Annotated in this window: 61 protein-coding genes and 1 tRNA gene; 50 read left to right on the top strand and 12 right to left on the bottom strand. The window is 64.5% G+C overall.

All coding sequences use genetic code 11. The annotated features are described in order from the left end of the window. The 31 genes from LC092_RS19040 to LC092_RS18890 all read left to right on the top strand — a co-directional run. Nucleotides 1–72 (top strand): hypothetical protein (locus tag LC092_RS19040; protein WP_224809091.1); only part of this gene is annotated, 72 nt, incomplete at its 5' end. A 60-nt stretch (nucleotides 73–132) separates the two neighbouring features. Beyond that, nucleotides 133–441: a 30S ribosomal protein S10 gene (gene rpsJ, locus LC092_RS19035; RefSeq protein WP_029057583.1), complete on the top strand. Its 309-nt coding sequence runs from the start codon at nucleotides 133–135 to the stop codon at nucleotides 439–441. Nucleotides 442–466: 25 nt separating this feature from the next. After that, nucleotides 467–1177: a 50S ribosomal protein L3 gene (rplC, locus tag LC092_RS19030; RefSeq protein ID WP_224809090.1), complete on the top strand. Its 711-nt coding sequence runs from the start codon at nucleotides 467–469 to the stop codon at nucleotides 1175–1177. Next, nucleotides 1177–1797, top strand: a complete 621-nt coding sequence (rplD, locus tag LC092_RS19025; RefSeq protein ID WP_224809086.1) for a 50S ribosomal protein L4 — start codon at nucleotides 1177–1179, stop codon at nucleotides 1795–1797. Before rplC ends, rplD begins: the two co-directional genes overlap by 1 nt. Continuing rightward, complete coding sequence (locus tag LC092_RS19020) at nucleotides 1794–2087, top strand: 50S ribosomal protein L23 (protein ID WP_093807025.1); 294 nt, start codon at nucleotides 1794–1796, stop codon at nucleotides 2085–2087. Before rplD ends, LC092_RS19020 begins: the two co-directional genes overlap by 4 nt. A gap of 16 nt (nucleotides 2088–2103) precedes the next feature. Next, nucleotides 2104–2937 carry a 50S ribosomal protein L2 gene (gene rplB, locus LC092_RS19015; protein ID WP_224809085.1) on the top strand — a complete coding sequence of 278 codons (834 nt, stop codon included), beginning with the start codon at nucleotides 2104–2106 and terminating at the stop codon, nucleotides 2935–2937. A 12-nt stretch (nucleotides 2938–2949) separates the two neighbouring features. Then, nucleotides 2950–3228: a 30S ribosomal protein S19 gene (rpsS, locus tag LC092_RS19010; protein WP_224809084.1), complete on the top strand. Its 279-nt coding sequence runs from the start codon at nucleotides 2950–2952 to the stop codon at nucleotides 3226–3228. Between the two features lie 2 nt (nucleotides 3229–3230). Then, a complete protein-coding gene (gene rplV, locus LC092_RS19005) occupies nucleotides 3231–3611 on the top strand; it encodes a 50S ribosomal protein L22 (protein ID WP_029057577.1) in 381 nt (126 codons plus the stop codon). Then, nucleotides 3611–4327 (top strand): 30S ribosomal protein S3, encoded by a 717-nt coding sequence (gene rpsC, locus LC092_RS19000; protein WP_029057576.1) that lies wholly within the window; start codon nucleotides 3611–3613, stop codon nucleotides 4325–4327. Before rplV ends, rpsC begins: the two co-directional genes overlap by 1 nt. 46 nt (nucleotides 4328–4373) lie before the next feature. Next, a complete protein-coding gene (gene rplP, locus LC092_RS18995) occupies nucleotides 4374–4787 on the top strand; it encodes a 50S ribosomal protein L16 (RefSeq protein WP_029057575.1) in 414 nt (137 codons plus the stop codon). 24 nt (nucleotides 4788–4811) lie between these two features. Beyond that, nucleotides 4812–5012, top strand: coding sequence for a 50S ribosomal protein L29 (gene rpmC / locus LC092_RS18990; protein WP_224809083.1), 201 nt, complete (start codon nucleotides 4812–4814; stop codon nucleotides 5010–5012). A 10-nt stretch (nucleotides 5013–5022) separates the two neighbouring features. Next, on the top strand, nucleotides 5023–5265 hold the full coding sequence (gene rpsQ / locus LC092_RS18985) for a 30S ribosomal protein S17 (protein WP_224809081.1): 243 nt from the start codon (nucleotides 5023–5025) through the stop codon (nucleotides 5263–5265). Between the two features lie 56 nt (nucleotides 5266–5321). Further along, nucleotides 5322–5690 carry a 50S ribosomal protein L14 gene (gene rplN, locus LC092_RS18980; RefSeq protein WP_224809079.1) on the top strand — a complete coding sequence of 123 codons (369 nt, stop codon included), beginning with the start codon at nucleotides 5322–5324 and terminating at the stop codon, nucleotides 5688–5690. Further along, nucleotides 5690–6007: a 50S ribosomal protein L24 gene (gene rplX / locus LC092_RS18975; RefSeq protein WP_029057571.1), complete on the top strand. Its 318-nt coding sequence runs from the start codon at nucleotides 5690–5692 to the stop codon at nucleotides 6005–6007. The genes rplN and rplX overlap by 1 nt, the downstream gene beginning before the upstream one ends. Further along, nucleotides 6000–6557: a 50S ribosomal protein L5 gene (gene rplE / locus LC092_RS18970; protein WP_224809078.1), complete on the top strand. Its 558-nt coding sequence runs from the start codon at nucleotides 6000–6002 to the stop codon at nucleotides 6555–6557. The genes rplX and rplE overlap by 8 nt, the downstream gene beginning before the upstream one ends. Nucleotides 6558–6585: 28 nt before the next feature. Continuing rightward, nucleotides 6586–6891, top strand: a complete 306-nt coding sequence (gene rpsN, locus LC092_RS18965) for a 30S ribosomal protein S14 (protein WP_224809077.1) — start codon at nucleotides 6586–6588, stop codon at nucleotides 6889–6891. A gap of 10 nt (nucleotides 6892–6901) precedes the next feature. Beyond that, nucleotides 6902–7300: a 30S ribosomal protein S8 gene (gene rpsH / locus LC092_RS18960; protein WP_029057568.1), complete on the top strand. Its 399-nt coding sequence runs from the start codon at nucleotides 6902–6904 to the stop codon at nucleotides 7298–7300. A 44-nt stretch (nucleotides 7301–7344) separates the two neighbouring features. Then, entirely contained in the window at nucleotides 7345–7878 is a 534-nt protein-coding gene (gene rplF / locus LC092_RS18955) for a 50S ribosomal protein L6 (RefSeq protein WP_224809076.1), read from the top strand. An 11-nt stretch (nucleotides 7879–7889) separates the two neighbouring features. Beyond that, nucleotides 7890–8252: a 50S ribosomal protein L18 gene (gene rplR, locus LC092_RS18950; RefSeq protein ID WP_224809075.1), complete on the top strand. Its 363-nt coding sequence runs from the start codon at nucleotides 7890–7892 to the stop codon at nucleotides 8250–8252. Between the two features lie 42 nt (nucleotides 8253–8294). Next, the gene (rpsE, locus tag LC092_RS18945) at nucleotides 8295–8870 is read left to right on the top strand and encodes a 30S ribosomal protein S5 (protein ID WP_224809089.1); all 576 of its coding nucleotides are present in this window, start codon (nucleotides 8295–8297) and stop codon (nucleotides 8868–8870) included. Between the two features lie 42 nt (nucleotides 8871–8912). Continuing rightward, nucleotides 8913–9107: a 50S ribosomal protein L30 gene (rpmD, locus tag LC092_RS18940; protein WP_224809074.1), complete on the top strand. Its 195-nt coding sequence runs from the start codon at nucleotides 8913–8915 to the stop codon at nucleotides 9105–9107. A gap of 20 nt (nucleotides 9108–9127) precedes the next feature. Next, nucleotides 9128–9598 carry a 50S ribosomal protein L15 gene (gene rplO, locus LC092_RS18935; protein ID WP_224809088.1) on the top strand — a complete coding sequence of 157 codons (471 nt, stop codon included), beginning with the start codon at nucleotides 9128–9130 and terminating at the stop codon, nucleotides 9596–9598. Nucleotides 9599–9646: 48 nt separating this feature from the next. Next, nucleotides 9647–10981 (top strand): preprotein translocase subunit SecY, encoded by a 1335-nt coding sequence (gene secY / locus LC092_RS18930; protein WP_224809072.1) that lies wholly within the window; start codon nucleotides 9647–9649, stop codon nucleotides 10979–10981. Next, a complete protein-coding gene (locus LC092_RS18925; RefSeq protein WP_224809070.1) occupies nucleotides 10978–11574 on the top strand; it encodes an adenylate kinase in 597 nt (198 codons plus the stop codon). The genes secY and LC092_RS18925 overlap by 4 nt, the downstream gene beginning before the upstream one ends. A gap of 163 nt (nucleotides 11575–11737) precedes the next feature. Continuing rightward, a complete protein-coding gene (gene rpsM, locus LC092_RS18920; protein ID WP_224809068.1) occupies nucleotides 11738–12106 on the top strand; it encodes a 30S ribosomal protein S13 in 369 nt (122 codons plus the stop codon). A 71-nt stretch (nucleotides 12107–12177) separates the two neighbouring features. Beyond that, complete coding sequence (gene rpsK / locus LC092_RS18915) at nucleotides 12178–12567, top strand: 30S ribosomal protein S11 (RefSeq protein ID WP_029057559.1); 390 nt, start codon at nucleotides 12178–12180, stop codon at nucleotides 12565–12567. A 25-nt stretch (nucleotides 12568–12592) separates the two neighbouring features. Further along, nucleotides 12593–13672 (top strand): DNA-directed RNA polymerase subunit alpha, encoded by a 1080-nt coding sequence (locus LC092_RS18910; protein ID WP_412103614.1) that lies wholly within the window; start codon nucleotides 12593–12595, stop codon nucleotides 13670–13672. Between the two features lie 73 nt (nucleotides 13673–13745). After that, the gene (gene rplQ, locus LC092_RS18905; protein ID WP_224809064.1) at nucleotides 13746–14171 is read left to right on the top strand and encodes a 50S ribosomal protein L17; all 426 of its coding nucleotides are present in this window, start codon (nucleotides 13746–13748) and stop codon (nucleotides 14169–14171) included. 148 nt (nucleotides 14172–14319) lie between these two features. Next, on the top strand, nucleotides 14320–15759 hold the full coding sequence (locus LC092_RS18900; protein WP_224809062.1) for a DegQ family serine endoprotease: 1440 nt from the start codon (nucleotides 14320–14322) through the stop codon (nucleotides 15757–15759). A 31-nt stretch (nucleotides 15760–15790) separates the two neighbouring features. Then, nucleotides 15791–17101 (top strand): replication-associated recombination protein A, encoded by a 1311-nt coding sequence (locus LC092_RS18895; protein WP_224809059.1) that lies wholly within the window; start codon nucleotides 15791–15793, stop codon nucleotides 17099–17101. Between the two features lie 121 nt (nucleotides 17102–17222). Next, nucleotides 17223–19631 (top strand): patatin-like protein, encoded by a 2409-nt coding sequence (locus tag LC092_RS18890; RefSeq protein WP_224809057.1) that lies wholly within the window; start codon nucleotides 17223–17225, stop codon nucleotides 19629–19631. Here LC092_RS18890 and folB read toward each other — a convergent pair. The 3 genes from folB to lipB form a co-directional block, all read right to left on the bottom strand. Next, entirely contained in the window at nucleotides 19608–19976 is a 369-nt protein-coding gene (gene folB / locus LC092_RS18885; protein ID WP_224809055.1) for a dihydroneopterin aldolase, read from the bottom strand. The two genes, LC092_RS18890 and folB, sit on opposite strands and share 24 nt — an antisense overlap. Before the next feature lie 97 nt (nucleotides 19977–20073). Beyond that, nucleotides 20074–20502, bottom strand: a complete 429-nt coding sequence (locus LC092_RS18880; protein ID WP_224809053.1) for a hypothetical protein — start codon at nucleotides 20500–20502, stop codon at nucleotides 20074–20076. A gap of 183 nt (nucleotides 20503–20685) precedes the next feature. Further along, nucleotides 20686–21399 (bottom strand): lipoyl(octanoyl) transferase LipB, encoded by a 714-nt coding sequence (gene lipB, locus LC092_RS18875; RefSeq protein ID WP_224809051.1) that lies wholly within the window; start codon nucleotides 21397–21399, stop codon nucleotides 20686–20688. Nucleotides 21400–21525: 126 nt separating this feature from the next. On the opposite strand from lipB, the gene LC092_RS18870 reads away from it, so the two are divergent. Continuing rightward, the gene (locus tag LC092_RS18870; RefSeq protein WP_224809049.1) at nucleotides 21526–21792 is read left to right on the top strand and encodes a FliM/FliN family flagellar motor switch protein; all 267 of its coding nucleotides are present in this window, start codon (nucleotides 21526–21528) and stop codon (nucleotides 21790–21792) included. Between the two features lie 104 nt (nucleotides 21793–21896). Continuing rightward, a tRNA-Leu gene (locus tag LC092_RS18865) sits at nucleotides 21897–21983 on the top strand. A gap of 118 nt (nucleotides 21984–22101) precedes the next feature. Here LC092_RS18865 and LC092_RS18860 read toward each other — a convergent pair. Together LC092_RS18860 and LC092_RS18855 are read right to left on the bottom strand one after the other, a co-directional pair. Continuing rightward, a complete protein-coding gene (locus LC092_RS18860) occupies nucleotides 22102–22896 on the bottom strand; it encodes an SDR family NAD(P)-dependent oxidoreductase (RefSeq protein ID WP_224809047.1) in 795 nt (264 codons plus the stop codon). Between the two features lie 35 nt (nucleotides 22897–22931). Beyond that, complete coding sequence (locus tag LC092_RS18855; protein ID WP_224809045.1) at nucleotides 22932–23429, bottom strand: cupin domain-containing protein; 498 nt, start codon at nucleotides 23427–23429, stop codon at nucleotides 22932–22934. A gap of 132 nt (nucleotides 23430–23561) precedes the next feature. Here LC092_RS18855 and LC092_RS18850 point away from each other — a divergent pair, with 132 nt between their 5' ends. From LC092_RS18850 to LC092_RS18815, 9 genes are all read left to right on the top strand, one after another. Then, complete coding sequence (locus LC092_RS18850; RefSeq protein WP_224809043.1) at nucleotides 23562–24500, top strand: LysR family transcriptional regulator; 939 nt, start codon at nucleotides 23562–23564, stop codon at nucleotides 24498–24500. A gap of 203 nt (nucleotides 24501–24703) precedes the next feature. Continuing rightward, nucleotides 24704–24835, top strand: a complete 132-nt coding sequence (locus tag LC092_RS21205) for a hypothetical protein (protein ID WP_263627205.1) — start codon at nucleotides 24704–24706, stop codon at nucleotides 24833–24835. Between the two features lie 351 nt (nucleotides 24836–25186). Next, nucleotides 25187–26605 carry a magnesium transporter gene (mgtE, locus tag LC092_RS18845; RefSeq protein ID WP_412103615.1) on the top strand — a complete coding sequence of 473 codons (1419 nt, stop codon included), beginning with the start codon at nucleotides 25187–25189 and terminating at the stop codon, nucleotides 26603–26605. 36 nt (nucleotides 26606–26641) lie between these two features. After that, the gene (locus tag LC092_RS18840) at nucleotides 26642–27070 is read left to right on the top strand and encodes a VOC family protein (protein WP_224809039.1); all 429 of its coding nucleotides are present in this window, start codon (nucleotides 26642–26644) and stop codon (nucleotides 27068–27070) included. 10 nt (nucleotides 27071–27080) lie between these two features. Further along, on the top strand, nucleotides 27081–27470 hold the full coding sequence (gene crcB / locus LC092_RS18835; RefSeq protein WP_224809038.1) for a fluoride efflux transporter CrcB: 390 nt from the start codon (nucleotides 27081–27083) through the stop codon (nucleotides 27468–27470). Nucleotides 27471–27581: 111 nt separating this feature from the next. Continuing rightward, nucleotides 27582–28592 carry an RluA family pseudouridine synthase gene (locus LC092_RS18830; protein ID WP_224809036.1) on the top strand — a complete coding sequence of 337 codons (1011 nt, stop codon included), beginning with the start codon at nucleotides 27582–27584 and terminating at the stop codon, nucleotides 28590–28592. 3 nt (nucleotides 28593–28595) lie between these two features. Next, a complete protein-coding gene (locus LC092_RS18825; protein ID WP_224809087.1) occupies nucleotides 28596–29291 on the top strand; it encodes an HAD-IA family hydrolase in 696 nt (231 codons plus the stop codon). Further along, nucleotides 29291–30079, top strand: coding sequence for an ATP12 family chaperone protein (locus tag LC092_RS18820; RefSeq protein ID WP_224809034.1), 789 nt, complete (start codon nucleotides 29291–29293; stop codon nucleotides 30077–30079). The genes LC092_RS18825 and LC092_RS18820 overlap by 1 nt, the downstream gene beginning before the upstream one ends. A gap of 117 nt (nucleotides 30080–30196) precedes the next feature. Next, entirely contained in the window at nucleotides 30197–30919 is a 723-nt protein-coding gene (locus LC092_RS18815; RefSeq protein ID WP_224809032.1) for an N-acetylmuramoyl-L-alanine amidase, read from the top strand. A gap of 33 nt (nucleotides 30920–30952) precedes the next feature. Here the strand turns inward: LC092_RS18815 and LC092_RS18810 are convergent, their stop codons facing one another. From LC092_RS18810 to LC092_RS18790, 5 genes are all read right to left on the bottom strand, one after another. Next, complete coding sequence (locus LC092_RS18810) at nucleotides 30953–31684, bottom strand: proteasome-type protease (RefSeq protein WP_224809030.1); 732 nt, start codon at nucleotides 31682–31684, stop codon at nucleotides 30953–30955. A gap of 109 nt (nucleotides 31685–31793) precedes the next feature. Further along, a complete protein-coding gene (locus LC092_RS18805; RefSeq protein WP_224809029.1) occupies nucleotides 31794–32612 on the bottom strand; it encodes a transglutaminase family protein in 819 nt (272 codons plus the stop codon). Between the two features lie 49 nt (nucleotides 32613–32661). Beyond that, nucleotides 32662–33609: an alpha-E domain-containing protein gene (locus tag LC092_RS18800; protein WP_224809027.1), complete on the bottom strand. Its 948-nt coding sequence runs from the start codon at nucleotides 33607–33609 to the stop codon at nucleotides 32662–32664. Between the two features lie 6 nt (nucleotides 33610–33615). Further along, nucleotides 33616–35040 (bottom strand): circularly permuted type 2 ATP-grasp protein, encoded by a 1425-nt coding sequence (locus tag LC092_RS18795; protein WP_224809025.1) that lies wholly within the window; start codon nucleotides 35038–35040, stop codon nucleotides 33616–33618. Nucleotides 35041–35271: 231 nt separating this feature from the next. Further along, complete coding sequence (locus LC092_RS18790) at nucleotides 35272–35610, bottom strand: hypothetical protein (RefSeq protein WP_224809023.1); 339 nt, start codon at nucleotides 35608–35610, stop codon at nucleotides 35272–35274. Nucleotides 35611–35935: 325 nt separating this feature from the next. On the opposite strand from LC092_RS18790, the gene LC092_RS18785 reads away from it, so the two are divergent. From LC092_RS18785 to LC092_RS18750, 8 genes are all read left to right on the top strand, one after another. Beyond that, the gene (locus tag LC092_RS18785) at nucleotides 35936–36355 is read left to right on the top strand and encodes a MerR family transcriptional regulator (RefSeq protein WP_224809021.1); all 420 of its coding nucleotides are present in this window, start codon (nucleotides 35936–35938) and stop codon (nucleotides 36353–36355) included. A gap of 38 nt (nucleotides 36356–36393) precedes the next feature. Beyond that, nucleotides 36394–36798 (top strand): PaaI family thioesterase, encoded by a 405-nt coding sequence (locus tag LC092_RS18780; RefSeq protein WP_224809019.1) that lies wholly within the window; start codon nucleotides 36394–36396, stop codon nucleotides 36796–36798. Nucleotides 36799–36839: 41 nt separating this feature from the next. After that, entirely contained in the window at nucleotides 36840–38015 is a 1176-nt protein-coding gene (locus tag LC092_RS18775) for an isovaleryl-CoA dehydrogenase (RefSeq protein WP_224809017.1), read from the top strand. An 87-nt stretch (nucleotides 38016–38102) separates the two neighbouring features. Beyond that, nucleotides 38103–38999 carry a hypothetical protein gene (locus LC092_RS18770; protein ID WP_224809015.1) on the top strand — a complete coding sequence of 299 codons (897 nt, stop codon included), beginning with the start codon at nucleotides 38103–38105 and terminating at the stop codon, nucleotides 38997–38999. 138 nt (nucleotides 39000–39137) lie between these two features. Further along, the gene (locus LC092_RS18765; protein WP_224809013.1) at nucleotides 39138–39977 is read left to right on the top strand and encodes an adenylate/guanylate cyclase domain-containing protein; all 840 of its coding nucleotides are present in this window, start codon (nucleotides 39138–39140) and stop codon (nucleotides 39975–39977) included. Between the two features lie 137 nt (nucleotides 39978–40114). Beyond that, on the top strand, nucleotides 40115–40729 hold the full coding sequence (locus LC092_RS18760; protein ID WP_224809011.1) for an ATP-dependent Clp protease proteolytic subunit: 615 nt from the start codon (nucleotides 40115–40117) through the stop codon (nucleotides 40727–40729). An 81-nt stretch (nucleotides 40730–40810) separates the two neighbouring features. Continuing rightward, nucleotides 40811–41638: an aldo/keto reductase gene (locus LC092_RS18755; protein WP_224809009.1), complete on the top strand. Its 828-nt coding sequence runs from the start codon at nucleotides 40811–40813 to the stop codon at nucleotides 41636–41638. Between the two features lie 203 nt (nucleotides 41639–41841). Further along, nucleotides 41842–43086, top strand: coding sequence for an adenylate/guanylate cyclase domain-containing protein (locus tag LC092_RS18750; RefSeq protein ID WP_224809007.1), 1245 nt, complete (start codon nucleotides 41842–41844; stop codon nucleotides 43084–43086). On the opposite strand, the gene LC092_RS18745 is transcribed toward LC092_RS18750, so the two are convergent. Both LC092_RS18745 and LC092_RS18740 read right to left on the bottom strand, forming a co-directional pair. Continuing rightward, the gene (locus tag LC092_RS18745) at nucleotides 42969–43799 is read right to left on the bottom strand and encodes a DUF599 domain-containing protein (protein ID WP_224809005.1); all 831 of its coding nucleotides are present in this window, start codon (nucleotides 43797–43799) and stop codon (nucleotides 42969–42971) included. The genes LC092_RS18750 and LC092_RS18745 overlap by 118 nt on opposite strands. Nucleotides 43800–43957: 158 nt before the next feature. After that, on the bottom strand, nucleotides 43958–44394 hold a 437-nt coding region (locus LC092_RS18740), incomplete at its 5' end, for a hypothetical protein (RefSeq protein ID WP_224809004.1).

Genomic DNA, 44394 nt, shown 5'->3' with positions numbered 1-44394 from the left:
GGACTTCGCTTCGCCATCCGCGAAGGCGGCCGCACGGTCGGTGCCGGCGTCGTCGCGTCGATCATCGAGTAATCCGCGAGACCCGCGGGACGGACACTCAAGTCCGCCCGCGGACCGCATGGGGATTTGGACATGAACGGTCAAAACATTCGGATCCGTCTCAAGGCGTTCGATCATCGAGTTCTCGATGCCTCGACCCGCGAGATCGTCAGCACGGCGAAACGGACCGGTGCACAAGTGCGCGGCCCCGTGCCGCTGCCCACGCGGATCGAGAAGTACACAGTGCTTCGTGGTCCGCATATCGACAAGAAAAGCCGTGATCAGTTCGAGATGCGCACGCATAAGCGTCTTCTCGACATCGTTGATCCGACGCCGCAGACCGTGGACGCGCTGATGAAGCTCGACCTCGCCGCTGGTGTCGACGTCGAGATCAAGCTGTAAGGCGCTCACAAGGGGACACGCCGATATGCGTTCTGGAGTGATCGCACAGAAGGTGGGTATGACGCGCATCTACAACGATGCGGGTGAGCATGTGCCGGTGACGGTGCTGAAGCTCGAAAACTGTCAGGTAATCGCCCACCGGACGGAAGAGAAAAACGGTTATGTTGCGGTGCAGGTTGGCGCCGGACTGGCCAAGGTTAAGAACACGCCGCGCGCCATGCGCGGGCACTTCGCCGTCGCGAAGGTTGAGCCGAAGCGCAAGCTCGCGGAATTCCGCGTCTCGCAGGACAACCTGATCGATGTCGGTGCCGAAATCACGGCCGACCATTTCGTCGAGGGCCAGTTCGTGGATGTCACGGGCACCTCGATCGGTAAGGGTTTCGCCGGTGCCATGAAGCGGCACAACTTCGGCGGCCTTCGCGCCTCGCACGGTGTGTCGATTTCGCACCGTTCGCACGGTTCGACCGGCCAGTGCCAGGACCCCGGCAAGGTGTTCAAGGGCAAGAAGATGGCCGGGCACATGGGTGCCGAGCAGGTGACCACGCAGAACCTCAAGATCGTCCGCACCGATGTGGAGCGCGGCCTGATCATGATCCAGGGCGCAGTCCCGGGATCGAAGGGTGGCTGGATCGTCATCCGCGACGCGGTCAAGAAGGCGCTTCCGGACGGCGTTCCGATGCCGGGTGCCTTCCGCGCGGTCGAGGCTGCTGTTGCAGTCGAGAAGGAGAGCGAGTGATGGAACTTGAGGTAAAGACCCTCGACGGGGCTGCCGCCGGTTCGATCACGGTGTCGGACGAGATCTTCGGTCTCGAGCCGCGCACCGACCTGATCCACCGCGTGGTGCGCTGGCAGCTGGCTCGTCGCCAGGCCGGTACGCACAAGGCGAAGCAGCGTTCGGAGATTTCCGGCACGACGAAGAAGTTCGTCCGCCAGAAGGGCACGGGCGGCGCGCGTCACGGCAACAAGAAGGCTCCGCAGTTCCGCGGCGGCGGCAAGGCCCACGGCCCGGTCGTTCGCAGCCACGCCCACGATCTTCCCAAGAAGGTCCGTGCGCTCGGCCTGCGGCACGCGCTCTCGGCCAAGCTGAAGGGCGACGGCATCATCATCGTCGACGATGCCAAGGCTTCGGAAGCCAAGACCAAGGCGCTCTACGCCCGTTTCGCCAAGCTCGGTCTCAGCAATGCGCTGATCATCGACGGCAGCGAGGTCGACGCGAACTTCCGTCTCGCATCCCGGAACATTCCGGCGATCGACGTTCTGCCGATCGAGGGTATCAACGTCTACGATATCCTGCGGCGTGAAAAGCTGGTGTTGACCAAGGCGGCGGTGTCGGCCCTGGAGGAGCGGTTCAAATGAGCACTCTCAAGCACTATGACACGGTCGTGTCCCCGGTGATCACCGAGAAGGCGACTTTCGCGTCCGAGCAGAACAAGGTCGTGTTCAACGTTTCGCCGACCGCCACGAAGCCCGAGATCAAGGCCGCTGTCGAAGCGCTCTTCGGGGTCAAGGTGACGGCAGTGAACACCCTTGTCCGCAAGGGCAAGCAGAAGCGGTTCCGCGGGCGGATCGGCCAGCAGTCCGACGTCAAGAAGGCGGTCGTGACCCTGCAGGACGGCCAGTCCATCGACGTCACAACCGGTCTGTAAGGGCGGAGAGGGAACAATGGCACTCAAAACCTTCAATCCGACGTCGCCCGGTCGACGCCAGCTGGTCCAGGTGGACCGCTCGTCGCTGTACAAGGGCAAGCCGGTCAAGAGCCTGACCGAAGGTCTGACCAAGTCCGGCGGTCGCAACAACACCGGTCGCACGACGGCGCCGAACCGTGGTGGCGGGCACAAGCGCCGCTACCGCCTGGTCGACTTCAAGCGGACCAAGTTCGACATGTCGGCAACGGTCGAGCGGATCGAATACGATCCGAACCGGACGGCGTTCATCGCTCTGGTCAAGTATGAGGACGGCGAGCTGTCCTACATTCTTGCTCCGCAGCGTCTCGCCGTCGGCGACAAGGTCATCGCCGGCAAGTCGGTCGACGTGAAGCCGGGCAATGCGATGCCGCTGGCGTCCATTCCGGTCGGCACGATCGTCCACAACGTCGAGATGAAGCCCGGCAAGGGCGGACAGATCGCACGTTCGGCCGGTGCCTACGCACAGGTCGTCGGTCGCGACCAGGGCTACACGACGATCCGCCTGCTTTCGGGCGAGCAGCGTCGCGTGCTCGGGACCTGCATGGCCTCGATCGGCGCCGTGTCCAACCCGGACCACGGCAACATCAATCTCGGCAAGGCTGGCCGTTCGCGCTGGCAGGGCCGTCGCCCGCACGTGCGTGGTGTCGCCATGAACCCGGTCGACCACCCGCATGGTGGTGGTGAGGGTCGTACCTCCGGTGGCCGTCATCCGGTCACGCCGTGGGGCAAGCCGACCAAGGGCAAGCGCACGCGTTCGAACAAGGCCACGGACAAGTACATCGTCCGCAGCCGTCACGCGCGCAAGAAGTAAAAGGGGCCGACCATGGCACGTTCAGTTTGGAAGGGCCCGTTCGTTGACGGCTTTCTGCTGAAGAAGGCAGAAAAGGTCCGCGCGTCGGGCCGTAACGAAGTCATCAAGATCTGGAGCCGTCGTTCGACGATCCTGCCCCAGTTCGTTGGTTTGACCTTCGGCGTCTACAATGGCCAGAAGCACGTTCCGGTGCTGGTGTCCGAGGACATGATCGGTCACAAGTTCGGCGAGTTCTCGCCGACGCGCACCTATTATGGCCATGGCGCCGACAAGAAGGCGAAGAGGAAGTAACCATGGGCAAGCCGAAGGGCGGGCGCGCGCTCGCCGACAATGAGGCGAAGTCGGTCGCCCGGATGCTGCGCGTTTCTCCGCGTAAGCTGAACCTCGTCGCGGAAACCATCCGCGGCAAAAAGGTGGAAAAGGCGCTGTCCGATCTCACCTTCTCGCGCAAGCGCATCTCCGACGACGTCAAGAAGGCGTTGATGTCGGCGATCGCGAACGCGGAGAACAACCATGACCTCAATGTCGACAGCCTGGTCGTGGCCGAGGCGCATGTCGGCAAGGCATTCGTGATCAAGCGGTTCCAGGCTCGTGCCCGTGGCCGTGTGGGTCGGATCGAGAAGCCGTTCTCGAACCTCACCATCGTCGTCCGCGAAGTCGAGGAGACCGCCTGATGGGACACAAAGTAAATCCGATCGGTCTGCGTCTTGGCATCAACCGCACCTGGGATTCGCGCTGGTACGCGGACAAGGGTGAATACGGCCAGCTGCTGCATGAGGACTTCCGCATCCGGGAGTATATCCTCAAGGCTTTGAAGCAGGCAGCCGTGTCCAAGGTTGTCGTCGAGCGTCCGCACCGCAAGTGCCGCGTTTCGGTTCACTCGGGTCGTCCGGGTGTCGTGATCGGCAAGAAGGGCGCGGACATCGAGAAGCTCCGCAAGGCGCTTTCGCAGATCACCAACTCCGATGTGCACATCAACATCGTTGAAGTGCGCAAGCCCGAGATCGACGCTCAGCTGGTTGCTGACGGCATCTCGCAGCAGTTGGAGCGCCGCGTTGCCTTCCGTCGTGCCATGAAGCGGGCGGTTCAGTCCGCCATGCGTATGGGCGCGCAGGGCATCCGGATCAACTGCGGCGGCCGTCTTGGCGGCGCCGAGATCGCCCGGACCGAATGGTACCGCGAAGGTCGTGTGCCGCTGCACACGCTGCGCGCGGACATCGACTTCGGCATGTCCACGGCCCATACGGCCTACGGCACATGCGGCGTCAAGGTCTGGATCTTCAAGGGCGAAATCCTCGAGCACGACCCGATGGCGCATGAGCGCCGTGCGGTCGAGGGCGACGGATCGAACCAGGGCGGCGGACGCCGCGACCGCGGGCGCGCTGCCTAAGGGCAGCAAGTCGGGTCTTGGACAGTAGCAGAGCGAGAGAGTAGAGATGCTGCAACCGAAGCGAACGAAGTTCCGCAAGCAGCACAAGGGCCGGATCCATGGTACCGCCAAGGGCGGAACCGATCTCAATTTCGGCGCCTTCGGCCTCAAGGCCGTTGAGCCGGAGCGGGTGACCGCACGCCAGATCGAGGCGGCCCGTCGTGCCATGACCCGTCACATGAAGCGTGCGGGTCGTGTTTGGATCAGGATTTTCCCGGACGTGCCGGTGTCGTCGAAGCCGACCGAAGTGCGTATGGGTAAGGGCAAGGGTTCGCCGGACTATTGGGCCGCTAAGGTCAAGCCCGGTCGGATCATGTTCGAGATCGACGGTGTGCCGGAAGACACGGCACGCGAAGCGATGCGCCTTGCTGCAGCCAAGCTGCCGATCAAGTGCCGCTTCGTTCAGCGTATCGCCGACTAAAGGCGGGACCAGGAGAGTAGTGCCATGAAGGCCATGGACGTTCGGGCAAAGACCTTGGACGAGCTGGCAACGGACCTTGAGAGCCTGAAGAAAGAGCAGTTCAACCTGCGCTTTCAGCGGGCCACCGGCCAGCTTGAGAATACGGCGCGTGTGCGCCAGGTGCGTCGTGACATTGCGCGCATTCAGACGATCATGCGCGACAAGCGCGTGGCAACAAGCGCGTAAGGAGACCATTATGCCGAAACGCGTACTGCAGGGCGTTGTGGTGAGCGACGCCAACGACAAGACGGTCACGGTTCGTGTGGAGCGCCGCTTCACCCACCCGTTGTTCAAGAAGACCGTTCGCCGCTCGAAGAAGTATCGGGCGCATGACGAGACCAACGCGCACAAGACGGGCGATACCGTCCAGATCCAAGAGTGCGCGCCGATTTCGAAGACCAAAACCTGGACCGTTGTCGAAACGTCGACTGCGGACTGACATGACTTCCGGCGTTCGCAAGCGAACACGGTGAGAGAAGAACAAGGCGGCCAGTCATGATTCAGATGCAAACAAACCTCGACGTGGCGGATAATTCCGGCGCCCGTCGTGTCATGTGCATCAAAGTGCTCGGCGGCTCGAAGCGGAAGTATGCCAGCGTCGGCGACATCATTGTCGTCAGCGTGAAAGAGGCGACACCGCGCGGCCGCGTCAAGAAGGGCGACGTGATGAAAGCGGTCGTCGTGCGCACGGCGAAGGATATTCGCCGTCCCGACGGCTCGGTGATCCGGTTCGACCGCAATGCGGCGGTCCTGATTAACAACAACAAGGAACCGGTGGGGACGCGTATCTTCGGCCCGGTTCCGCGCGAGCTGCGTGCGAAGAACCACATGAAGGTTATTTCGCTCGCTCCGGAGGTGCTCTAATGGCCGCCAAGATTAAAAAGGGCGACACCGTTGTCGTGCTCACGGGGCGCGACAAGGGCAAGACCGGCGAAATCATTTCGGTTTCCCCGCAGGACAACAAGGCTCTGGTTCGCGGCGTCAACGTCGTGCGCCGGCACCAGCGCCAGACGGCGCAGTCCGAGGGTGGGATCATCAGCAAGGAGCTGCCGGTTCACATGTCGAACCTGGCGCTTGCCGATCCGAAGGACGGGAAGCCGACTCGCGTCGGGTTCCAGGTAAAGGAAGACGGCACCAAAGTGCGCGTGGCCAAGCGTTCGGGAGATCTGATCGATGGCTGAGTCCAAGACCCTGCCGCGGCTGAAGACGGAGTATCTGGAAAAGATCCGTCCGCAGCTGCAGGAAAAGTTCAACTACAAGAATCCGATGCAGATTCCCGCGCTTGAGAAGATCGTTCTCAACATGGGTATCGGCGAGGCGGTGGCCGACAGCAAGAAGGCCAAGATCGCTGCCGAGGATCTTGCGCAAATCGCCGGTCAGAAGCCGGTCATCACCAAGGCCCGCAAGTCGATCGCGACCTTCAAGGTTCGTGAAGGCATGCCCCTTGGCGCAAAGGTGACGCTGCGCGGTGAGCGGATGTACGAATTTCTCGATCGCCTGATCACGATTGCGCTGCCGCGCGTTCGTGACTTCCGCGGCCTGAATGCCAAGAGCTTCGACGGCCGTGGAAACTACGCAATGGGCGTGAAGGAACATATCGTGTTTCCGGAAATCAATTACGACCAGGTCGACCAGATCTGGGGCCTGGACGTGATTGTTTGCACCACCGCGGACAACGATGACGAGGCGCGCGAGCTTCTGCGCGCGTTCAACTTCCCGTTCCGCAAGTAATCGAGCGGGAAAAGAACGAGGACAGACGATGGCGAAGAAGAGCGCGATCGAGAAGAACAAGCGGCGCGAGCGGCTCGTTAAGAAATACGCCGAGAAGCGCACCGCGCTGAAGGCGGCTGCGAAGGACGACAGCCTGTCGCTTGAAGAGCGTTACGCCGCAAGGCTGAAGCTCGCCAAGCTGCCGCGGAATTCCGCGGAGGTGCGTGTTCGCAACCGTTGTGAAGTGACAGGACGCCCCCGCGGCTACTATCGCAAGCTGAAGATGTCGCGTGTTGCGCTTCGCGAGCTGGGCTCCAAGGGCTTGGTCCCGGGCCTCGTGAAGTCGAGCTGGTAAGGAGAGTCCGATGGCGATTTCCGATCCCTTGGGCGATATGCTCACCCGGATCCGCAATGCTCAGATGCGGCGCAAGAGCAAGGTCTCTACGCCCGCGTCGAAATTGCGCGAACATGTGCTCGACGTGCTTGCGTCGGAAGGGTATATCCGTGGCTATTCGGCTGTGGAATTCGACGGCGGCAAGGCTGAGCTCGAGATCGAGTTGAAGTACTTTGACGGCGAACCGGTCATCCGCTCCATCGAGCGGATCTCCAAGCCGGGACGGCGGGTCTATTCCTCCGTCAAGAATATCCCGCGGGTTGCCAATGGCCTGGGCGTGTCGATCCTGTCGACGCCGCGCGGTGTCATGGCCGACCATGATGCGCGGGAGCAAAACGTTGGTGGCGAGGTGCTCTGCCGCATCTTCTGATGCAGCAGGGTTCACTTGCAAGGTAAACTGGACAGGTTGGTCATATGTCTCGAATTGGCAAGAAGCCAGTCCCCGTGCCGAGCGGGGTAACGGCAACGATCAACGGCCAGACGGTAGCGGTCAAGGGTCCGAAGGGGGAACTCTCCTTCGTGGTCAATGATCTCGTTCTGGTCGAAATGACGGACGATGGAATCAAGGTCAATCCGCGGGTCGACAGCAAGCCGGCGCGCGCGATGTGGGGCATGTCCCGCACGATGGTCGAAAACCTCGTGACCGGGGTGAGCAAGGGCTTCGAGAAGCGCCTTGAAATCACCGGCGTCGGTTATCGCGCACAGGTGCAGGGCAGAAACCTGCAGCTCGCGCTCGGTTTTTCGCATGACGTCGTGCATCCGATGCCGGAAGGCATCGATGTGGCATGTCCGAAGCCCACGGAAGTCGTGATCACGGGCATCGACAAGCAGCGCGTCGGACAGGTCGCGGCGGAAATCCGCGATTACCGTCCGCCCGAGCCCTACAAGGGCAAGGGCATTCGCTACGCGGGCGAATATATCGTCCGCAAGGAAGGCAAGAAGAAGTAACGGACCGGATCATGGCGAAGACACAATCAGGCTTCGAACGCCGCCGCGACCGCGTCCGTCGTTCGATCAAGAAGGTACTCAACGGGCGTCCGCGCCTGTCGGTGTATCGCTCTTCCAAGCAAATCTATGCGCAGATCATCGACGACGCCAAGGGCCATACGCTCGCTTCGGCGTCGAGCGTCGACAAGGATCTCCGCTCCGCTCTCAAGTCGGGCGGCAACACTTCCGCGGCCGAGGCCGTTGGCAAGATGCTTGCCGAACGTGCCAAGGCGGCCGGCGTCACCCAGGTGGTGTTCGACCGCGGCGGTTACATGTACCACGGGCGCGTCAAGGCTCTTGCCGATGCGGCTCGTGAGGGCGGACTGGAATTCTGATCGTCGTTGAAAGACGCTCACAGACAAACGGAAGCGAAAATTATGGCGAGACAGGATAATCGGGATCGCGGAGGCGATCGGAACGAGCGCGACAGCGAATTCGTCGACAAGCTTGTTCACATCAACCGCGTCGCCAAGGTCGTCAAGGGTGGCCGCCGGTTCGGCTTTGCCGCACTTGTGGTGGTTGGCGATCAGAAGGGCCGCGTCGGCTTCGGTCACGGCAAGGCCCGTGAAGTGCCGGAAGCGATCCGCAAGGCAACGGAAGCCGCGAAGCGGTCGATGATCCGCGTGCCGCTGCGCGAGGGCCGCACCCTGCACCACGACGTCAACGGACGTCACGGCGCGGGCAAAGTGATCCTGCGGGCTGCTCCGGCCGGTACCGGCATCATCGCCGGCGGCCCGATGCGTGCGGTGTTCGAGACCCTCGGCGTCCAGGACGTCGTTGCCAAGTCGCTGGGCTCGGCGAACCCCTACAACATGGTGCGCGCCACTTTCGACGCCTTGAAGCATGAGGACAGCCCGCGTTCGGTCGCGGCTCGTCGCGGTCTCAAGGTTTCGCAGGTCCAGGCTCGTCGCCGCGACATCGACGATAGCGCGCAGTCTGCCGCCGAGGCTTGACCTTTGCGTGCATCGACCCCAGCTTGAGAAAGGCTTGGTTCCATGGCGAACACTGATAAGACCGTTACGGTCGAGCAGGTTGGCAGCCCCTTGCGTCGTCCGAAGGATCAGCGCGCGACGCTGATCGGGCTCGGACTGAACAAGATGCACCGCCGCTCGACGCTCAAGGACACGCCGGAAGTACGCGGCATGATCCGGAAGGTTCAGCATCTCGTCCGCGTCGTCGAAGACGCGTGAGGGATGCGGGGAGATAGATGATGAAACTGAATGAACTCCGGGACAATCCGGGTGCCACGAAGGACCGCATGCGCGTCGGTCGCGGCATCGGCTCCGGCAAGGGCAAGACCGGTGGCCGTGGCGTCAAGGGTCAGAAGAGCCGTTCGGGCGTCGCGATCAAGGGCTTCGAGGGCGGCCAGATGCCGCTGCATCGTCGCCTGCCGAAGCGCGGCTTCACGAACATCTTCGCGAAGTCCTTCACGGTGGTTTCCCTCGGTCGCATCCAGATCGCGATCGATGCCGGCAAGCTCGACGCGAGCCAGACGGTGACGGCCGAGGCCCTCAAGGCCGCCGGCGTCATCCGCCGGGTCAAGGACGGTGTCCGCCTGCTTTCCGACGGGGCCCTGAAGGGCGCTGTTTCCTTCGAGATCGCAGGCGCCTCCAAGGCTGCCATCGACGCGGTCGAGAAGGCTGGCGGCAAAGTCACGATTATCGGAGCCCAGGCTGAATAAGCCTGGGTTTTCCCTTGTTCCTGCACGCATATTTGACCGGAGCCTGGAATGGCATCAGCTGCCGAACAGCTAGCGGCTAATCTGAATTTCTCAGCTTTCGCCAAGGCAGAAGAGTTGAAGAAGCGTATCTGGTTCACACTGGGTGCGCTTCTTGTGTATCGGTTCGGCACTTACGTGCCGCTGCCGGGGATCAATCCCGAAGCCTTCGCCCAGGCCTTCGGCCAGGCGCAGCAGGGCATCGTCGGCCTGTTCAACATGTTCTCGGGCGGTGCCGTCGAGCGCATGGCGATCCTGGCGCTCGGCATCATGCCGTATATCTCCGCATCGATCATCATCCAGCTTCTCACCTCCGTTGTTCCCTCGCTGGAACAGCTCAAGAAGGAGGGCGAGCAGGGCCGCAAGGTGATCAACCAGTACACCCGTTACGGGACGGTCGTCCTTGCCACCTTCCAGGCTTACGGCCTCGCGGTCGGGCTGGAGAGCGCGGCCAATGTCGTCCTCGACCCGGGCTGGTTCTTCCGCATTTCGGCGGTGATCACCTTCGTTGGCGGCACGATGTTCCTGATGTGGCTCGGTGAGCAGATCACCGCGCGCGGCATCGGCAACGGCATTTCGCTGATCATCTTCGCGGGCATTGTCGCGGGGCTTCCCTCGGCGATCGCCTCGACGCTGGAACTCGGCCGCCAGGGCGCGCTCGCGACCCCGATCATCATCGCCATCATCCTGCTGTCGATCGTCGTGATCGCCATCATCGTGTTCATGGAACGCGCGCAGCGGCGCCTGCTGATCCAGTATCCGAAGCGCCAGATGGGCAACCGGATGTTCGAGGGCAACACGTCGTTCCTGCCGCTCAAGCTGAACACGGCCGGCGTGATCCCGCCGATTTTCGCCTCGTCCCTGCTGCTGGTTCCGGCGACGCTGTCGGGTCTCGGCACGACGGGCGACGAGAACAGCATCCTGACCACCGTCACGGCGCTGCTCGGTCACGGCCAGCCGCTCTACATGCTGCTCTATGCGGTGCTGATCGTGTTCTTCTGCTTCTTCTACACGGCGATCGTGTTCAATCCGGCGGATACGGCGGACAATCTGAAGAAGCATGGCGGCTTCATTCCGGGCATCCGTCCGGGCGAACGGACCGCGCAGTATATTGACTACGTGTTGACCCGTATCACCGTGGTTGGCGCCATCTACATTGTTCTGGTCTGTCTATTACCCGAATTCCTCATTTCCGCGACGGGCGTTCCGTTCTACTTCGGTGGCACCTCCCTTCTGATCGTCGTCAGCGTGACCATGGATACGGTATCCCAGATCCAGGGCCATCTGCTTGCGCATCAGTATGAGGGACTGGTGAAGAAATCGAAGCTCAGGGGGAAGCGTAGATGAGGCTGATTTTTCTCGGACCGCCGGGTGCCGGCAAGGGCACCCAGGCCGCGCGTCTGGTGGCGAAGCATGGCATTCCGCAACTGTCGACGGGTGACATGCTTCGGGCGGCGGTTGCCGCCGAAACGCCGGTCGGGCTGAAGGCGAAGTCGGTGATGGATGCCGGCGGGCTGGTGTCGGACGACATCGTCATCGGCATCGTCGCCGACCGGATAGAGGAGCCGGACGCCGAGAAGGGCTTCATCCTCGACGGGTTCCCGCGCACGGTGGCCCAGGCCGAGGCGCTCGACGCGATGCTGGCCGAGAAGAACATGACGCTTGATCTCGTGCTCGAACTCGAGGTCGACCAGTCCGCACTGGTCGAGCGGATCGTCAAGCGCGCGGCCGAGGCCAAGGCCAACGGCCAGCCGGTGCGCAAGGACGACGATCCGGAAGTCTTCAAGCAGCGCCTTGAGGCTTACAACCGCGATACCGCAGTCGTTGCGCCCTATTATCGCGGACGCGGCCAGCTGAAAACTGTCGACGGCATGAAGTCGATCGACGAGGTCTCGGCACAGATCGATTCCGTGCTTGACGCGGTTGGCAGAGAGGTCTAAGCCTCGCGACCTGCCCTAATGTACGCATCCGGGTCCGCGCCATGCGCGCGGGACGCGGATGCGTTCGTGCAGTTTTTCTTCCCCGCATGGGCCGGCCTCCACCGGACGCGGGGCAACCCCGGTGGCGCTTCAGCCATGAAGCCCCCAAAACATGGAGACGGCATTGGCCCGTATTGCAGGTGTAAACATCCCGACGAACAAGCGCGTCGTCATCGCGCTTCAGTACATTCACGGCATCGGCCCCAAGTTCGCCGAGGAGATCATCTCCAAGGTGAACATCGCGCCCGAGCGCCGCGTCAACGAGCTTTCGGACGCCGAAGTCCTTGCCATGCGCGAGACCATCGACCGCGACTACATCGTGGAAGGTGACCTGCGCCGCGAAGTGGCAATGAACATCAAGCGTCTGATGGACCTTGGCTGCTACCGTGGCCTGCGCCACCGTCGCGGTCTTCCGGTCCGCGGCCAGCGCACGCACACCAACGCCCGCACCCGCAAGGGCCCGGCGAAGGCGATTGCCGGCAAGAAGAAGTAATTCATCGGAACGTACGGCCCGGTGGAGCCGCCGAACCACGGCGGTGACGAGATCGAGCAAAGGATAGAAAAATGGCTAAGGAAACCACGCGCGTCCGGCGTCGCGAACGAAAGAACATTTCGTCCGGCGTCGCGCATGTGAACTCGACGTTCAACAACACCATGATCACCATCACTGACGCGCAGGGAAACACGATTTCCTGGTCGTCGGCTGGCGCCATGGGCTTCAAGGGCTCGCGCAAGTCGACCCCTTACGCCGCGCAGGTTGCCGCGGAAGACGCCGCGAAGAAGGCTGCCGAGCACGGCATGCGCACGCTTGAGGTCGAGGTCCGCGGTCCGGGTTCGGGTCGTGAGTCGGCTCTGCGTGCCCTTCAGGCTGCCGGGTTCATGGTGACGTCGATCCGCGACGTGACTCCGATCCCGCACAACGGTTGCCGTCCGCGCAAGCGCCGCCGCGTCTGAGTTTCAGGCGTATCACTCCCTTCTCATGGCACAGCATGGCCGTGGCTTTCGGGCCGCGGCGGGACAGCCGGAGGAACGAGATTTGAGCATTAACAAAAACTGGCAGGAACTGATCAAGCCGAACAAGCTTGAGGTAAAGCCGGGTCATGACGCGCGCCTGCTCGGTGTGGTGATCGCGGAGCCGCTGGAACGCGGCTTCGGTCTCACGCTTGGCAACGCCCTGCGCCGGGTTCTGCTGTCGTCGCTCCAGGGCGCGGCCGTCACCGCCGTCCAGATCGACGGCGTTCTGCATGAGTTTTCGTCGATCCCCGGCGTTCGCGAAGATGTCACCGACATCGTCCTGAACATCAAGGAAATCGCGATCCGCATGCAGGGCGAAGGCCCCAAGCGCATGGTCGTGCGCAAGCAGGGCCCGGGTGTCGTGACCGCTGGCGATATCCAGGTGGTGGGCGACATCGAGGTTCTCAACCCGGATCTCGTGCTTTGCACGCTGGACGAGGGTGCGGAGATCCGCATGGAGTTCACCGTCAACACCGGCAAGGGCTATGTTGCGGCCGACCGCAACCGCCCGGAAGACGCGCCGATCGGTCTGATCCCGGTCGACAGCCTGTATTCTCCGGTCAAGAAGGTGTCCTACCGGGTGGAAAACACCCGTGAAGGCCAGGTTCTCGACTATGACAAGCTGTCGCTGACGATCGAGACCGACGGATCGGTCACCCCGGAGGATGCCGTGGCCTTTGCCGCGCGGATCCTGCAGGACCAGCTCTCGATCTTCGTCAACTTCGAAGAGCCGCGCCGTGAAGTGAAGGAAGACACCGTTCCGGAACTCGCCTTCAACCCGGCGCTTCTCAAGAAGGTCGACGAGCTCGAGCTGTCGGTGCGTTCGGCCAACTGCCTGAAGAACGACAATATCGTGTATATTGGCGATCTCATCCAGAAGACCGAAGCCGAAATGCTGCGCACGCCGAACTTCGGTCGCAAGTCGCTGAACGAGATCAAGGAAGTTCTCGCCCAGATGGGTCTCCACCTCGGCATGGAGGTGGCCAACTGGCCGCCGGAGAACATCGACGAGCTCGCCAAGCGCTACGAAGATCACCAGTACTGATCGCGCGTTTCGCGCGGTCTTCAGACAAGGCATCAGGCGGGTTGGTCCGCCGTGACAGGAAAAGGAGAGAGCCATGCGCCACGGCAATCGCGGCCGCAAGCTCAATCGGACTTCGAGCCATCGCAAGGCGATGTTCGCAAACATGTCCGCATCGCTGATTGAGCATGAGCAGATCGTGACGACGCTTCCCAAGGCAAAGGAACTGCGTCCGATCGTCGAGAAGCTGATCACCCTCGGCAAGCGCGGCGACCTGCACGCCCGCCGTCAGGCGATCTCGCAGATCCGCGACGTCGCGCTCGTTCGCAAGCTGTTCGACACGCTTGCAGAGCGCTACAAGGGCCGCAACGGCGGCTATACGCGCGTCCTCAAGGCGGGCTTCCGCTATGGCGACAACGCCCCGCTGGCCGTGATCGAGTTCGTCGATCGCGACGTCGAGGCCAAGGGCGCGGCCGATCGTGCCCGCACCGAGGCCGAAGACACGGCAGAAGCCGCGGCATAATCTGTCGCGCAGCAAACGATTGAAAAGGCGGCCTTCGGGTCGCCTTTTTTGTTACCTTCGATCCCTCTATACCGATGAGGGCGAATCGGGCGTGCGCGCCCTGCGCGCAAGGCCCTTGCGGACAATCCGGAGTGTGGGGACGAGCGAGATGACGGGATATGCAGGCGCGTTGGGACGGGCAGCGGCGCGGATCGCGGGCGCGGGCCTTCTGGCCGTGGCCCTCGTGCTGCCGGGACAGGCCTCGGACCGACAGGCGCCACGCTCCGCAGGGGAGTTGAAGGCCTCCTTCGCGCCCGTGGTCAAGACCGCCGCGCCGGCGGTGGTCAACGTCTATGCGAAGCGCACGGTGCTCCAGCGCCAGACCTCGCCGTTCTTCGACGATCCGTTCTTTCGCAGGTTCTTCGGCAATCCGGGGCAGGATCTCGGCCGCCCGCGCGAGCGCGTGGAATCCTCGCTTGGGTCCGGCGTGATCATTTCCGCCGACGGCGTGATCGTGACCAACCATCATGTGATCAAGGGCGCCGACGAGGTGCGGGTCGCGCTGTCGGACCGGCGCGAGTTCGACGCCGAGATCATTGTCCTCGACGAGAAGACCGATCTTGCGATCCTCAAGGCGAAGGACCTCAAGGGCGAGTTGCCCTATCTGGAGTTCGCCGATTCCGACACGGTGGAGGTCGGCGACATCGTGCTCGCCGTCGGCAATCCCTTCGGCGTCGGGCAGACGGTGACGCAAGGAATCGTGTCGGCGCTGGCGCGCACCCGCGTCGGGGTGACCGACTATCAGTTCTTCATCCAGACCGATGCGGCGATCAACCCGGGCAATTCCGGCGGCGCGCTGGTGGATGTGGACGGGCGGCTCGTCGGCATCAACACGGCGATCTTCTCGCGCTCCGGCGGATCGAACGGCATCGGCTTCGCCATTCCCTCCAACATGGTGCATTTCGTCGCCACCGCGGCGCAGGGCGACGGCACGGTTCGTCGGCCCTGGCTCGGGGCGGGGCTGCAGTCGGTGGGGGCGGAAATCGCCGAGGCGATGGGGCTCGACCGTCCGCGCGGCGTGCTCGTCACCCAGATCGCGCCGGACAGTCCGGCGGAGAAATCGGGCCTGCGCGTCGGCGATCTGATCATCCGCGTGGCGGATGCGGAAATCACCGATCCCAACAGCTTCGGCTACCGGTTCGCGACCAAGGAAATCGGGTCCAAGACGCGGTTCACCATCCTGCGCGGGTCGGGGGAGCAGGAGCTCACCGTGTCGCTCGAGCCGGCTCCGGAAACCGTTCCGCGCGACCCGCGGCGCATCGAGGGCTATTCGCCCTTCGCCGGCATCACCGTGGCCAATCTGTCGCCGGCCGTGGCCGAGGAACTGCGTCTCGATACCTTCGAGCAGGGCGTCGTGGTCATGGAGCTCGAGCCGGGGTCCACCGCCAATCGCGTCGGCCTGGAGATCGGAGACATCCTGCTTGCCGTGAACGGGCGCGAGATCGCGAATTCACGCGAGCTTCAGCGCATCGCCCGGGGCGATCCCGGGGTCTGGCGCATCGAAATCAAGCGCGGCGACCGTGTGTTGCGCATTGCCCTTCGCGGCTGAGGGGCGACGGCCGGAATGAGGCCTTCTGGCGATGAGTGACCTGTTTCAAAACGCGGGGCTGGACGCGGGGGCGGTGCGGCCGCTCGCCGACCGGCTGCGCCCGGCGCAGCTTGGCGAGGTGGTCGGCCAGGAGCATCTGCTCGGCGAGGACGGCGCGCTGACCCGGATGCTGCGCACGCGCAGCCTCGGCTCGCTGATCTTCTGGGGTCCGCCCGGCACGGGAAAGACCACCGTGGCGCGGCTTCTCGCCGAACAGACGGACCTGCGCTTCGAACAGATCTCGGCGATCTTCACCGGCGTCGCCGACCTGAAGAAGGTGTTCGAGGCGGCCCGCGCCGCGCGGGCGGTCGGTCAGGGCACGCTGCTTTTCGTCGACGAGATCCATCGCTTCAACCGCGCCCAGCAGGACGGGTTCCTTCCCGTGATGGAGGACGGGACGGTGACGCTCGTCGGTGCCACCACCGAAAACCCCAGCTTCGAGCTCAATGCCGCGCTGCTGTCGCGTGCCCATGTGCTGACCTTCAAGACGCTCGACAGCGCGGCCATCGCCAAGCTGCTGGAGCGGGCGGAAGCAGAGGAGGGGCGGCCGCTGCCGCTCGACGAGGAGGCACGTGCGGTGCTCCTGCGCATGGCCGATGGCGACGGCCGCTCGGCGCTGACGCTGGCAGAAGACGTCTGGCGCGCGGCGCGCGAGGGCGAGATATTTGATGCCGAGCGTCTGCAGGAGATCGTGCAGCGGCGCGCGCCGGTCTACGACAAGTCCCGCGACGGCCACTACAATCTGATCTCCGCGCTGCACAAGTCCGTGCGCGGCTCGGACCCGGATGCCGCCCTTTACTGGTTCTGTCGCATGCTCGACGGCGGCGAGGACCCGCTGTTTCTGGCCCGGCGGCTGATCCGCATGGCGGTGGAAGATATCGGCCTTGCCGATCCGCAGGCGCTGGTGCAGGCCAATGCCGCGCGCGATGCCTACCAGATGCTGGGATCGCCGGAGGGCGAGCTGGCGCTGGCGCAGTCGGTCGTCTATCTGGCGACCGCGCCGAAGTCGAACGGCGTCTATACCGCCTATAAGGCGGCGGTGCGCTCGGCCAAGCAGAACGGCTCGCTGTCGCCGCCGAAACACATTCTCAACGCCCCGACCAAGCTGATGAAATCGGAAGGCTACGGCTCCGGCTACGCCTATGACCACGATGCGCCGGATGCGTTTTCGGGGCAGGACTATTTTCCCGAGAGCATGGGGCGGCAGCAGTTCTACGACCCACCCGAGCGGGGGTTCGAACGCGAAATCCGCAAGCGCCTCGATTACTGGCAGCGTCTTCGCCGCGAGCGCGGGACCACGTGACGGCGCGCGCCGCGCGGCCTACCGCTTGCTGCAACCCCTGACGGGAAAAGCGCGCGACTCCCTTGCCATTTCCTGCGAAGCGGTCGAGCATTGACGTTCCAGCACGGAGCGTTCCGCTTCCATGAAACAGATCGAATTGCGCCTGGCGCTTGTGTTGTACGGTGGCGTTTCGCTCGCCGTGCACATGCACGGAATCACGAGGGAATTTCTCAATCTGGTGCGGGCGTCGCGGCGGATGGAGGCGCGTCTGGACACAGGCGAGGCCGACCCGGCTGCGGCGGATGGCTCGGCCGCTGCCGCCTATGAAGCTTTTCTCGGGCTCTTTGCGCCGAAACTCGACCTGCGCGTTGTCATCGACGTGATCTCGGGCGCATCCGCGGGCGGGGTGAATGGGGTCATGCTGGCACGCGCGCTGGCGCATAATCTGTCGCTTGAGGCCCACCGCGATCTCTGGCTGGAAAACGCCGATGTCACCCGTCTCGCCAATGAGCCGGTGGGATTGACGCGCTACCTCAAGGGATCGATTGCGCCGGTGCTGGACCGGCTGGTGACCATGGCGCTCAAGTCGGAGACGGACGACGGCGAAACGCGCGGCAAGCTGCGCCGCCTCATGCAGTCGCGCTGGTTTACGCCACCGTTTTCCGGCGCGCGTTATGTCGGCTGGATGCTCGACGCCTGCCACGCCATGCGGCCCGGCGACGGGGAGGCAGGGCCCGCGACCCTCGTGCCGCAGGGCCAGCGGCTCGATCTGCTGGTGACCGTCACGGATTTTCACGGCGCCAAGCGGCGCTTTGCCATCCACGATCCCGCCGAGGTCGAGGAGACCGAACACCGCTTGATCCTGCGGTATTCCGCGACCTGTCGGGGCAATGGCGAGCTTCAGTCGGATTTCGGCGATGCCGCCATTCCTGCTCTGGTGTTTTCCGCCCGCGCCACATCGGCGTTTCCCGGCGCCTTTCCGCCGATGACGCTTGGCGAGATGGACGAGGTGCTGGTCGAGCGGGGCGAGGCCTGGCCGCAGCGCGACGCCTTCTGCCGGCGTGCCTTCGGCGCGGGTGGCGAGGCGGCGGAGGCGCGCGTCCTGGTCGACGGCAGCGTGGTCATGAACAAGCCGTTCCAGCCGTTGCTGGAGGCAATCGCCGGGCGCGCCGCGGGGCGGGAGGTGGTCCGCAAGATCGTCTATGTCGACCCGAAGCCCGACGAGGTGTCGGCGCCGGAGGATGGCGCGCCGGATGCGCATCTTCCCGGGTTCTTTCGCGTCATTCTGGCATCGCTTGCACATATCCCGCGCAACGAGCCGATCGGCGACGCGCTTGAACAGGTGGCGGAGCACAACCGGGAGGTCCGGCGGATCGCCGAGGTGATCGCCGCCGCCGAGCCGCTGGTGGAAAGCGAGGTGCACGCGATCCTCGGGCCGGAGCTGCTTCATCCGCTGACCGTGCAGGAACTGACGCGTTGTCGCACGATGGCCAATGAGCGCGCGCATCTCACCGCCGGCTATGCCTATCGCGGCTATCAGCGGCTGAAGCTCTCCGGCGTGGTCGAACGGGTCGCGGATCTCTGCGCGCGGGTGCTGCAGGACGCGCCGGGAGGTGCCCTCGGACGCACCGGGGCCTATGGCAACGGTCAGGCCTCCGCGATTGCGCTTCGTCTCGATGTATGGCTTGCCACGGCGTCCGGCGCGCGCACCGAAGGCTCGGTGACGCCGGAGCCGGTCATCCGGTTCCTGCGCGGCCTCGATGTCGACTACCGCATCCGCCGGCTTCGCTTCGTGATCCGCCGTCTCAACCGCCTCTATCGGCTTGCGGAGAACCGGGGCGGGGTCCGGGCGGACGAGATGGACGAGCTGAAGTCGACGCTCTACGAGCAGATCGACAATCTCTCCCGTCGCTGGAGCGCGGAGTTCTATGGGAAGGAGACGCGCAGCCTCGTCGAACGGCTGCTGGAAACCCCTGCCGCCGACCCGAAGGCGGGCGACGCTCTCGTCGCCGCTTTGTCGGCGCGCATGGGGCTTGCCGACCTCGACGCGCTTGCCGACGACGTTTTCTCGATGATGACGCTCAATTACCTGCCGCAATCGCTGCATCTGGCGCTGACCGGCGCCTATGTGGGGTTCGCCTTCTACGACCTCGTGACCTTGCCCGTTCTGCGGGGCACGGCGATCGCGGAACACAACGAGGTCCAGGTTGACCGCATCAGTCCGGCCGATCCGCACAGCCTGCGCCCGCAAGGCATCGAGCTGAAGGGACGCAGCCTGAATGCCTTCGGCGCGTTCTTCAATCGCGGCTGGCGCGAGCATGATTATCTTTGGGGGCGTCTGACGGCGGCCGACCGGCTGATGACCATGGCGCTTCAGGCCGCCGAACCCGTGATCCGAGTTGCGGAGGCTGAGGTGCGGGCGGCGCGGCGCGGTGTGTTTCTCGCCATCCTGGAGGAGGAGCGAGACCGGCTCAACGCCGATCCGGCGCTGGTTCCGGGGTTGCTGCGGGAGGTGGAGGAAGCGTTCTCAGACGTGCGCGCGGGCGCGTGAGATCTCGACGCTGACGCGTCCGCTCGCGATGGGAAGCGGCGCGCCCGGCTTGTGAACCCGCACCCGCACCGATTCGATGCGCGCGTCGCAGTCCAGCACGGCGTCGGCAATCGCTCCGGCCAACCGCTCGATCAACTGAAACCGGGAGGTGGTCACGACCCGTTCCACGGTTTCGGTCAGGAGGCCGTAGCAGACCGTGTCCTCGTAGCGGTCGGACGCCGATGCCTCGCTCAGGTCCACGTGACAGGTCAGGTCGACTTGGAAGCGCTGGCCGAGCCGCGCCTCTTCCGCATGGACACCATGGTAGGCGTAGAAGGCCAGATCTTGAAGGTGGATTGCGTCCATGTCGGGATGGGTCCGTTTCGGCAAAGGGCGCTCGGCCCGATCAGGCCCGCCATCTAGCAGCCGGGGTAGGGTCGCCGCAACCGCGAACTGCCCGCGCTCACCGGCGCGAGCACACCGCCTCTCCGGCAAGCTGTGCCATGCCCTTGATGCGAAAGCCCGAATAGCGGCCGTCGTCGAGCTGGATCTGCATGAAGTGGCCGCTGCGCAGCTTGTTCCAAAGCCAGGTCGCCTGATCTGCACACAGGGGACAATCGGTGCGGATGTAACCCCGCGCATCGGCCCTGAGCTTGATCATCGAGCGGTCGATCACCAGACGGACAAGCCGGTTGGCCGGCGCGGCACGCTCGGCGATCCGGATGGCGAGAACCGGATGGGGACCGGTGCCCCAGTCCTGGCACCACAGGGTGAAGCGGGCGCCGCCGGCGCCTTCCGTCCAGAAGCGGGGCGTCCCGCCGCGCACGTCGTAGGACCAGCTGGTGGCGCCTTCCGCGCCTTCCGCCGGTGCCGTCAGGGCGAGGGAAAACATCAGCCCCGCAAGCGTGGCGAGGGCACCAGACCATAAACGGATTTCTGACACGCGTTCGAGCATATTTGCCCCGGCCGGAGGCTTCGGACCCCTGATCTTGTGTCAGAACTAGAGGAAATTGACAAGAAACAAGCCGGAATGACCGACTGTGCTTTGTCTCCCGCAGGCGGATGCTTCGGTGTCTCAGGGTGCCGCTACGGAGATCGTCGGGCCGAAGGCCTCTTCGAAGGTGCGCTTCAGGGTCAGGTCGACATCGGCGAGCGTCACGGGCAGGCCGAGATCGACGAGACTGGTGACGCCGTGACGGGTGACGCCGCAGGGCACGATCCCGGCGAAATGCTCAAGCTCCGGGTCGACGTTGAGCGCCATGCCGTGAAAGCTCACCCACTTGCGCATGCGGATGCCGATGGCGGCGATCTTGTCCTCGCGGTCCGCGCCCTTGTCCGGACGACGCACCCAGACGCCGACGCGGTCTTCCCGCCGCTCGCCGCGCACGTGATGTTCCCACAGGGCGGAGATCAGCCAGCTCTCCAGCGCGGCGACGAAGGCGCGCACGTCCGGCGTGCGGCGCTTGAGATCGAGCATCACATAGACAACTCGCTGACCGGGACCATGATAGGTGTATTGCCCGCCGCGGCCGGTCTTGTGCACGGGGAAGCGGTCGGGGGTGAGCAGGTCGTCAAGCTTCGCGCTGGTGCCGGCGGTATAAAGGGGCGGATGCTCCAGCAGCCAGATGCGCTCGGGCAACGTGCCGTCGGCGATGCCGGCGACCCGTCGGTCCATCTCGCCTAGCGCGTCCTCATAGGGCACGAGCCCGTCGCTAACCGCCCATTCGACCGGCGGGCCGTCGGGCGTTGTCGGATGGAAGCCTTTGAGGATCTCACCGCGTTCTGTCATTTTGCAAGTCCGTTAGCGGTTTGTTAACCATGGGGCGCCCAAGGTCGGATCGGGCGTGATCCGCGCCCCCGTCATTTAGAGTGAATACCCTGGCATTGCCATCCTTGTTCGAGGCCGGACGCTTACATGGGCATCTTCGACAATATCTCCATCGATATCTCCGTGGTTCTGGGAACCGCGGAAATGCCGATTCACCAGCTGCTTCGCATGGGCCGCGGCGCCGTCATCGAGCTGATGTCGCGCGAAGAGGATGACGTGAAGATCCTTGCCAACAACATTCCCATCGCCAAGGGGCAGGTGGTGCTTCAGGGCGAGCGTGTCGGCGTCTCGGTGACCGAAGTGCTCATTCGCCCGCCGGAAGCCCGCCCCGTGCGCGCCACCGGTCCCGTCTGACGTCTTTTGGGCGCAAGCCTGTGAATATCGTCTCGCAATTCGCTTGCACCGCAAAAACCGATTTGCTAGACGATGGCACCGCAATCAAGTCGGTTGCGAAACAAGCGGTCGTGGCGGAATTGGTAGACGCGCAGCGTTGAGGTCGCTGTGGGGTAAAACCCGTGGAAGTTCGAGTCTTCTCGACCGCACCAAAAAAAGACCCGGTCTTCGGACCGGGTTTTTTTGTGCCCGCAAGCAGCGGGACGCGCTGATGCGATTCTGCGCGGCGGGCCGGTGTCGCGCACGGCCGGGCCGCGCGCGACACTGCGGCTACAGGGCTGCGGTCGGATAGACCGGTCCCTGCGCCACGATAAAGCCGCCATCGACGACAAGCGTTTCGCCGCTGATGAAGCTCGCCTCGTCGCTTGCAAGGAAGAGCGCTGCCGCCGCAACCTCCTCCGGCCGTCCGAAGCGGGCCAGCGGCGTCGACCGGGTGACGCCCTCGACATAGGTCGTCGACGTCATCAGCGGCTGGGTCATCGCCGTCTCGATAGAGCCCGGCAGGACGGCATTGCAGCGAATGTTGCGATGGCCGAACTGATAGGCGATCGACCGCGTCAGGCCGATAACGGCGGCCTTGGCGGCCGTGTAGCCGGCAACCGGGCCGGCTCCGGGAGGTCCGCCGCCCATGAGGGCGGCGATGGACGCCTGGGTGACGATGGCGCCGCCGCTGGCCGGCATCAGCGCGACCGCCTCGCGACAACACAACCAGGTGCCATCGACATTGACGCGAAACACGCGCTCCCACGCCTCCCGCGTCTGCTCGGTGATCCCGCCGATCGCGCCGGAGATGCCGGCATTCGTGTACAGGATGTCGAGTCGACCCTCGCGATCGCGGATGTCGCGAAACAGGGCGCCGACCTGTCCGTCGTCCGAGACGTCGCAGGCGATGGCGCGCGCCGACCCGCCGGCTGCCCCGATCTCGTGGCAGAGATCTTCGAGCGCGGTTGCGTCGAGGTCGGAGGCGATGACATGCGCGCCCTCTCGGGCGAAGAGGCAGGCGCTTGCGCGGCCGATGCCGTTCGCCGCGCCGGTGATCAGCGCGATCTTTCCGTTCAGTCTCATTGTGTGGTCCAGTTCTTTTGGAAGGGGCGGGCGGATCAGGTCCGCGGCACATCCTCAAGATGGGCGAAGGCGTTGTTCTCGCGCACCCGGTCGATCATCCAGTCGACATCGACCAGGCCGGCAATGGAATCGTCGTCGTTCAGGCCGACGACCGCGCCGTACATGAAGCCGAGCAGGGTGCAGCCGTCGGGATGGATTTGCGGCGTATGCGAGACGCCGCCGGCTTCAACCATGAACTGGCCGGCGCGGATGGTGCCATGCTCGTAGGAAAATCCGCCTTCGAGGATAAAGGCGTTCGCTGCGCCCATATGCTTATGCCTGACCGGCGGCGAATCCGGCGAGATGCGAAGAAGGATCACGGAATAGGAGCGGTTGCGGTCATAGTCGAGCAGCTTGAACTCGGTGCCCGGCAACGCCCATTCGGTCCAGGGAATGTGCTCCGCGCGCACGAGCGTCGAGCCGTCGGCGTAATATTCGTGCTGCGTCGGCGCGGCGGGGATTTCCGTCATTTTCTCTGGTGTATAGGTGCCCATTCTTTCCTCCGGTAGGTTCAAGCGATTGATGGAGCAGGTTTTTCTCTGCCCCGTTCGAATGCTATTGTCGTACAAACCACGGTGGAAATACTCTCTGGGTATATCGCGATACCGGGGAGGAACCTTGAGTCGATGCGTCCAACACTTGAGCAATTGCGCCAGTTTGTCGCGCTTGACGATCTTCGCAATTTCACCCGTGCGGCCGCGCTTTGCGGGATCTCGCAGCCGCCGTTCTCGCGCAGCATTCGCCGACTCGAGGAGGTGGCGGGTCTGGCGTTGGTGGCGCGCGAACAGGGAGGCGTCGAGTTGACGCCCGCGGGTGTGGAACTCGCGAGCCGGGCGCGCCGGATCATCGCCGATCTCGATGACGCGTTGCACCTCGTCCGCGAAATGTCGACAGGACGGCGGCGTATTCGCATCGGCTTCCTGGAGTATGTCTACGCGTTGATCGAGCCGCTCGGCCTCGATACCTGCGCGCATCTGTTTTCCGATCGCATTCTCGAGCCGGTCGATCTGGGTGACATGCGTCCCGACCAGGCCGTGTTGTCGGGAGACCTGGACCTGGCGTTTGCGGCCGGATGCGACGGCGAGGGACATTGGGCGCCCGGGGTCGCGGCGACGACGCTCTTCACGGAACCCATGGCCGCCATGCTGAGATCCGACCATCCGGCAGCCGGGATGCCCGCGGTTTCCCTGTCCGGGCTTGCCGGCAACTCTTTCGTGGCCTTCGATCGCGGGCATGCGCCGTTTCTCTATGACCGTCTGGCAAAGGCGCTCGCGCGGTCGGGCGCGCCGGGGCCACTTGATCTTCACGTGGCCACTCTGGAAAGCATGGTCAACGCAATCCGGGCAAACGGTGCGGTCGGGCTCGTGCCCGCGTCCGTCAGACAAAGACCGTTGCGCAACATCTCGGTGGTGCCTTTCGCCGATGCGGACAGTCCGCGCATCAGTCTGATGCTGTTGTGGCGGCAGTGCGAGACACAGCCGTCATATCGCTCATTCGGTGCATGGATGCGACAGGCGATTCACACCAGGGAGACGCCGCTTGCCGACAGGCTTGCGCCGGCATGACAGCAAGGCAAGGTAACCGGGCCCGGTGCACGCGCGTTGTCCCTGCTTGAGCCGTTGATCCGATTTTTTGAAATCCTGTGGCGTGCGCATGCCGTATCACAAGGAGGTCAAGGTGATTGGCTCGTTCGTCCGACCGCTTTGCGGCCGCGCCGTAGCGGGGGCCTCATTGGTCGAGACGCCCTCAAACCTGGAAGGAGTTTGCGATGACAATCGAGAAACAAAAGACCGACGCCCGACAGGGCAACACCAACAAGACCAATGCGCGCGTGCTGACGGTGTCGCTGGGACTGGCCGCGGTCGTCGTCATTCTGGCGGCGCTGGTGTTCGCCTTGTAAGCATCTTTCCGCGGCGAGGTCCGTCCGCCGCCGGCGCCGCGACGCCGGCTGCCGGCATTTCGGTGCGTGGGCTGTAAGCCGTCTTTTCCCTCCCCAACGTCACTTTCCGGCCGCTTTCGGTGCCGCGCCCACAGGATTTCTCGTGTCGGGCGTTGGTGCGGCCCTGTCTTTGCCCTAAGACTGTGAGAAGCGGGGGCTCAGACGCGGAGTGCGCCTGGTCCCGCGCGTATCCCGCGCCGCGCGGATGGTGTCGCCGTGCGTGCCGCAAGCGCATCGCAGGGCCGCGCCGCATCTTGAAACGATTGCCTGCTCGCGTGGGCCCGCCGTTGCGACGGACAAATCAGGGAGGGGATCGTGTCGGACGCCGAAACAGTCGAACCAACCGATCCCGTGCTGGAACTTCCGCCCGTGCGCGACGAGGAAGGGCGGATTTCCGCGGGCTTCCTCGCGCTGATCGAGGCCGGGATCGAGGTCGAGGACGCGCCCGCGATCATCGGCCTTGTCGGCGACCTGCACGAGGCGGATGTCGCCGATCTCATCGAATCGCTCAGCGCCGACAGCCGCGGCCCGTTCGTGCGGCTGCTCGGCGACGAGTTCGACTTCGCCACGCTGACCGAACTCGACGAGGCGGTTCGCCTCAAGATCCTGGAAGAGCTGCCGGCCAAGACGCTGGCGGAGGGCATCGGCGAGCTCGATTCCGACGATGCCGTCTACATTCTGGAAGACCTGAGCGAGGAAGAGCAGGCGGCGATCCTGCAGCGGCTGTCGCACACCGACCGGGTCCAACTGCAGCGCTCCCTCGACTACCCGGAAGAATCCGCCGGCCGTCTGATGCAGACGGATTTCATCGCGGTGCCGCCGTTCTGGAGCGTCGGGCAGACCATCGACTACATGCGCGAGGCGGAGGACCTGCCGGACACGTTCCACGAGATCTTCGTGGTCGATCCGGGCTTCCGCCTGATCGGCTCGCTGCCGCTCGACAAGCTCTTGCGCACAAAGCGGGCGACCAAGGTCTCCGCGATCATGGAGGAAGACGTCCACCCCTTCGAGGCAACCGAAGACCGGGAGGAGGTGGCCCGCTCCTTCGAGCGCTACAACCTCGTGTCCGCCGGTGTGGTCGACGATGCCGGCCGGCTGGTCGGCATGGTGATGATCGACGACATCGTCGACGTCATCCAGGAAGAGGCGGAAGAGGATCTGCGCGGCCTGGCGGGTCTGGGCGACGAGGAGATTTCCGATGCGGTGCTCGTCACCGCAAAATCCCGCTTCACCTGGCTGGTGGTCAATCTCGCCACCGCGGTGCTCGCCTCCGTGGTCATCTCGCTGTTCGAGGGCACCATCGAGGCGATGGTCGCGCTCGCCGTCCTGATGCCGATTGTCGCCTCCATGGGCGGCAATGCCGGCACCCAGACGATGACGGTCGCGGTGCGCGCGCTGGCCACCCAGGAACTCGACGCCCGCAACATGTGGCGGGTGCTGCGCAGGGAGGTGCTCGTCAGCCTGCTGAACGGCATCGCGCTGGCGATCCTGATCGGCATCGCGGCCACGCTCTGGTTCGGCAACGCGGGGCTTGGCACGGTGATCGGCGTGGCCATCGTCATCAACATGGTGTCGGCGGGCCTCTCGGGCCTGCTCATTCCGGTCGTGCTGGAAAAGGTCGGCGTCGACCCGGCGATTGCCTCAAGCGTTTTCGTCACCACTGTGACCGACATCGTCGGCTTCTTCGCCTTCCTGTGGATCGCGGCGCTCTGGTTCGGCCTGCCGATCTGAGGGGAAAGCCATGTGCAAGCCAGCAGGAGTGTCATGATGGCAAGCGCTCCCCGGGTGCGGGGCATTCTGGAAACCTCCGTCTATGTGGCGGATCTCGACCGCGCCCATGCGTTCTATGGCGGGATTGTCGGTCTTGAACGCATGGTCGGCGGCGAGCGGCTTTGCGTCTACGACGCGGCACCCGGCGAGGCGCTTCTCGTCTTCCTGCGCGGGGCCACGGCCGAGGATGTGCAGACGGATGGCGGTGTCATTCCCGGCCATCACGGCGAGGGGCCTGGCCATTTCGCCTTCAAGGTCGCAAAGTCCGACCTCGATCAATGGCGGGCGCATTTCGCGCAAGCCGGCGTGCCGATCGTCAGCGAGGTCACCTGGCCTGCCGGCGGCGTTTCGATCTATGTGAACGACCCGGACGGCAACGTCGTGGAATTCGCCGCGCCTGCGCTCTGGCCGAACTACCAGGAGTGACGGGCCCGCGATGATGCATTTCCTTCTCGTTGCGCTGGGCGGGGCGCTGGGCGCCGGCAGCCGGCATCTGGTAAACCAGGCGGCGCTGCGTTGGTTCGGTCCCGGCTTTCCGGTCGGCACGCTGACGGTCAATATCCTCGGGTCGCTGGCCATGGGGCTTCTGATCGGCTGGCTCGCGGCGCGCGCCAGCGCGGGCGGCACGGCGACCGGGCTCCGGCTTTTTCTCGCGACCGGCGTCCTCGGCGGCTTCACGACGTTTTCCGCCTTTTCCCTCGATGTGGTGTTCCTGTGGGAGCGGGGCCAGCAGATGGCCGCGCTCGGCTATGCGGCCGTTTCGGTGGCGGTCTCCATTGCCGCGCTTCTGGCCGGGCTGTGGGCCATGCGCACGCTGATGGCGTGAGCCGACATGCGGGAATGCTTGCCCTGCCGCGCGCGGCGGATTAGGTAGAGCGAAATCCCCACGCCTTCCGCGCAGCGCCGCGTAGGCTGGCGGAAGCGATCAGGAAAGCCAATGTCCGGAATAGAACAACGAACCGTCACCGCGGATGAGGCCGGCATGCGCCTTGACCGGTGGTTCAAGACGCATTTTCCGGGGCTCGGCTTCGGGCACCTGCAAAAGCTGCTGCGCACCGGGCAGGTGCGTGTCGACGGCAAGCGCGTCGACACCTCCACGCGCATTGCAACGGGGCAGGTGGTGCGCATCCCGCCGATGCAGGTCGACGCCAAGGTCCAGGCCAAGGACAGCGCCAACGCCAAGCCGAAGGCGCGCAAGCTCGTGGCCGGCGACCGCGAGGCGGTCGAGGCGATGACGGTCTATGAGGACCGCGAGGTGATGGTGCTGAACAAGCCGGCCGGGCTTGCGGTGCAGGGCGGCTCCGGCCTGACCCGGCACCTCGACGGCATGCTGGAGGCCTTCCGCGACGCCAAGGGCGAAAAGCCGCGTCTCGTGCACCGTCTCGACCGGGAAACCTCGGGCATCCTGTTGCTCGCCAAGACGCGCAAGGCGGCGCAGTCGCTGTCGAAATCCTTCCGCGCGCGCCAGACCCGCAAGATCTACTGGGCGCTGGTGGCCGGCGTGCCGAAGCCGCGCCAGGGGCGGATCTCCACCTATCTGACCCGCGACGAGGACGAGGAACGCATGCGCATCGCCCGCCACGGCGAGACCGACGCGCAGCATTCCGTCTCGCTCTATTCGGTGGTGGAGAACGCCGGGCCGAAGGTGTCCTGGGTGAGCCTGCGCCCGATCACCGGCCGCACGCACCAGCTGCGCGCCCATGCCGCCCATATCGGCCATCCGATCATCGGCGATCCGAAGTATTTCAACATCGAGAACTTCGAGTTCCCGGGCGGACTGCAGAACAAGCTGCATCTGCATGCCCGCCGCATCGTCATTCCGCATCCGTCGGGGCGCGGCTCGATCGACATTTCCGCGCCGCTGCCCGCCCACATGCAGCAAAGCTGGAACCTGCTCGGTTTCGATGCCGCCCAATACGACCCCGAAACCAACGATCCGGAGGACTGAGCCCTGTATCTGGTCATTTTCGATTGCGACGGGACGCTGGTCGACAGTCAGGACACGATCCTGCACGGGGTGACGGTGGGGTTCGAGGCGGTGGGGCTGACCCCGCCGGACCGGCGCACGGGCCTGTCCATCGTCGGGCTGTCCCTCGATGTCGCCTTCAGGCGGCTCGTCGCGCCCGAGCACGCCCATCTGGTGCCGGCGATGGCGGACGCCTACCGCCAGGCCAAGGTCGCGCGCCGGCTTGCCGGGCTCGATCACGATCCGCTCTATCCCGGCGCCCGCGCGGTGCTTGACGCGCTGCATGCGCGCGACGACGTGCTGCTCGGCATCGCCACCGGAAAGGCCCTGCGCGGTGTCCGTCACTTGCAGGAAATGCACGGTCTGGAGCGGATGTTCGCCACCATCCAGACGGCGGACAGCGCCCCGTCCAAGCCTCACCCGGGCATGATCCTGCAGGCGATGGCCGAAACGGGGGCGCAAGCCGACAGGACGGTGATGATCGGCGACACCACGTTCGACATCGACATGGCGCGCGCGGCCGGCGTTTCCTCCGTCGGCGTGAGCTGGGGCTATCATCCGCGCGAGCAGCTGGTGGCAAGCGGCGCCGGGCGCATCATCGATGCCTTTGGCGAGCTTGAGGGCGTGCTGGCCGAAATGCTCGATCTTCGGTCGGCTGCTGCACAAATGGATCGTGTCTGATGCGTGATTTGCTGGAAGAGCTGGAAGCGGGCGGCGGGGCCCTCGATCCCGTGGAGCGGGCGAAGACGCTGTCGCGCAAGCAATTGCCGAAGCGCTTCTACACCGTCGTGTCGGTGGACGCCGGCGACGACGGGTTTTCCATTCTGCTCGACGGGCGCCCGGTCAGGACGGCACAGCGCAACCGGCTCGTTCTGCCGGACGAGGCGCTCGCGCGTCGGGTCGCGGAGGAATGGGACGCGCAGGAAACCGAGATCGATCCGCTGCGCATGCCGCTGACCCGCATTGCCAATGTCGCGATCGATGCCGTGTCGAAACGCATGGCCGAGGTCGCTGACGACATCGCCAAATATGCCGGCAACGACCTGCTGTTCTACCGCGCGGAAATGCCGGACACGCTGGTCCAGCGCCAGAACGAGCAATGGGGCGCGGTGCTGGCCTGGGCGGAGGCGCGCTATGCCGGCCGTTTCGTGCTGGCCGAGGGCATCATGCCGGTGCGCCAGGATCCGGCGCTGATCGCACGCATTCGCGAGCGGCTGGAGCCGGCCTCGCCATTGCGGCTTGCGGCGCTGCACGTCGCGACGACGCTGACCGGGTCGGCGCTGCTGGCGCTGGCGCTTGCGCAGGAGGCGTTCGATCCGGACACGATCTGGTCTGCGGCCCATCTCGACGAGGACTGGAACATCGAGCAATGGGGCGCCGACGAAGAGGCGCAGCGCACACGCGCGCTTCGCAGGCGCGATTTCGACGCGGCGGTGCACGTGCTTCAGGCGACGCGGGCCGGCACCTGACCGGCCGATTTTGCCGGCTATCGCCGGTGCCGGCGATGGCGGGTGTTTGTCGCAAGCACAATCTTTAATTGTTTTTTGCCGAGGCTATAATTGCACTTTCGGATGGGGGAGGTGCAGATGGTGGATATTGCAGAAATCGAGCGCCGTATATTGGCGGGTGAAGAGATTTCCTATGAGGATTATCAGGTCATTCGGGCAGAGCAGGAGCGGCTGAACGATCTGGAAGAGATCCTGAGTGGTGCGCGCGCCGGGGTCGATGCGGAAAAGGAGATCGTGGCGCGGGCGTCCGGGCCGGCGGTCGCCATCGTCGTCGGGCACACGAAAAACAGCCCCGGCGCGTCGGGCGGAGCTCCGATCCACAAGAGCGAATATCCCTGGAACAAGGGTCTTGCCGCGATGGTGCATCAGGCCTGCATGGCGCAGGGCATTCAGAGCAAGATCTTCTTTCGCGATGGGATCGGCATCGCCGGTGCCTACAAGCAGGTCGCCAAATGGGGCGCAAGCTGCGTGATGGAACTGCATTTCAACTCGTATAACGGCGCGGCGCACGGCACGGAAACGCTCTACGACGAGGACCGGAATGCCGGATCGAAGGCCTGGGCGCAACGGCTGCAGGACGCGATGCTTCAGGCGCTCGGGCTCTATGACCGCGGCCTGAAGGAACGGGACAAGGGCGATCGGGGCTACAGCAGCGTGTCGGCGCTGGACATCCCTTCCGCGCTCACCGAGCCCTTCTTCGGCGACAACCCGAGCGATGCGCATGTCGGCGAAGCCAACAAGCAGGAGCTGGCGGACGCGCTTGCCCGCGCGGCGGCCGCGCAGTTGATGCCGTCGTCCTGAGCGGTTGGCAAGCCGGGTGGAAGACGCCGGCCGTCAGATCTCGAAGTCGGGGATCTCGGCGACCGCATCGCGGAGTTTTTCCGACCACATGCGCGACATGTCCGCGAAATACCGGTCGGTCTCCTCGACCCGCGTCTGGCGGTGGGCGGAGAAGCTGTCTGTATTGTAGAGCAGCATGTCGATCGGCATGCCGACGGACAGGTTCGACCTGAGCGTCGAGTTGAACGACAGAAGCACCAGTTTCGCGGCCTGGCCGAGGCGCATGTCGGCCTGGGTCACCCGGTCCAGGATCGGCTTGCCGTATTTGTGTTCGCCGATCTGCAGGAACGGCGTGTCGTCGGAGGCCTCGATGAAGTTGCCGGCGGAATAGATCTGGAACAGCCGTGGCGCCTCGCCCTTGATTTGCCCGCCGAGCAGGAACGTCACGCTGAAGCTCTCGGAGTTGGCGGCAAGCGCATCGCCGTCGATGGCGCGCACGTCGCGCACGACGCTGCCGACAAGGCGGGCGGCCTGAAACATCGTGTCCACGGAAAACAGCGTGGGGCGGGCGGGATCGTCGCCTTCCAGCCGTTCGGACAGAAGGCTCACCACCGACTGGGTGACGGCAAGGTTGCCGGCCGAAAGCAGGCAGAGCACCCGCTCGCCGGGCTTTTCCCACACATGCAGCTTCTTGAAGGTCGCGACACTGTCGAGACCGGCATTCGTTCGCGTATCGGCGGCCATCACCAGGCCGCGGTCAAGCTTGAGACCTACGCAGTACGTCATGTTGCACCGTTTGCAACGCACCTGCGGCGAGCGTGCCGTGGCGCGGGATGATTCCCGTCTTGGGAGGCTTGAAGGATATGACCGTGTTCCGGGCGAGGGAGCAACGGTTTCATTGCTGTTGAGCTTGCGCCGATTCCTGCAGGACCGCCACCTCAACCGACATGGATTCATCGCCGCTGCCTCTGCGGATGCCGCGAATGGGGGCGGCGGAGCGGGAATCGAGGCCCGTGGTCAGGCGGATATAGCGCTCGGTCGGGCACATGCCGTTGGAGACATCGAAGCCGACCCAGCCGAGCGTCGGCAACTTGACCTCGGCCCAGGCGTGATGGGCCTCGGACTCCTGCTCGTCTTCCATCAGCATGTATCCGGACACATAGCGCGCCGGCACGCCAATGCAGCGGGCCGCACTGATGAAAATATGTGCATGATCCTGGCAGACGCCTTGCCCCGAGGCGAGCGCCTCGGCCGCGGTGGTGTGTACTTCCGTCACGCCGGTCTGATAGTCGACCTTGTCGCGGATCGCGTGCATCAACTCGTGAAAACCGGAGACATCGCCGGTGTCGGAGGCGAGCGCGCCGAGGCGCCGGATCGCCGGACTGGCCGCGGTCAGCGGTGTGAAGCGCCGGAACACGTCGTCGGTGGCGGGGCAGGGGAAGTCGCCGACGATCCCGGCCATGTCCTTGGTTTCGACCAGGCCCTCGACGGAGACGCTGAGCTCGGTGACAGGGTCGTGGTGGCTGACCAGATCGACCCGGTTGCCGAAGCCGTCGATGTAATGGGCGCCCGTTTCCAGACCCGGCACCGTCACCGTCCAGGACAGGATCTCCTGCCCCTCCTGAGTGTGAGGGGTCAGCCGCAATTGCTGGATCATGTGGGCAATCGGCTGTTCGTATGTGTAGCGTGTGACGTGTTTCACGACGAGGCGCATGGGCCGTCGGTCTCCGTTGGTCGCGTTCCGGACACGCGTCCTGTCCGCATTACGAGAAGTGGTAATCCGATGCGAGCTGGGCGCCAAGCGCGTTGTTGCGGGCGATCAGATCGGTCAGGAATTCATGCAAGCCACCCTGGAAGATGCGGTTCATCGAGGTTTCCTCGAGCAGCGAGAGCGTGCCATGGGCCATATCGCAGCTTACCGGGCTGTCTTGATAGCGGATCGCAAGAGCGGCAGCGCTCTCCGAGATCCAATCATAGCAGTAAGAGATGGACCGCGGCATTTCCTTTCTCAGGATCAGGAATTCCGCGACATTGAAGGGGCGCACCTGGGCGTCGCGATAGGCGTGCCGATAGCTTCTGTGCGCCGAAACCGACCGCAGGATCGTGGTCCACTGGTAGCGGTCCAGATCGCCGCCGATCATCTCGTTGTCCGGCAGCAGGATCCAGTATTTCACGTCGAGGATGCGGGCGGTGTTGTCCGTGCGCTCGATGAAGGCGCCGAACTGGCTGAAGTGATAGCCGGCGTCGCGCATCAGGGTGCCCAGCATGGCGCCGCGAAACAGCATGGAGCGCTGCTTGATCCAGGCGAGAAAGTCCGGAAGCTTGTTGTCGGTCATGTGCTGCGGGCGAATGTCCATGAACTCCAGATAGGTGGTGTTCAGGCTTTCCCACATTTCCCCGGTGATGGCGGTTCTGACCGAGCGCGCGTTGTTGCGGGCCGCCTCGATGCAGGAGCGCACGGAGGAGGGATTGTCCCGGTCGAACAGCATGTGCTGAACCACGGCGCGCTTGGTCGGCTCGTCGTATTTGGAAAAGAACGCGCCGTCGCATCCCGCGCTCACCAGCGTCGAGCGCCAGTCGTCGGAACGATCCTGTCCCAGGCGCGGGGTCATCGCGATGCGATAGCCGACTTCCAGCAGACGGGCCATGTTTTCGGCGCGCTCGTTGTAGCGCGAGGTCCAGTAGAGCGAAGCGGCGGTGCGGCCGAGCATGTCGTATCAGTCCTCCAGTACCCAGGTGTCCTTGGTGCCGCCGCCCTGGCTGGAATTGACCACCAGCGAGCCCTTCTTCAGGGCGACGCGGGTCAGCCCGCCAGGCGTGATGCGCACCTTGTCGCCGACCAGGACATAGGGCCTGAGGTCGACATGGCGCGGCGCAAGGCCCGAGGCGACATGGGTGGGGCAGGCGGAAAGCGACAGGGTCGGCTGGGCGATGTAGTTCGACGGATTGGCCTTCAGCCGGCGCTTGAATTCCGCCAGTTCGCGTTTCGATGCGGTCGGGCCGATCAGCATGCCGTAGCCGCCCGACCCGTGCACTTCCTTGACCACGATTTCCGGCAGGTGATCGAGCACATAGGCAAGGTCGTCTTCCCGCGCGCAGTTCCAGGTCGGAACGTTCTGCAGGATCGGCTTCTGGCCGGTGTAGAACTCGATGATCTCCGGCAGATAGGCGTAGACGGCCTTGTCGTCGGCGATGCCTGTTCCCGGTGCGTTGCAGATCGTCACGTTCCCGGCGCGATAGGCATCGAACAGGCCCGGCACGCCGAGCATGCTGTCTGGCCGGAAGGTGAGGGGGTCGAGGAAGGCGTCGTCGATGCGCCGGTAGATGACGTGCACCCGTTCCGGCGCGCGGGTGGTACGCATGAAGACCTTTCCGTCGTCGACGAAAAGGTCGCGCGCCTCGCATAGTTCGACACCCATGCTGTCGGCCAAAAAGGCGTGTTCGAAATAGGCGGAGTTGTAGATGCCCGGCGTCAGGATGCAGACCGTCGGTTCGTCGGTGTCGCAATTCGCCGGCGCGACGCTTTCCAGCGTTTCGCGCAGAAGATCTGGATAATGCTCGATCGGCGCGACGCGGTTCTGCTGGAACAGCTCGGGAAACATCCGCATCATGGTTTCGCGGTTTTCCAGCATGTAGGACACGCCCGACGGCGTGCGCGTGTTGTCCTCCAGCACGTAGAACTCGTCCTCGCCGACCCGCACCAGGTCGGTGCCGATGATATGCGCATAGACCTTGCGCGGCGGCGTGAAGCCGATCATCTCCGGCAGGAACGCCTCGTTCTGGATCACCAGTTCGGCAGGAATCCGGCCGGCGCGGATGATTTCCTGCCGGTGGTAGATGTCATGCAGGAACGCGTTCAGCGCCCGCACCCGCTGGTCGATGCCGGCGGAGATCCGCCGCCATTCGGCCGCCGCGAGAACGCGCGGCACGATGTCGAAGGGGATCAGGCGTTCCGTCGCTTCGGCGGTGCCATAGACGGCGAAGGTGATGCCCAGACGCCGGAAGATCGTTTCGGCCTCGCGCGATTTCCTGCGCATCTCGGCAGGAGACATGCCCGAGAACCACTCCGCCAGCGCCCTGTAGGGCGCGCGGGGCTGACCGTCCGGTCCGAGCATTTCGTTGAATGGCTCTGTATCCGTCATTCTCCCCCTCTGCGCGACACTGTCCGGTCTTCCGGTTCCAACGGGCTTTCAATTTCGCAAGCCGGCAAGGCGCGTCTCAAGTCTGAAAAAGCGCCATCCGATGGGCAGTTTTTCAGCATGTGGGCACCGCCGGCAATTGCCGTAGCGCGTGTTTCACCTTAGCCGTTGGAGCAGTTCCGTCAAACACATGCCTGCCGCGAGGCTGTTGCGGGCCGTCCCGTGCTGCGCCTTTCAGTCCCATTCGAACGGGCGGAACAGGGGCACCTCGCAGATGTAGCCGACCACACAGCTTTGCGTGTCGCGGGTGCTGGCGACCTCGGGGCGCACCACCTCCCAGTGGTCGCACCAGCGCGGACCGGCGACGAAGCGCTGATAGGTGTATTGGCCCGTGGTCATCACCACCGCGCCGCGCTGGGCGACCATCGCCTGCGCCTGGGCGCAGGTCATGCGCCTCAGGTCGGGGCGGGCGGCGTCCGCGACGCTGGGAACGAGAAGGGCAAGGGCGAGAACGGCCGTTCCCGCAAGGATGGCGGTCCGCCTGCCGGGGGCGGTGGAGTGGATCGGCGACATGTGCGGACCTCCTGTCGGGGCGGGACCTGTCCCGCCGCTGAAACCGGCTCCGGCCGGCGGGACTGGCGTCTCCGGCCCGCCGGGCAATCGCTTGGAGTGTGCCGGGTCGGGCGGTTAAGGCCAAGAAAAAGTCGATTGCGGGACGCCGGTGCGGCGTTTCGGCACGCGCGCACAGGCAACTTCAGCGATCGCACCGGGCGCGATCCGGTCGACGTTTTGGCCGAACGACTGAAGTTTGCGAATAGGTATGTGTTTGAAAAAAATACAGGAAATTTTACTTGTTGACTGGAACGTAAGGGTAATTCAGCATGATGGTGGAGGGGTCATGCAGCTTTATTATACCATCACCCAGCTCACCCAGGAATTCGGCGTGACGACGCGGACGCTTCGGTTTTACGAAGCCGAAGGGTTTCTCAAGCCGCAACGCCGCGGGCGCCAGCGGCTCTATCGCCCCGGCGACCGGACGCGGCTGAAGCTGATCCTGCGCGGCAAGCGGCTGGGGTTTTCGCTGGCCGAGATCCGCGACATCATCACCATGTACGACAAGGCGCCGGGCGAGGCGGGCCAACTTCAGCTATTGATGCGCCGTATCGAAAGCCGGCGCGCCGAACTTCTGGCTAAGCGCCAGGACATCGACCTGACGCTTTCGGAACTGGAAGAGGTGGAGGCCGGCTGCCGCAAGCGGCTCGCCGAGATGGGCCCGGCCGGCGACCTGTTCTCCGGGCTTGGGGACAAGCCGCTATGAGCGCGATAGAGCCCCGCGATCCAGCGTGGGAGGCACGGGTGCGCGCCAGCTTCGCCCGGCAGGCGTTCATGACCACGCTGGGGGCCGAGATCGCCGCGCTCGCCCCGGGACGGGTCGAACTCGAGGCTGCCTACCATCCCGGCCTGACCCAGCAGCACGCGTTTTTCCATGCCGGCGTGACGAGCACGCTCGCCGACAGTGCCGCGGGCTATGCGGCGCTCTCCCTGTTTAAGGCGGGGCACGGCGTGCTGACCACGGAATTCAAGATGAACCTGCTCAATCCCGGGCGTGGCGATCGGATGAAAGCCGTTGGCCGGGTCATCAAGACAGGCCGGACGCTGAGTGTCGTTGCCGCCGATGTCCATGGCTTCGGCGATTTCGGCGAGGTCCATATCGCGACCGGCCTTTTCACCATGATCGCATTGCCGGGCATCGAGGACTGACGCCCGCTCACCCCGTTTCCCGCAACATCCGGAGCCAACAGATGATCCGCAACGATTTTCCCGCCTTCAACTTCAATCTCGGCGAAACCGCAGACATGCTGCGCGACAGCGTGCGGTCGTTCTCGCAGGACCGGATCGCACCGCTTGCGGAGCGCATCGACCGGGAGGACTGGTTCCCGCGCGCCGAACTCTGGCCCGCGATGGGCGAGCTCGGCCTGCATGGCATCACGGTGGAAGAAGAGTGGGGCGGCACCGGCCTCGGCTACCTGGAGCATTGCATCGCGATGGAAGAGGTGTCGCGGGCATCGGCCTCCATCGGCCTGTCCTACGGCGCGCATTCCAACCTTTGCGTCAACCAGCTGCGCCGCTGGGGTACGGACGCGCAAAAGACCCGCTATCTGGAGAAGCTGATCACCGGCGAGCATCTCGGCGCGCTGGCCATGTCGGAGCCGGGGGCCGGCTCGGATGTCGTCTCGATGAAGCTGCGCGCCGACAAGAAGGGCGACCGCTATATCCTCAACGGCTCCAAGATGTGGATCACCAACGGGCCGGATGCCGATACGCTGATCGTCTATGCCAAGACCGATCCCGACGCCGGGCCCAAAGGCATCACCGCCTTCCTGATCGAGAAGGGCTTCGCCGGATTTTCCGTCGCCCAGAAACTCGACAAGCTCGGGATGCGCGGATCGGAAACCGGCGAGCTGGTGTTCCAGGATTGCGAGGTGCCGGAGGAAAACGTGCTGGGTGAGGTCGGCAAGGGCGTCAACGTGCTGATGTCCGGTCTCGACTATGAGCGCGCGGTGCTCGCCGCCGGGGCCGTCGGCATCATGCAGGCCGCGATGGACGTGGTGATCCCCTATATCCACGAGCGCCGGCAGTTCGACCAGCCGATCGGCACGTTCCAGCTCGTGCAGGGCAAGGTCGCGGACATGTATGTCGCGATGAATTCCTCCAAGGCTTATGTCTATGCCGTCGCGCAGGCCTGCGACCGGGGCGAGACGACCCGCGAGGATGCCGCCGGAGCGATCCTTTATGCGGCCGAAACCGCGACCAAGATGGCGCTCGACGCGATCCAGCTGCTCGGCGGCAACGGCTATATTAACGAGTATCCGACCGGACGGCTGCTGCGCGATGCCAAGCTCTATGAGATCGGGGCCGGAACCTCCGAAATCCGCCGCATGCTGATCGGCCGGGAAATCTTCAACAAGACCGCCTGAGGAAGATGTGCGGGGAAATCGCGTGGCGGTAGTGCAAATTTAACGAACAGCACCTTTAGGTAGCATATTGCTGCCTTAGGGTGTTTCATGCTCGACCGTGTTTTGGGTGCCGTCGTCGGTCTCGGGATCTGGATTGTCGTCCTCTCTGCAGGCGTCCTGATCCTGGTGTTTGCGGCCCTCGATTTCCTTCCGCTTGTTCAACCCGCGCCCCGGTTCCAAATGCCGGATCTGGCGGAGCGCGGGGTGGCGTTGCCCGAGACCGCCTTTGCGCCGCGTGTGCCGGAAGAAGCCGTAAAGGCTGTGAAGACAGCGATCGTTCTCAGCGGATCGGTCAAACTCCTTATCGGTCTGGCGGTGCTGCTGGTCGGGGTCCTCGGGCTGGCGGCACGATTGCGCCGCGGCTTTGCCAGCGGCCTAGCCGCACGCGGAACCTCGCCCGTGCGGCGCTGGGCGGCCATCTGCACCTTCGCCTTCGCCTTCGCCTTCGGCATCGGCGTCGCCCTCCACGGCGTGCCCCGGCACCTGGCGGATCTGGCGGGATCGGGAGCGCATGTGCTCGCCGGCCTTCGCATCGAGGGAACCGTCGAGGACCGGCGGGAAATCTCCGATCCGCAGACGGGCGACGTCCGCTACTATCTTCTCGATGTGTCGTTTTCGCCCGCGCAGCGCCGCTTGTGGATGAAAACCCTCAAGGTGGCTGCGCAAACGGCCGGCGATCATCAACCCGGCCACACGGTCGCGCTGGTTCATCCGATCTACGATCCGCAGGACGTTCGCCTCGCCGAAACGCTGAAGAGCCCGCTGGGCGTGCTCTGGCCCTTTCTCTGGCGCGCGGTGTTCGTTTTTGTCGGTGTCCGGGGCATTCAGCGCAACTGGCCGGCAGCAGCGCCGCCGGGATCCGGAGCGGGGCGCCATGCGACCGGCGGGGCGTCCTTCCAGGGCACCGGCCTGACCGGCTTCGGCCGGCGCGGAGCAGGCCGGTAAACCCGGCAAGGGCTGTGCGTTCTCCGCGCGTGGGACAAAAAAGCAGCGCTCTGCGGGCACGCGCTGGTCATGTGCGGGGTTGATCTCCGCGCTGCCGCCCCCCATTGAAGAGGCAGGGACTTCAACCGGGGACACTCCATGAGCCGCGTCAAGCGCCGACTGGCCGCAATTCTGTGCGCGGATGCCGTTCAGTACTCGCGGCTGATGGAAGCCGACGAGGACGGGACCTTCGACCGCCTGCGCGGCTATCGCGAGGCGATTGGCGGACTGGTCGCTGCGCGCGACGGACGCATTGTCAACACCTGGGGCGATGCGGTGATCGTGGAATTCGGATCGGTGACCGAGGCGGTGCGCGCTGCCGTCGAGATCCAGACCGAACTCGCCGGGCGCAACCATGCCCTGCCGCAATCCGAACGCATGGCCTTTCGCATCGGCATCAATCTTGGCGACGTTCTGGTGGAGGATGGCGATATCTATGGCGAAGGCGTCAATATCGCGGCACGTCTCCAGCAGATCGCCGAGCCGGGCGGCATCGTGATCTCGTCCCCCGTCTACGAGCAGGTGCACGCAAGGCTTGCGCTCGGATTCGATGCCCTCGATGCGCAGAACGTCAAGAATATCAGCGAGCCGGTTCTAAGCTACCGCGTGCGGATCAATGGCGCGAACGCGGAAAATGATGGTGGAGCGCAGGCCGGTCCATCCGTGCAACCCGACGCCGACAATCGGCAGGACCCGCCTTCGGCCACGGAGGCGGCCCGGGAAAAAGACGATGCCGGCCGCCCCGTCGCGGCGCTCTTTCACGGGGTGTGGGATTGGTACTGTCGGCAGCCGGGGCGGGTGCGTTTCGCGGTCGGCTGGATTGCGTTCTTCTTCGCCATCAATGTTTTCACTGGTCTCGGATCGATCTGGTTTCATTGGCCCTCGCTGCCGTTTCTGGCGATGCTCTGGATGGGGGTAAAGACCGGGAAACGCCTCTGACGTTCGTGCCCTGCCGGATTGATGGAAACCTTCTTGCGAGAACCCCTTTGCCGCGCGGGCGCGCATCGCCTAAGTATGGGGGTCGAGACAGGGCCTTCCCGGGCCGATTCCGTCTTCACAAGGAGCAGATCTTGCACATGACCAACAAGACGACCGATGTGCCGAGCCGCCTCGACGACGAGGAAGAGGAAAAGACCAAGACGCCGAGTTCCATTCAGGTCGACAAGCATCTGTTCGACGCGCGCACGGTCCTGATCACGGGGCCGATCACGCAGGAACTGGCGCGCGATGTCAGCGCCCGCCTGATGGCGCTGGCGCAGGTGTCGCATGATCCGATCACGGTGATCGTGTCCTCGCCCGGCGGTCACGTCGAATCCGGCGACATGATCCATGACACCATCAAGTTCATCGCGCCTGAGGTCCGTATCCTGGGCATGGGCTGGGTGGCGAGCGCCGGCGCGCTGATCTATGTCTCGGTGCCGAAGGAGCGTCGCTACTGCACGCCCAACACCCGGTTCCTGCTGCATCAACCGTCCGGCGGCGCCGGCGGTCAGGCCTCGGACATCGAGATCCAGGCGCGCGAGATCCTGAAGATGCGGGACCGGTTGAACAAGATCTTCGCCGATGCCACCGGCCAGCCGATGGAGCGGATCGAGAAGGACACCGACCGCGACTACTGGATGGGGCCTGACGAGGCGATCGCCTATGGTCTTGTCGGCAAGGTCGCGGTCTCCGTTTCCGACCTGGACTGAATTCCCGGGCGGGGACCTTGCCGGTTCCCGCCCGAATCATGTCCGCAGGCCGGGGATGCCGTCACCCAGGAGGATCACGCGATGAAATACCTGTCTTTCAATGGCGTCGACATGCCGGCCCTCGGTCTCGGCACATGGCCGCTCAGCGGCGAGCCGTGCCGCGACATCGTGCGCGCCGCGCTGGAAAACGGCTGGTCGCACATCGACACGGCGGCGATGTATGACAACGAGAAGGATGTCGGTGCGGGCTTGCGTGCCGCCGGGCGCGCGCGCGAAGACTATTTCCTCACGACCAAGGTCTGGCACGACCGGCTCGACCCGGAGCTGATGCTGCGCTCCTGCGAGGACAGCCTCGACCGGCTCGGGCTTGAGCAGGTCGATCTCTTCCTGATCCACTGGCCCAACGCCCATGTTCCGCTGAAGGAACAGATGGAGGGGCTGCTGGAGGTGCGCGCACGCGGCTGGGCGCGGGCGATCGGCGTGTCCAACTTCACCGCCGCACTGGTGCGCGAGGCGCAGGATCTCGCCGGCGGAGCCTTATCGATCAACCAGGTGGAATATCACCCGCAGCTCTCCCAGAAGGCGGTGCGCGCTGCACTTGACGCCGCCGGCATGGGCCTGACCGCCTATTCGCCGATCCAGAAGGGCGCGGTGCGCGATCAGCAGGTCATCCGCGACATCGCCAAGCGCCACGGCAAGTCCGAAGTCCAGGTCACCCTGCGCTGGCTGATGCAGCAGGACGATGTGGCGGCGATCCCCAAGACCGGCACGCCGGGTCGGCTTGCGGAAAACGCGGCGATTTTCGACTTCGAGCTGAGCGAGGACGAGATGGATGCGATCTTCGCGCTGGGCAGCGGAGAGGGACGCCGGGTCGATCCCGATTTCGCGCCGGAGTGGGACGCGGAGTAGGCCGTTTCGCAGCCCCCGCGAACACGTGATCGCGAAACGGTCTTTTTTCAGCTAAACTTCGTGACTAGATAATTGCGCGTCTGCCGTTGCGGAATTCGGTTTGCCGCAGGCGTCGCGAGAGCGCTCGTGCGGCGGACCGGCATGCGATGCCGCGAACGGACGAGAATGGTCGCCCCGGCGGCCCGGGGGCGAAGGGGCATTCCATGACGATCAACACAACCGTGCTTGCCGCCGATGTCATGGAATGGCTCTATGGCGAAGCCGTCATGATCGGCGACAGTCTCGAACTGATCGAGACGCTGGCGCAGCGCCTGCGCAAGAGCGGCTTGATGGTCGACCGGATTTCCACCTCGATCCCGCTGCTGCATCCCAATGTTCGCGCGGAAAGCGCTTTGTGGAGCGTCGATGGCGAGCGGGAAATGCGCCGTTATTTCGAATCCGCGGAGACCAACGAGGTCTATCTCGCCAGCCCACTGAAGGTGGTCTACACCGAGCGGCGCAGCGTGCGCATCCGGCTGGTCGGCAACGAGGAGCCGCCGCGCTTCGGCATCACCCAGGACCTGATCGACGGCGGTTACACCGACTACATTGTCCTGCCGATGCCGTTTTCCGACGGGTCGCTGAAGGGCGTGAGCTTCGCAACCCGCGGCAGGAACGGGTTTTCCGGTGCCGAGATCGGGCTTCTCGAGGCCATCACCCGGCCGCTGGCGCTGATCTGCGAGCTGCAGACCCTGAAACGCACGTCGCGCACCCTGATGGAGACCTATGTCGGCCATCGCGCCGGCGAGCGCGTGCTGGAGGGGACGGTGCATCGCGGCGACGGCGAGACCATCTCCGCCGTCGTTGGCTTCGCGGATCTGCGCGGCTTCACCGAACTGTCGAACGAACTGCCCGGCGACACGCTGATCGCGCTGCTCAATGCCTATTTCGAGGCGATCACCACCTCCGTCGAGGCCCATGGCGGCGAGGTGCTGAAATTCATCGGCGACGAGGTGATGACGGTCTTTCCCTACGGCTGCCCGGAGAGCGCGCGCGAAGCTTCGCGCCAGGCGCTTCTGGCGGCGCGCGATGCGGTCGAGAAGATCTCCGAGATCAACAACACCTGCTGCGAGAAGTCGCAGGAGCTGCGTGTCGGCATCGCGCTTCATGCCGGCGACGTGTTTTTCGGCAATGTCGGTGCAAAGACGCGGCTCGACTTCACCGTGGTCGGGCCGGTGGTCAATCTGGCCTCGCGGATCGCCGGCCTCACCCGCGACCTCAACCAGGACATTCTCGTCTCGGAGGCGATCGCCGACATCATGGGCTGTCGCGCCGGGCTGATGGGCAGCTTTCAGGTGAAGGGGTTTGCCGAGCCCGTGTCCGTCTTCATGGCGCCCTTGTCGGCCATCGGCTCCGATGGTGACTGGTGTGCGGAAACCGCAAGGGTTCTCGCCCTTGAGGCGAACTGACGCCGCGCAAGCACGATCATCACGAAGAGGGTGGTGACGAAGAACACCCGCGCGTCGGCGAACCAGCCGAGATAGCCGATCGAGAAGAAGAACGCCCGCTGGCCGCGATTGAAGTGGCTGCCGGCGAGCACCATCATCCCGCCGGCGCGTTTGGCGAAATCGGCCGCATGTGCCGGCGCCGGATCCCCGTCCGGCATGGCGCCCATCATGATCGTAGCGTAGTTAAACAAACGGTAGGCCCAGCCGAACTTGAAGAACGCATAGGCGTAGATCAGCGTCAGGCCGATCACCTTCAACTCCCAGGTGGCGGGGTTGCGCCCTTCGTCCAGCCCGAGATCCTGCATGATGCGAAAGACCGATTCGGTCGATGTCAGCAGGGCGAAACAACCGCCGATCGCCAGCAGCGAGGTCGAGGCGAAGAAGCCCGTGCCCTGCTGAAGCCCGCCGGCAACGGCGATGTCCATGATCCTGACCGGTCGGCGGCTCATCTCCATCATCCAGCCGATGCGATGCCGGTTCATCGCGTGCGACAGCGTGCGCTTGCGCAAGGGCGACAGCTCGACGACGGCGTGAAAGCCGAGCCAGCCCGCCAGGAACCAGGCAAGGGCGGCTAGGTCGAGGGGCGTGAGAATGTCCATCAGCGTTCCTGTGCCGGACCGTACGCGGGGCGTGAGCGTGCGCTCCACAGTGGCCTTGCGCGCCTGTGCGATCAAGAGAGGCGTCCCGTACCCGGCTGCCATGCATCCGGGAAAGTCCGGCGAACCCGTTTGGATCGGCCGACCCGCTGCGCTTGGGCGTCCACAGGACCCTGTGGGCAAAGGGCGGGGATCGGACGAAAAACCTGCCATGCGTGACGCGCACGGCAGGTTGCTCAAAATTCGACCTTGCGAAAGCGTTGCCAAATCGTTAAATCCCGCTCGTCCGAACACGGCGCGCAATTGGTGCCGCCGATACTCATCATGGGCTCAGGATCGGACAAGGGGTTTTCATGGACGAACATGTGCAGAAATCCTGCTGGGGCGTAGCGGCATGGGCCGTTATCCTGGCCGGTGGCGTTCTCGCCTTGATGGTCGTTTTCGGCGGTGCCGACGTCGGTCCCGCGACGGTGGTTGCGGTTCAATAGACGCGGCGCGGCCCTGGGGGCCGCAAGACACCGAAGTCGAAACAAGGGGTGCGGCCAGGCCGCACCCCTCAGACTGCTGACAAACCCCTGGCTTTGGCCGGGGGTTTTTGATTCATTGTTTTTATGTTGAAGAAGCCCGGCCCGGATCAGACAGCGCTCGAGATGGTGACGCTTGAGCAGCTTGT

This window comes from Stappia stellulata (genome assembly GCF_020176715.1).
GTDB lineage: Bacteria > Pseudomonadota > Alphaproteobacteria > Rhizobiales > Stappiaceae > Stappia.
The sequence above is the reverse complement of the archived record's forward strand: the minus strand, read 5'-3'. Positions and strand labels throughout refer to the sequence as shown.

Excerpts from the sequence above, each read along its gene's own strand:
- LC092_RS18765 (WP_224809013.1), top strand. The coding sequence starts at position 39,138 with ATGAGCCGCGTCAAGCGCCGACTGGCCGCAATTCTGTGCGCGGATGCC.
- LC092_RS18800 (WP_224809027.1), bottom strand. The coding sequence starts at position 33,609 with ATGCTCGGCCGCACCGCCGCTTCGCTCTACTGGACCTCGCGCTACAAC.
- LC092_RS18760 (WP_224809011.1), top strand. The coding sequence starts at position 40,115 with ATGACCAACAAGACGACCGATGTGCCGAGCCGCCTCGACGACGAGGAA.
- rpsE (WP_224809089.1), top strand. The coding sequence starts at position 8,295 with ATGGCGAGACAGGATAATCGGGATCGCGGAGGCGATCGGAACGAGCGC.
- rpsC (WP_029057576.1), top strand. The coding sequence starts at position 3,611 with ATGGGACACAAAGTAAATCCGATCGGTCTGCGTCTTGGCATCAACCGC.
- LC092_RS18880 (WP_224809053.1), bottom strand. The coding sequence starts at position 20,502 with ATGTTTTCCCTCGCCCTGACGGCACCGGCGGAAGGCGCGGAAGGCGCC.
- LC092_RS18750 (WP_224809007.1), top strand. The coding sequence starts at position 41,842 with ATGACGATCAACACAACCGTGCTTGCCGCCGATGTCATGGAATGGCTC.
- rplP (WP_029057575.1), top strand. The coding sequence starts at position 4,374 with ATGCTGCAACCGAAGCGAACGAAGTTCCGCAAGCAGCACAAGGGCCGG.
- rplQ (WP_224809064.1), top strand. The coding sequence starts at position 13,746 with ATGCGCCACGGCAATCGCGGCCGCAAGCTCAATCGGACTTCGAGCCAT.
- crcB (WP_224809038.1), top strand. The coding sequence starts at position 27,081 with ATGATGCATTTCCTTCTCGTTGCGCTGGGCGGGGCGCTGGGCGCCGGC.
- folB (WP_224809055.1), bottom strand. The coding sequence starts at position 19,976 with ATGGACGCAATCCACCTTCAAGATCTGGCCTTCTACGCCTACCATGGT.
- LC092_RS18895 (WP_224809059.1), top strand. The coding sequence starts at position 15,791 with ATGAGTGACCTGTTTCAAAACGCGGGGCTGGACGCGGGGGCGGTGCGG.
- rpsH (WP_029057568.1), top strand. The coding sequence starts at position 6,902 with ATGGCGATTTCCGATCCCTTGGGCGATATGCTCACCCGGATCCGCAAT.
- LC092_RS18850 (WP_224809043.1), top strand. The coding sequence starts at position 23,562 with ATGCGTCCAACACTTGAGCAATTGCGCCAGTTTGTCGCGCTTGACGAT.
- LC092_RS18910 (WP_412103614.1), top strand. The coding sequence starts at position 12,593 with ATGGCACAGCATGGCCGTGGCTTTCGGGCCGCGGCGGGACAGCCGGAG.
- LC092_RS18860 (WP_224809047.1), bottom strand. The coding sequence starts at position 22,896 with ATGAGACTGAACGGAAAGATCGCGCTGATCACCGGCGCGGCGAACGGC.
- LC092_RS19020 (WP_093807025.1), top strand. The coding sequence starts at position 1,794 with ATGAGCACTCTCAAGCACTATGACACGGTCGTGTCCCCGGTGATCACC.
- secY (WP_224809072.1), top strand. The coding sequence starts at position 9,647 with ATGGCATCAGCTGCCGAACAGCTAGCGGCTAATCTGAATTTCTCAGCT.
- rplV (WP_029057577.1), top strand. The coding sequence starts at position 3,231 with ATGGGCAAGCCGAAGGGCGGGCGCGCGCTCGCCGACAATGAGGCGAAG.
- rplB (WP_224809085.1), top strand. The coding sequence starts at position 2,104 with ATGGCACTCAAAACCTTCAATCCGACGTCGCCCGGTCGACGCCAGCTG.
- rplN (WP_224809079.1), top strand. The coding sequence starts at position 5,322 with ATGATTCAGATGCAAACAAACCTCGACGTGGCGGATAATTCCGGCGCC.
- LC092_RS18925 (WP_224809070.1), top strand. The coding sequence starts at position 10,978 with ATGAGGCTGATTTTTCTCGGACCGCCGGGTGCCGGCAAGGGCACCCAG.
- rpsQ (WP_224809081.1), top strand. The coding sequence starts at position 5,023 with ATGCCGAAACGCGTACTGCAGGGCGTTGTGGTGAGCGACGCCAACGAC.
- rplO (WP_224809088.1), top strand. The coding sequence starts at position 9,128 with ATGAAACTGAATGAACTCCGGGACAATCCGGGTGCCACGAAGGACCGC.
- LC092_RS18770 (WP_224809015.1), top strand. The coding sequence starts at position 38,103 with ATGCTCGACCGTGTTTTGGGTGCCGTCGTCGGTCTCGGGATCTGGATT.
- LC092_RS18855 (WP_224809045.1), bottom strand. The coding sequence starts at position 23,429 with ATGGGCACCTATACACCAGAGAAAATGACGGAAATCCCCGCCGCGCCG.
- rplD (WP_224809086.1), top strand. The coding sequence starts at position 1,177 with ATGGAACTTGAGGTAAAGACCCTCGACGGGGCTGCCGCCGGTTCGATC.
- rpsJ (WP_029057583.1), top strand. The coding sequence starts at position 133 with ATGAACGGTCAAAACATTCGGATCCGTCTCAAGGCGTTCGATCATCGA.
- LC092_RS18830 (WP_224809036.1), top strand. The coding sequence starts at position 27,582 with ATGTCCGGAATAGAACAACGAACCGTCACCGCGGATGAGGCCGGCATG.
- rpmC (WP_224809083.1), top strand. The coding sequence starts at position 4,812 with ATGAAGGCCATGGACGTTCGGGCAAAGACCTTGGACGAGCTGGCAACG.
- LC092_RS18775 (WP_224809017.1), top strand. The coding sequence starts at position 36,840 with ATGATCCGCAACGATTTTCCCGCCTTCAACTTCAATCTCGGCGAAACC.
- LC092_RS18840 (WP_224809039.1), top strand. The coding sequence starts at position 26,642 with ATGGCAAGCGCTCCCCGGGTGCGGGGCATTCTGGAAACCTCCGTCTAT.
- rplR (WP_224809075.1), top strand. The coding sequence starts at position 7,890 with ATGGCGAAGACACAATCAGGCTTCGAACGCCGCCGCGACCGCGTCCGT.
- rpsS (WP_224809084.1), top strand. The coding sequence starts at position 2,950 with ATGGCACGTTCAGTTTGGAAGGGCCCGTTCGTTGACGGCTTTCTGCTG.
- rpsN (WP_224809077.1), top strand. The coding sequence starts at position 6,586 with ATGGCGAAGAAGAGCGCGATCGAGAAGAACAAGCGGCGCGAGCGGCTC.
- rpsK (WP_029057559.1), top strand. The coding sequence starts at position 12,178 with ATGGCTAAGGAAACCACGCGCGTCCGGCGTCGCGAACGAAAGAACATT.
- LC092_RS18890 (WP_224809057.1), top strand. The coding sequence starts at position 17,223 with ATGAAACAGATCGAATTGCGCCTGGCGCTTGTGTTGTACGGTGGCGTT.
- rplF (WP_224809076.1), top strand. The coding sequence starts at position 7,345 with ATGTCTCGAATTGGCAAGAAGCCAGTCCCCGTGCCGAGCGGGGTAACG.
- rplC (WP_224809090.1), top strand. The coding sequence starts at position 467 with ATGCGTTCTGGAGTGATCGCACAGAAGGTGGGTATGACGCGCATCTAC.
- LC092_RS18785 (WP_224809021.1), top strand. The coding sequence starts at position 35,936 with ATGCAGCTTTATTATACCATCACCCAGCTCACCCAGGAATTCGGCGTG.
- LC092_RS18870 (WP_224809049.1), top strand. The coding sequence starts at position 21,526 with ATGGGCATCTTCGACAATATCTCCATCGATATCTCCGTGGTTCTGGGA.
- LC092_RS18805 (WP_224809029.1), bottom strand. The coding sequence starts at position 32,612 with ATGCGCCTCGTCGTGAAACACGTCACACGCTACACATACGAACAGCCG.
- LC092_RS18815 (WP_224809032.1), top strand. The coding sequence starts at position 30,197 with ATGGTGGATATTGCAGAAATCGAGCGCCGTATATTGGCGGGTGAAGAG.
- rpmD (WP_224809074.1), top strand. The coding sequence starts at position 8,913 with ATGGCGAACACTGATAAGACCGTTACGGTCGAGCAGGTTGGCAGCCCC.
- LC092_RS18900 (WP_224809062.1), top strand. The coding sequence starts at position 14,320 with ATGACGGGATATGCAGGCGCGTTGGGACGGGCAGCGGCGCGGATCGCG.
- LC092_RS18795 (WP_224809025.1), bottom strand. The coding sequence starts at position 35,040 with ATGACGGATACAGAGCCATTCAACGAAATGCTCGGACCGGACGGTCAG.
- rplX (WP_029057571.1), top strand. The coding sequence starts at position 5,690 with ATGGCCGCCAAGATTAAAAAGGGCGACACCGTTGTCGTGCTCACGGGG.
- LC092_RS18810 (WP_224809030.1), bottom strand. The coding sequence starts at position 31,684 with ATGACGTACTGCGTAGGTCTCAAGCTTGACCGCGGCCTGGTGATGGCC.
- rplE (WP_224809078.1), top strand. The coding sequence starts at position 6,000 with ATGGCTGAGTCCAAGACCCTGCCGCGGCTGAAGACGGAGTATCTGGAA.
- LC092_RS21205 (WP_263627205.1), top strand. The coding sequence starts at position 24,704 with ATGACAATCGAGAAACAAAAGACCGACGCCCGACAGGGCAACACCAAC.
- LC092_RS18820 (WP_224809034.1), top strand. The coding sequence starts at position 29,291 with ATGCGTGATTTGCTGGAAGAGCTGGAAGCGGGCGGCGGGGCCCTCGAT.
- LC092_RS18790 (WP_224809023.1), bottom strand. The coding sequence starts at position 35,610 with ATGTCGCCGATCCACTCCACCGCCCCCGGCAGGCGGACCGCCATCCTT.
- lipB (WP_224809051.1), bottom strand. The coding sequence starts at position 21,399 with ATGACAGAACGCGGTGAGATCCTCAAAGGCTTCCATCCGACAACGCCC.
- LC092_RS18755 (WP_224809009.1), top strand. The coding sequence starts at position 40,811 with ATGAAATACCTGTCTTTCAATGGCGTCGACATGCCGGCCCTCGGTCTC.